The sequence below is a fragment of the Microbacterium sp. CIAB417 genome (assembly GCF_022788845.1).
On sequence record NZ_JAHZUT010000001.1, the window covers coordinates 223858 to 279485 of the forward strand.

63 protein-coding genes and 1 pseudogene (2 of these 64 only partly in view) are annotated in these 55628 nt (G+C 69.2%); 33 read left to right on the forward strand and 31 right to left on the reverse strand.

Annotation, left to right across the window (positions count from 1 at the left end; genetic code table 11):
* A protein-coding gene (locus KYX17_RS01130; protein WP_243224708.1) for an AI-2E family transporter crosses the window boundary here: on the forward strand, window positions 1-557 show its 3' end. The gene continues 637 nt to the left of window position 1, outside the view; only the last 557 of its 1194 coding nucleotides appear in the window; the start codon falls outside the window, past its left edge; it ends in the stop codon at window positions 555-557.
* The gene (gene ilvA, locus KYX17_RS01135; protein WP_243224709.1) at window positions 554-1783 is read left to right on the forward strand and encodes a threonine ammonia-lyase; all 1230 of its coding nucleotides are present in this window, start codon (window positions 554-556) and stop codon (window positions 1781-1783) included. The genes KYX17_RS01130 and ilvA overlap by 4 nt, the downstream gene beginning before the upstream one ends.
* Before the next feature lie 85 nt (window positions 1784-1868).
* Here the strand turns inward: ilvA and greA are convergent, their stop codons facing one another.
* Window positions 1869-2357 (reverse strand): transcription elongation factor GreA, encoded by a 489-nt coding sequence (greA, locus tag KYX17_RS01140; protein WP_243224710.1) that lies wholly within the window; start codon window positions 2355-2357, stop codon window positions 1869-1871.
* A gap of 90 nt (window positions 2358-2447) precedes the next feature.
* Complete coding sequence (locus KYX17_RS01145) at window positions 2448-2834, reverse strand: DUF4307 domain-containing protein (RefSeq protein WP_243224711.1); 387 nt, start codon at window positions 2832-2834, stop codon at window positions 2448-2450.
* A 68-nt stretch (window positions 2835-2902) separates the two neighbouring features.
* On the opposite strand from KYX17_RS01145, the gene KYX17_RS01150 reads away from it, so the two are divergent.
* Window positions 2903-3184, forward strand: coding sequence for a hypothetical protein (locus KYX17_RS01150; RefSeq protein WP_243224712.1), 282 nt, complete (start codon window positions 2903-2905; stop codon window positions 3182-3184).
* An 11-nt stretch (window positions 3185-3195) separates the two neighbouring features.
* Here KYX17_RS01150 and KYX17_RS01155 read toward each other — a convergent pair whose 3' ends face one another.
* From KYX17_RS01155 to KYX17_RS01185, 7 genes are all read right to left on the reverse strand, one after another.
* The gene (locus KYX17_RS01155; RefSeq protein WP_243224713.1) at window positions 3196-3963 is read right to left on the reverse strand and encodes an SDR family NAD(P)-dependent oxidoreductase; all 768 of its coding nucleotides are present in this window, start codon (window positions 3961-3963) and stop codon (window positions 3196-3198) included.
* Window positions 3964-4437, reverse strand: a complete 474-nt coding sequence (locus KYX17_RS01160; RefSeq protein WP_243224714.1) for an S-ribosylhomocysteine lyase — start codon at window positions 4435-4437, stop codon at window positions 3964-3966.
* A 9-nt stretch (window positions 4438-4446) separates the two neighbouring features.
* A complete protein-coding gene (locus KYX17_RS01165; protein WP_243224715.1) occupies window positions 4447-5625 on the reverse strand; it encodes a pyridoxal phosphate-dependent aminotransferase in 1179 nt (392 codons plus the stop codon).
* Window positions 5622-6281: a methionine ABC transporter permease gene (locus KYX17_RS01170; protein ID WP_243224716.1), complete on the reverse strand. Its 660-nt coding sequence runs from the start codon at window positions 6279-6281 to the stop codon at window positions 5622-5624. Before KYX17_RS01170 ends, KYX17_RS01165 begins: the two co-directional genes overlap by 4 nt.
* Window positions 6278-7324, reverse strand: a complete 1047-nt coding sequence (locus tag KYX17_RS01175) for a methionine ABC transporter ATP-binding protein (protein WP_243224717.1) — start codon at window positions 7322-7324, stop codon at window positions 6278-6280. The genes KYX17_RS01170 and KYX17_RS01175 overlap by 4 nt, the downstream gene beginning before the upstream one ends.
* Window positions 7324-8172, reverse strand: a complete 849-nt coding sequence (locus KYX17_RS01180; RefSeq protein ID WP_243224718.1) for a MetQ/NlpA family ABC transporter substrate-binding protein — start codon at window positions 8170-8172, stop codon at window positions 7324-7326. Before KYX17_RS01180 ends, KYX17_RS01175 begins: the two co-directional genes overlap by 1 nt.
* Window positions 8173-8273: 101 nt before the next feature.
* On the reverse strand, window positions 8274-9008 hold the full coding sequence (locus KYX17_RS01185; RefSeq protein WP_243224719.1) for a hemolysin III family protein: 735 nt from the start codon (window positions 9006-9008) through the stop codon (window positions 8274-8276).
* A 94-nt stretch (window positions 9009-9102) separates the two neighbouring features.
* Between KYX17_RS01185 and KYX17_RS01190 the strand changes: the two genes are divergently transcribed.
* From KYX17_RS01190 to KYX17_RS01200, 3 genes are all read left to right on the forward strand, one after another.
* Window positions 9103-9885: an isoprenyl transferase gene (locus KYX17_RS01190; RefSeq protein WP_243224720.1), complete on the forward strand. Its 783-nt coding sequence runs from the start codon at window positions 9103-9105 to the stop codon at window positions 9883-9885.
* 36 nt (window positions 9886-9921) lie between these two features.
* A complete protein-coding gene (locus KYX17_RS01195; RefSeq protein WP_243224721.1) occupies window positions 9922-11049 on the forward strand; it encodes an aminotransferase class V-fold PLP-dependent enzyme in 1128 nt (375 codons plus the stop codon).
* Between the two features lie 160 nt (window positions 11050-11209).
* The gene (locus tag KYX17_RS01200; protein WP_243224722.1) at window positions 11210-12559 is read left to right on the forward strand and encodes a PhoH family protein; all 1350 of its coding nucleotides are present in this window, start codon (window positions 11210-11212) and stop codon (window positions 12557-12559) included.
* A 98-nt stretch (window positions 12560-12657) separates the two neighbouring features.
* On the opposite strand, the gene KYX17_RS01205 is transcribed toward KYX17_RS01200, so the two are convergent.
* The 5 genes from KYX17_RS01205 to xseA are packed head-to-tail and all read right to left on the reverse strand — an operon-like array spanning window position 12658 to window position 16914.
* Complete coding sequence (locus KYX17_RS01205) at window positions 12658-14058, reverse strand: class II fumarate hydratase (RefSeq protein WP_308220828.1); 1401 nt, start codon at window positions 14056-14058, stop codon at window positions 12658-12660.
* Window positions 14055-14729, reverse strand: coding sequence for a carbonic anhydrase (locus tag KYX17_RS01210; RefSeq protein ID WP_243224723.1), 675 nt, complete (start codon window positions 14727-14729; stop codon window positions 14055-14057). Before KYX17_RS01210 ends, KYX17_RS01205 begins: the two co-directional genes overlap by 4 nt.
* Window positions 14726-15373: a DUF4245 family protein gene (locus tag KYX17_RS01215; protein WP_243224724.1), complete on the reverse strand. Its 648-nt coding sequence runs from the start codon at window positions 15371-15373 to the stop codon at window positions 14726-14728. Before KYX17_RS01215 ends, KYX17_RS01210 begins: the two co-directional genes overlap by 4 nt.
* Window positions 15370-15600, reverse strand: a complete 231-nt coding sequence (locus tag KYX17_RS01220; RefSeq protein WP_243224725.1) for an exodeoxyribonuclease VII small subunit — start codon at window positions 15598-15600, stop codon at window positions 15370-15372. Before KYX17_RS01220 ends, KYX17_RS01215 begins: the two co-directional genes overlap by 4 nt.
* A gap of 36 nt (window positions 15601-15636) precedes the next feature.
* Window positions 15637-16914, reverse strand: coding sequence for an exodeoxyribonuclease VII large subunit (xseA, locus tag KYX17_RS01225; protein ID WP_243224726.1), 1278 nt, complete (start codon window positions 16912-16914; stop codon window positions 15637-15639).
* A 93-nt stretch (window positions 16915-17007) separates the two neighbouring features.
* Between xseA and KYX17_RS01230 the strand changes: the two genes are divergently transcribed.
* Both KYX17_RS01230 and KYX17_RS01235 read left to right on the forward strand, forming a co-directional pair.
* Window positions 17008-18048, forward strand: coding sequence for a 4-hydroxy-3-methylbut-2-enyl diphosphate reductase (locus tag KYX17_RS01230; protein WP_243226145.1), 1041 nt, complete (start codon window positions 17008-17010; stop codon window positions 18046-18048).
* A gap of 264 nt (window positions 18049-18312) precedes the next feature.
* Window positions 18313-18822 (forward strand): DUF6264 family protein, encoded by a 510-nt coding sequence (locus tag KYX17_RS01235; RefSeq protein WP_243224727.1) that lies wholly within the window; start codon window positions 18313-18315, stop codon window positions 18820-18822.
* A gap of 10 nt (window positions 18823-18832) precedes the next feature.
* On the opposite strand, the gene KYX17_RS01240 is transcribed toward KYX17_RS01235, so the two are convergent.
* A complete protein-coding gene (locus KYX17_RS01240; RefSeq protein ID WP_308220829.1) occupies window positions 18833-19021 on the reverse strand; it encodes a DUF1918 domain-containing protein in 189 nt (62 codons plus the stop codon).
* 93 nt (window positions 19022-19114) lie between these two features.
* On the opposite strand from KYX17_RS01240, the gene KYX17_RS01245 reads away from it, so the two are divergent.
* Window positions 19115-20362 (forward strand): hypothetical protein, encoded by a 1248-nt coding sequence (locus KYX17_RS01245; protein WP_243224728.1) that lies wholly within the window; start codon window positions 19115-19117, stop codon window positions 20360-20362.
* Between the two features lie 66 nt (window positions 20363-20428).
* Here the strand turns inward: KYX17_RS01245 and fbaA are convergent, their stop codons facing one another.
* On the reverse strand, window positions 20429-21457 hold the full coding sequence (fbaA, locus tag KYX17_RS01250) for a class II fructose-bisphosphate aldolase (protein WP_243224729.1): 1029 nt from the start codon (window positions 21455-21457) through the stop codon (window positions 20429-20431).
* 183 nt (window positions 21458-21640) lie between these two features.
* Here fbaA and glpX point away from each other — a divergent pair, with 183 nt between their 5' ends.
* Window positions 21641-22627 (forward strand): class II fructose-bisphosphatase, encoded by a 987-nt coding sequence (glpX, locus tag KYX17_RS01255; RefSeq protein WP_243224730.1) that lies wholly within the window; start codon window positions 21641-21643, stop codon window positions 22625-22627.
* Between the two features lie 115 nt (window positions 22628-22742).
* Window positions 22743-23057, forward strand: a complete 315-nt coding sequence (locus KYX17_RS01260; protein WP_243224731.1) for a hypothetical protein — start codon at window positions 22743-22745, stop codon at window positions 23055-23057.
* 8 nt (window positions 23058-23065) lie between these two features.
* Here KYX17_RS01260 and KYX17_RS01265 read toward each other — a convergent pair whose 3' ends face one another.
* Together KYX17_RS01265 and KYX17_RS01270 are read right to left on the reverse strand one after the other, a co-directional pair.
* Window positions 23066-24343, reverse strand: a complete 1278-nt coding sequence (locus KYX17_RS01265; RefSeq protein ID WP_243224732.1) for a DNA recombination protein RmuC — start codon at window positions 24341-24343, stop codon at window positions 23066-23068.
* Between the two features lie 156 nt (window positions 24344-24499).
* Window positions 24500-25090, reverse strand: coding sequence for a 3'-5' exonuclease (locus tag KYX17_RS01270; RefSeq protein WP_243224733.1), 591 nt, complete (start codon window positions 25088-25090; stop codon window positions 24500-24502).
* 59 nt (window positions 25091-25149) lie between these two features.
* Between KYX17_RS01270 and KYX17_RS01275 the strand changes: the two genes are divergently transcribed.
* From KYX17_RS01275 to KYX17_RS01315, 9 genes and pseudogenes are all read left to right on the forward strand, one after another.
* On the forward strand, window positions 25150-25920 hold the full coding sequence (locus KYX17_RS01275) for a class I SAM-dependent methyltransferase (protein WP_243224734.1): 771 nt from the start codon (window positions 25150-25152) through the stop codon (window positions 25918-25920).
* 11 nt (window positions 25921-25931) lie between these two features.
* Window positions 25932-27005: a redox-regulated ATPase YchF gene (gene ychF, locus KYX17_RS01280; RefSeq protein WP_243224735.1), complete on the forward strand. Its 1074-nt coding sequence runs from the start codon at window positions 25932-25934 to the stop codon at window positions 27003-27005.
* A gap of 233 nt (window positions 27006-27238) precedes the next feature.
* Window positions 27239-27703, forward strand: coding sequence for an ATP-binding protein (locus tag KYX17_RS01285; RefSeq protein ID WP_243224736.1), 465 nt, complete (start codon window positions 27239-27241; stop codon window positions 27701-27703).
* 368 nt (window positions 27704-28071) lie between these two features.
* Window positions 28072-28311 (forward strand): annotated as a pseudogene (locus KYX17_RS31955) (transposase); the annotation flags it as partial.
* Window positions 28212-29135: an IS3 family transposase gene (locus KYX17_RS01295; RefSeq protein ID WP_243226147.1), complete on the forward strand. Its 924-nt coding sequence runs from the start codon at window positions 28212-28214 to the stop codon at window positions 29133-29135. The pseudogene KYX17_RS31955 and the gene KYX17_RS01295, both read left to right, overlap by 100 nt.
* 345 nt (window positions 29136-29480) lie before the next feature.
* Window positions 29481-29648, forward strand: a complete 168-nt coding sequence (locus KYX17_RS01300; protein ID WP_308220850.1) for a hypothetical protein — start codon at window positions 29481-29483, stop codon at window positions 29646-29648.
* Window positions 29632-29898, forward strand: coding sequence for an integrase core domain-containing protein (locus KYX17_RS01305; RefSeq protein ID WP_374208914.1), 267 nt, complete (start codon window positions 29632-29634; stop codon window positions 29896-29898). Before KYX17_RS01300 ends, KYX17_RS01305 begins: the two co-directional genes overlap by 17 nt.
* Window positions 29899-30035: 137 nt before the next feature.
* A complete protein-coding gene (locus KYX17_RS01310) occupies window positions 30036-30578 on the forward strand; it encodes a hypothetical protein (RefSeq protein WP_243224737.1) in 543 nt (180 codons plus the stop codon).
* Complete coding sequence (locus KYX17_RS01315; RefSeq protein WP_243226148.1) at window positions 30578-31408, forward strand: nucleotidyl transferase AbiEii/AbiGii toxin family protein; 831 nt, start codon at window positions 30578-30580, stop codon at window positions 31406-31408. Before KYX17_RS01310 ends, KYX17_RS01315 begins: the two co-directional genes overlap by 1 nt.
* Before the next feature lie 65 nt (window positions 31409-31473).
* On the opposite strand, the gene KYX17_RS01320 is transcribed toward KYX17_RS01315, so the two are convergent.
* Entirely contained in the window at window positions 31474-32073 is a 600-nt protein-coding gene (locus tag KYX17_RS01320) for a DNA alkylation repair protein (RefSeq protein ID WP_243224738.1), read from the reverse strand.
* Window positions 32074-32234: 161 nt separating this feature from the next.
* Here KYX17_RS01320 and KYX17_RS01325 point away from each other — a divergent pair, with 161 nt between their 5' ends.
* From KYX17_RS01325 to KYX17_RS01350, 6 genes are all read left to right on the forward strand, one after another.
* Window positions 32235-32837, forward strand: coding sequence for a putative immunity protein (locus KYX17_RS01325; protein WP_243224739.1), 603 nt, complete (start codon window positions 32235-32237; stop codon window positions 32835-32837).
* A 76-nt stretch (window positions 32838-32913) separates the two neighbouring features.
* The gene (locus tag KYX17_RS01330) at window positions 32914-33738 is read left to right on the forward strand and encodes a DNA-formamidopyrimidine glycosylase family protein (RefSeq protein ID WP_243224740.1); all 825 of its coding nucleotides are present in this window, start codon (window positions 32914-32916) and stop codon (window positions 33736-33738) included.
* A 101-nt stretch (window positions 33739-33839) separates the two neighbouring features.
* Complete coding sequence (locus KYX17_RS01335) at window positions 33840-34034, forward strand: hypothetical protein (RefSeq protein WP_243224741.1); 195 nt, start codon at window positions 33840-33842, stop codon at window positions 34032-34034.
* A 100-nt stretch (window positions 34035-34134) separates the two neighbouring features.
* Entirely contained in the window at window positions 34135-34704 is a 570-nt protein-coding gene (locus tag KYX17_RS01340) for an alpha/beta fold hydrolase (protein WP_243224742.1), read from the forward strand.
* A gap of 108 nt (window positions 34705-34812) precedes the next feature.
* Window positions 34813-35691, forward strand: coding sequence for an AraC family transcriptional regulator (locus KYX17_RS01345; RefSeq protein WP_243224743.1), 879 nt, complete (start codon window positions 34813-34815; stop codon window positions 35689-35691).
* A gap of 135 nt (window positions 35692-35826) precedes the next feature.
* Window positions 35827-36213, forward strand: a complete 387-nt coding sequence (locus KYX17_RS01350) for an SHOCT domain-containing protein (protein ID WP_243224744.1) — start codon at window positions 35827-35829, stop codon at window positions 36211-36213.
* A 75-nt stretch (window positions 36214-36288) separates the two neighbouring features.
* Here KYX17_RS01350 and KYX17_RS01355 read toward each other — a convergent pair whose 3' ends face one another.
* The 3 genes from KYX17_RS01355 to KYX17_RS01365 form a co-directional block, all read right to left on the reverse strand.
* The gene (locus tag KYX17_RS01355) at window positions 36289-36588 is read right to left on the reverse strand and encodes a Fe-S cluster assembly protein HesB (RefSeq protein WP_243224745.1); all 300 of its coding nucleotides are present in this window, start codon (window positions 36586-36588) and stop codon (window positions 36289-36291) included.
* Between the two features lie 123 nt (window positions 36589-36711).
* A complete protein-coding gene (locus tag KYX17_RS01360) occupies window positions 36712-37287 on the reverse strand; it encodes a 1-acyl-sn-glycerol-3-phosphate acyltransferase (RefSeq protein ID WP_243224746.1) in 576 nt (191 codons plus the stop codon).
* 30 nt (window positions 37288-37317) lie between these two features.
* Window positions 37318-37818 (reverse strand): DUF6328 family protein, encoded by a 501-nt coding sequence (locus tag KYX17_RS01365; RefSeq protein WP_243224747.1) that lies wholly within the window; start codon window positions 37816-37818, stop codon window positions 37318-37320.
* Between the two features lie 100 nt (window positions 37819-37918).
* On the opposite strand from KYX17_RS01365, the gene KYX17_RS31960 reads away from it, so the two are divergent.
* Window positions 37919-38050 (forward strand): hypothetical protein, encoded by a 132-nt coding sequence (locus KYX17_RS31960; RefSeq protein ID WP_283818066.1) that lies wholly within the window; start codon window positions 37919-37921, stop codon window positions 38048-38050.
* A 45-nt stretch (window positions 38051-38095) separates the two neighbouring features.
* Here KYX17_RS31960 and KYX17_RS01370 read toward each other — a convergent pair whose 3' ends face one another.
* Window positions 38096-39568 carry a DHA2 family efflux MFS transporter permease subunit gene (locus tag KYX17_RS01370; RefSeq protein WP_374208915.1) on the reverse strand — a complete coding sequence of 491 codons (1473 nt, stop codon included), beginning with the start codon at window positions 39566-39568 and terminating at the stop codon, window positions 38096-38098.
* 168 nt (window positions 39569-39736) lie between these two features.
* Here KYX17_RS01370 and KYX17_RS01375 point away from each other — a divergent pair, with 168 nt between their 5' ends.
* Window positions 39737-41794, forward strand: a complete 2058-nt coding sequence (locus KYX17_RS01375; RefSeq protein ID WP_243226150.1) for an ABC transporter ATP-binding protein — start codon at window positions 39737-39739, stop codon at window positions 41792-41794.
* A 1-nt stretch (window position 41795) separates the two neighbouring features.
* Here the strand turns inward: KYX17_RS01375 and KYX17_RS01380 are convergent, their stop codons facing one another.
* On the reverse strand, window positions 41796-42809 hold the full coding sequence (locus tag KYX17_RS01380; RefSeq protein ID WP_243224748.1) for a LacI family DNA-binding transcriptional regulator: 1014 nt from the start codon (window positions 42807-42809) through the stop codon (window positions 41796-41798).
* A gap of 218 nt (window positions 42810-43027) precedes the next feature.
* Between KYX17_RS01380 and KYX17_RS01385 the strand changes: the two genes are divergently transcribed.
* From KYX17_RS01385 to KYX17_RS01400, 4 genes are read left to right on the forward strand one after another with little or no spacing between them, the layout of a single operon-like run.
* A complete protein-coding gene (locus KYX17_RS01385) occupies window positions 43028-44284 on the forward strand; it encodes a sugar ABC transporter substrate-binding protein (protein ID WP_243224749.1) in 1257 nt (418 codons plus the stop codon).
* Window positions 44281-45207, forward strand: a complete 927-nt coding sequence (locus tag KYX17_RS01390) for a carbohydrate ABC transporter permease (protein ID WP_243224750.1) — start codon at window positions 44281-44283, stop codon at window positions 45205-45207. Before KYX17_RS01385 ends, KYX17_RS01390 begins: the two co-directional genes overlap by 4 nt.
* On the forward strand, window positions 45200-46123 hold the full coding sequence (locus tag KYX17_RS01395) for a carbohydrate ABC transporter permease (protein ID WP_243224751.1): 924 nt from the start codon (window positions 45200-45202) through the stop codon (window positions 46121-46123). The genes KYX17_RS01390 and KYX17_RS01395 overlap by 8 nt, the downstream gene beginning before the upstream one ends.
* 14 nt (window positions 46124-46137) lie before the next feature.
* Window positions 46138-47448 (forward strand): alpha-L-fucosidase, encoded by a 1311-nt coding sequence (locus KYX17_RS01400; protein ID WP_243224752.1) that lies wholly within the window; start codon window positions 46138-46140, stop codon window positions 47446-47448.
* 46 nt (window positions 47449-47494) lie between these two features.
* On the opposite strand, the gene KYX17_RS01405 is transcribed toward KYX17_RS01400, so the two are convergent.
* The 7 genes from KYX17_RS01405 to KYX17_RS01435 form a co-directional block, all read right to left on the reverse strand.
* Window positions 47495-48268 (reverse strand): SDR family NAD(P)-dependent oxidoreductase, encoded by a 774-nt coding sequence (locus KYX17_RS01405; RefSeq protein ID WP_243224753.1) that lies wholly within the window; start codon window positions 48266-48268, stop codon window positions 47495-47497.
* Window positions 48269-48300: 32 nt separating this feature from the next.
* Window positions 48301-49242, reverse strand: a complete 942-nt coding sequence (locus KYX17_RS01410) for a glycosyltransferase family 2 protein (protein ID WP_243224754.1) — start codon at window positions 49240-49242, stop codon at window positions 48301-48303.
* 88 nt (window positions 49243-49330) lie between these two features.
* The gene (locus KYX17_RS01415) at window positions 49331-50461 is read right to left on the reverse strand and encodes a cysteine desulfurase family protein (protein ID WP_243224755.1); all 1131 of its coding nucleotides are present in this window, start codon (window positions 50459-50461) and stop codon (window positions 49331-49333) included.
* A 3-nt stretch (window positions 50462-50464) separates the two neighbouring features.
* Window positions 50465-51316, reverse strand: coding sequence for a carboxylating nicotinate-nucleotide diphosphorylase (nadC, locus tag KYX17_RS01420; RefSeq protein ID WP_243224756.1), 852 nt, complete (start codon window positions 51314-51316; stop codon window positions 50465-50467).
* Complete coding sequence (gene nadB / locus KYX17_RS01425) at window positions 51313-52899, reverse strand: L-aspartate oxidase (protein ID WP_243224757.1); 1587 nt, start codon at window positions 52897-52899, stop codon at window positions 51313-51315. Before nadB ends, nadC begins: the two co-directional genes overlap by 4 nt.
* Window positions 52896-54257, reverse strand: a complete 1362-nt coding sequence (nadA, locus tag KYX17_RS01430; RefSeq protein ID WP_243224758.1) for a quinolinate synthase NadA — start codon at window positions 54255-54257, stop codon at window positions 52896-52898. The genes nadB and nadA overlap by 4 nt, the downstream gene beginning before the upstream one ends.
* 40 nt (window positions 54258-54297) lie before the next feature.
* The gene (locus KYX17_RS01435; RefSeq protein WP_374208916.1) at window positions 54298-55053 is read right to left on the reverse strand and encodes an NUDIX domain-containing protein; all 756 of its coding nucleotides are present in this window, start codon (window positions 55051-55053) and stop codon (window positions 54298-54300) included.
* A gap of 263 nt (window positions 55054-55316) precedes the next feature.
* Between KYX17_RS01435 and KYX17_RS01440 the strand changes: the two genes are divergently transcribed.
* Window positions 55317-55628, forward strand: partial view of an ABC transporter substrate-binding protein gene (locus KYX17_RS01440; protein ID WP_243224759.1) — the beginning only. It continues 1386 nt past the right edge of the window; only the first 312 of its 1698 coding nucleotides appear in the window; the start codon lies at window positions 55317-55319; the stop codon falls past the right edge of the window.

Consider the following 55628-nt stretch of genomic DNA (forward strand, 5'->3'; position numbering starts at 1 on the left):
TGTTCCCCCGCAACGCCAGGGCGGCCACGGGAGCCGCCGCGAGCAACGGCTGGAACACCGTCGTCAACTACGCCAGGACGCAGCTGCTCGTGGCGACGATCGACGCCGTCGGCATCGGACTGGGCGCGTTCCTGCTCGGCGTTCCGCTCGCGATCCCGGTGGCGGTCCTCGTCTTCCTCGGGGCGTTCGTCCCGATCGTCGGAGCGGTCGTCACCGGCGCGGTCGCCGTGTTCCTCGCGCTGGTGTACAACGGCCCGTGGATCGCGTTCTGGATGCTCGTGGTCGTGCTGGGCGTCCAGCAGGTCGAGGGGCACATCCTGCAGCCCATCCTGATGGGCTCGGCGGTGAAGGTGCATCCGCTGGCGGTCGTCCTCGTCGTCGCGGGCGGCACGATGATCGCCGGCATCCCCGGCGCCCTGTTCGCCGTGCCGCTGGCCGCGTTCGTCAACGTCGTCGCGGTGACCTTGAGCAGCGGATCCTGGCGCACCGGCGACCATCCGCACGGAGACCTGATCTGGAGTACAGTGCCGCGCGAGCGGCGACGGAGGATTCAATGAGCACAGCCCCCAGCCTGGCCGAGTTCGAAGAGGCCGCGCGGGGCCTGGCGGGTGTGATCTCCCACACCCCGACCATGCCCTCGCGTGCCCTGTCCGATGCGTTCGGGGCCCCCGTGCTGCTGAAGATGGAGAACCTGCAGCGCACCGGATCCTTCAAGATCCGCGGCGCCGCGCACCGGCTCTCGCGTCTGACGCCGGAGGAACGGGCGCGCGGCGTGGTCGCGGCGTCCGCGGGCAACCACGCCCAGGGCGTCGCCCTCGCGGCGCAGGCGCTGGGGATCCCCGCGACGATCTTCATGCCGCTCGGCGTGCCGGTGCCGAAGCTCCTCGCGACACGGGGATACGGCGCCGAGGTCGTGCTGGAGGGCGAGACCGTCGCCACGTCGCTGCGCCTGGCGGCCGAGTTCGCCGAGCGCACCGGGGCCGTGATGATCCACCCGTTCGACCATCGCGACGTCGTGATCGGGCAGGGCACGCTCGGGCTCGAGCTGCTCGAGGACGCTCCGGACGTCGACACCGTTCTCGTGGGCATCGGCGGGGGAGGGCTGATCGCCGGGATCGCCTCGGCGATCGCGGCGAAGACCGCCGAGAGCGGACGCCGGGTGCGCATCATCGGCGTGCAGGCCGAGAACGCCGCCGCCACCGTCGCGTCGCTCGACGCCGGCCACCGCGTCGCGATCGAGACGCGTCCCACGATCGCCGACGGGATCCTCGTCGCCGAGCCGGGTGCCGTGCCGTTCGAGATCATCCAGAATCTCGTCGACGAGGTCGTCACGGTCAGCGACGACGACATCGCCCGCGCGCTGCTGGTGCTGCTGGAGCACTCCAAGGTCGTCGTGGAGCCCGCGGGAGCGGTCGGAGTCGCGGCGATCCTGGCCGGCAAGATCGCCCCGACCGGCACCACGATGGCGGTGCTGTCCGGCGGGAACATCGATCCGCTGCTGCTGCAGCGCGTCGTGGCGCACGGGCTCGCGGCATCCGGACGGTACCTGACGATCCGCATCCCGCTGCCGGATCGACCGGGTCAGCTGGCACGCGTGTCGGAGCTCGTCTCGCAGGCCGGCGCCAACGTCATGGAGGTGCTGCACACGCGCCACGGTCAGGGGCTGCAGATCAGCGACGTGATCCTGCAGCTGAGCATCGAGACCCGCGGAGCGGAGCACACCGAGCTCACGCTCGACACGCTCCGCCGCGCGGGCTACGATCCGATCGTCGTCCCGGACTAGATCCGCGCCCGCTCGAGACAGCGCTTCGCGCCGCCCCGCGCCTCCCGGGAGCGGGCCCCGGCCGAATCGACCGGAGCCGGGACGATCAGCCCGCGTACGTCTCCACGGCCGTGATCTCCACGGTGATCGCGCGGCCGTTGGGCGCCTCGTAACTGGTCTTCTCTCCGACCTTGAGGCCGAGGATCGCCTGACCGAGGGGGCTCGCCTCGCTGTACACGTCGAGGTCGCTGCCGGCCGCGATCTCGCGGCTGCCGAGGAGGAAGACCTCTTCGCCGCCGGCCACGACGGCCGTGACGACGGTGCCCGGCTCGACGATCCCGCGGCTGGCGGGCGCCTCGCCGACCTTAGCGGTCTTCAGCAGCTGCTCGAGCGTGCGGATGCGCGCCTCCTGCTTGCCCTGCTCGTCCTTGGCCGCGTGATAGCCGCCGTTCTCCTTGAGGTCGCCCTCTTCGCGCGCGGCCTCGATGCGCTTCGCGATCTCGTCGCGACCCGTCGTGGACAGGTGCTCGAGTTCGGCGACGAGCCGGTCGTAGGCCTCCTGAGTGAGGAACGGGACCTGAGCGTCTGTGGACACAGCGTGCTCCTTTGTTCGACGCCCTTCAGGGCGGGGATATGCCAAGACGCCCCGGCGATCGGGCCGGGGCGTCAGTTGTCTGAGGCGATTCTATGCGACCCAGCAGGAGTTGACCAAACCGGTGGTCGCCTCGGCCACCGTGGGCACCCGTTCCGTGAACGCCCGGGAGTGCTCGTCGGAGGCCGGGATCTCGACGATGCTCCAGCCGACGACGCCGAACTCCTCGTCAAGCGCCTCGACGGCGCACGCGATGTCCTTCCCGGCCACCCCGCTCACCTGGAAGCGCACCTCGACGGAGTACTGGTCGGTCACCTCGAAGCCCAGATCGTCGGCGTCCACCGAGTTCATCGACTGCGTGATCGTCGACCACGAGAACCACCCGACCACGGCGACCGCCAGCACGATCCCGACGATCCAGGGGAGCCGGCGCCGACGCGTGCGTCCGTAACGGTCATCGAGTTCCTGGGCGGTCGTCACGGGGAGGGTCTTTCGGTCGTTAGGCTGGTCCTTACAGGTTATGCGACCTGCGCAGGAAAGGCGGCCACATGCTGGTTCTGTTCGGCTCCGAGACGCCGATGCCGACTCCGACGATGACGGTGGATCCGGATGCCGTGACGCCCGGGTTCATCGGGTTCGCCGCGGTCGTGCTCCTCGTCATCGCCGTCGTGCTGCTGATCTGGGACATGAACCGCCGCGTGCGCCGGGTCCGCTACCGCGACGAGGTGCGCGCCGAGCTGGATGCCGAGGAGGCCGCCGCTCGCGCGGACGAGGCGCCGGACGATGAGAACCGGCACGACGACCGGCGGGCGGACGACGACCGCAGCTGAGCGCGCCCGGCTCAGTGCATCGTCATCCCGCCGGTGACGTTGATGCCCTGACCCGTCATGTAGCCGGCCAGATCGCTGGCGAGGAACAGAGCGACCCCCGCGACGTCCTGCGGCGTCCCCGTGCGCCCCAGCGGCACCTGGGAGCGGTCCTCGGCGGCGACCTCCTCCGCGGTCATCCCGCGGATCGCACCGCCCTCGATGCGCTCGCGGTGCTTCATCGGCGTCTCGATGATGCCGGGGCAGATCGCGTTGACGGTGATGCCTCGTGGTGCGAGCTCGGTGGCCATGGTCTTCGTCACCCCGAGCACGGCGTGCTTCGAGGCGACGTAGGCCGTCATGCCGCGGTAGCCGTTCTTGCCCGCCTGGCTGGAGATGAACACGATCCGGCCCGTGCGGCCGGCCTCGACGAGTCGCTTCGCGACGTGCTTGGCGACCAGGAACGAGCCCTTGGCGTTGACGTCGAGGTTCAGGTCCCACTGCGCCGAGGTCGTCTCCGTCGCGAAGCCGAGCGTCGAGGTCCCGGCGGCGGTGACAACCGTGTCGACGAGGCCGATCGTCTCGGCGATCTGCGAGACGGCGGCGTCGACGGCATCCTCATCGCTGACGTCCAGCCGGATCGTCCATGACCTCTCCCCGGCGGCGCGAAGACCGTCCGGGAAGGAGAGGTCGGCGCTGACGACCGTGGACCCCTCGCCGAGGAAGGCCTCCACGATCCCCGCCCCGATCCCGCTGGCCCCGCCCGTGACGAGGACGACGCGATCGCGCAGCTCGTCGAACACTCAGACCCCCACGCGCTCGAACGCGTCCAGGCTGATGCCCTCGTCGAGGATGCGCCGGGACCACTCGCGGGCCGAGTGCAGGCTGTGGTCGCGGTAGTTGCCGCATTCCACCGCGGAGACACCGGGAACATCCGGCCACTCGGCCTGCTCCGCGATGAACGTCAGGCCGGTCTTCACGGCGGCGACGACGTCCGCCACGGAAGGCTCGCCCCACGTGATGAGGTGGAAGCCGGTGCGGCAGCCGAACGGGGAGATGTCGATGACGCCGTCGAGGTGGTCGCGCAGCACGCTCGCGAGCAGGTGCTCGATCGTGTGCAGGCCTGCGGTGGGGATCTCGCCCTCGTTGGGCTGCACGAAGCGCACGTCGAAATTCGAGATCGCGTCTCCCTTCGGGCCGCGCTCGGTGGCGATGAGGCGCACGTAGGGCGCGTGGACGGCGGTGTGATCGAGCGTGAAGCTCTCGACTTCGGCCATGGGTTCTCCTCAGACGGGTTTCGGTGTTGCGGTGAGTGTACGTCGCGCGGCGGCGAGACGTGCGACGAGGTCGGCGAGGCGGGGGAGAGGGTGCACGAGGGCGAGACGGATGCGTCCGCGACCGCGCTCGCCGAATCCGCTCCCCGGGGCCACGGCGACGCCGTGGTGCGCGAGCAGATGCGCGGCGACCTCGACGTCATCGCCTCCGACGCGGACCCAGACGAAGAACGTCCCGTCCGACGGCGCGACGTCCCATCCCTGCTGCCGGAGCCCGTCGACGACGAGGTCCCGCCGCGCGCGATACGTGTCCACGAGGGCCTCGGCGGCGCTCTGGTCCCCGGCGAGGGCGGCGGCTGCGGCATCCTGTGTCGCTCCGAAGATCGTGCTGAACGCATGTGCCTGGTAGGCCCTCATCGCCGCGATGAGATCGGGCGCTCCCGCGGCGTATCCGATTCGCCAGCCGGCCATGTTGTAGGTCTTGGACAGGGTCGAGACCTCGACCGTGCGCTCGGCATCCACCGTCAGCGCCGAAAGCGGGCGCGCGGAGAACCCCAGCGACGAGTAGGCGAAGTCGTTGACGAACGCGGCGCCCAGCCTGGTGCTCTCCGCGACCGCGCGCTCGAAGGTCGTGCGCGTCGCGACGGCTCCGGTGGGGTTGTGCGGATAGTTCAGGAGGAGGACGGCGGCGCGATCGAGCGTCGCGAGGGATGCGAAGTCCGGCTGATGCCCGAGTGCCGAGGGCAGCGGAACCGGATGCGGGCGAGCGCCGGCGAAGCCCGCTGCTCCGCGGTAGGCGGGATAGCCGGGGTCCGGGACGACCACGACGTCCCCGGGATCCGCCAGGGAGAGCACGGCGGCCATCAGGCCTTCGTGCGAGCCATGAAACGCGGCCACCTGCACGTCGGGGTCGAGATCGACGCCGTGATCCTCGCGGTACCGCTTCGCGATCGCCTCGGCGAGGGCCGGCCGCACGGCGTAGGCGGGATAACCGTGATTGCCCGCGTCGGACACCGCGGCGCGCATCGATGCCACGATGGCGTCGGGCGTCGGAAGGTCCGGGTCGCCCTTGGACACGTCGATCACGTCCACACCGCGCGCCCTCGCGTCGGCGACCGCGCGATCCAGCGAGCCGAAGAAGTTCTCGGGCAGCGCGCGGACGCGGGCCGCCGGACGGATGCCGGTGCTCATCGACGGCGCAGCCTGCGCGCAGTCCGCGTGCCGATGAGCTGGATGAGCTGGACGATCACCACGAGCGTGATGACGGTGATCAGCATCGTGAAGCCGTCGAAGCGCTGATAGCCGTAGCTGATCGCGAGGTCGCCGATGCCGCCCGCACCCACCGTGCCCGCCATCGCGGTGGCGTCGAGGAGGCCGATGGTCGCCGTCGTCAGCGCCAGGACGAGAGAGCCGCGCGCCTCGGGCAGCAGGAACCGGGTGAAGATCTGGACCGGTGTCGCCCCCATCGCCTTCGCGGCCTCGACGATGCCCTCAGGGACGTCGAGCAGCGAGTTCTCCACGAGTCGCGCGATGTACGGCGCCACCATGATCGTCAGCGGGACGAGCGCGCCGTTCACGCCGATCGACGTGCCGGCGACGAGCCTCGTGAACGGCAGGATCGCCACCAGCAGGATGATGAACGGCAGCGATCGGACGATGTTGATGAACAGGTTCAGCACGAAGGACACGACGCGGTTGGGGAGGACTCCTCCCGGGCGTACGACCACCACAGCGATGCCGAGCAGGATGCCGAGGATCGAGCCGAGGAACAGCGCGACGCCGAGCATGTAGAGGGTCTCGCCGAGCGCCTCGAGGAACAGCTCGGGCGTCATGAGCGTGTCGATCACAGCACGACCTCCTCGAGTCCGACCACGCGCTCTGCGAGGTGCGCGAACGCCTCCTCCTGCTGCCTTGGTGAGCCCTCGACCTGGATGATCATGTGGCCCACCGTGCGGTCCTGGATGTCGGTCATGTCGGCGTGCAGGATGTTCACCTGCAGGCCGAACTCGCTGATCAGGGTCCCCACGATCGGCGTCGTCACCTCGTCGTCGAGGAAGCGCAGCCGCCAGAGCGGATGCCCTCCGACCGCGCGACGGACGCGTTCCGGCAGCTCCTGCGGGATCACCGTGCTCACGAAGGCCTGCGCGATGGGCGTGCGCGGCTGGAGGAAGACGTCCATCACCGAGCCCTGCTCGACCACGCGTCCTTCCGACATGACGGCGACCGAGTGACACAGATCCTTGATGACGTCCATCTCGTGCGTGACGACGAAGATCGTCGTGCCGTACTCGTGGTTGACGCGACGCAGCAGGTCGATGGTCTGCTGCGTCGTGGAGGGGTCCAGCGCGCTGGTCGCCTCATCGCACAGGAGGACGGCGGGGTTGCGGACGATCGCCCGCGCGATGCCGACCCGCTGCTTCTGGCCGCCGGAGAGCTGGCCGGGATACGCGGTCGTGCGCTCTCCGAGTCCGACGAACTCGAGGGCCTCGACGGCCCGAGCATGCGCCTCTCGGCGTCCGACGCCGTCCAGGCGCAGCGGAAGGGCGACGTTCTCGAGCACCGTGATCGTCTCCAGCAGCTGGAACTGCTGGAAGATCATGGCCGTGCGCTTGCGCGCCGAGCGCAGCTGCGCGGCCGGCAGGGACGCCAGGTCCACGCCGTCCACGTGCACGACGCCCTCGGTGGGGACCTCGAGCGCGTTGATCATCCGGATCAGCGTGCTCTTTCCCGCGCCGCTGTGCCCGATCACACCGAAGATGTCACCGCGGGCGATCGTCAGGTCGACCCGGTCGAGGGCGATCTGGTCCGCACCGCTTCCGGGGAAGCGCCGCGTCACGGCCTCGAAGCGGACCGCGACGTCGGACGCGTGCGCTGAGCCGCCGTCCGGCATCAGTCGCCCTGGGCAGCCGGCAGGTTGTACCCGTCGTACTGCTCGTCCGCCGCGATGAACTCGGCGAACTCGTCCGATTCGTAGGCGGCCTTGATCGCCTGCGCCCACTCCGCGTCGACGTTCTGCTCGTCGACCGTGACGATGACCGAGAACTCGTCGGTCAGGTCCTCGAGGGCAAGCGCATCGGTGAGCACGAGGCCGCCGGAGACGATGAAGTTCCCCTGGATCACGCTGTAGTCGACGTCCTGGAGTGCGGCGACCTGCTGCGCGTTCTCCATCTCGACGAACTGGATGTCGTGCGGGTTGTCGACCACGTCCTGCAGCGACGCGGTCGCCGGGTCGATCGTGTCGGAGAGGGTGATGAGGTCGAGCCCCTCCAGGACCTTGAGCGCGCGGTACTGATTGGACGGCTGGTTCGGAACGGCGATCGAGGACCCCGTGCCCAGGTCGTCCAGCGAGTCCTTCTTGCCGCCGAACAGGCCCATGGGAGGAGTCGGCACCTGCACGAGAGCCGCGTTCGACAGGCCCTCCTGGGCGTTGATGGCGTCCATGTAGACGGTGTGCTGCATGATGTTGGCATCGATCTCGCCGTCGCTGAGCGCGACGTTGACGATCACGCCGTCGGTGAAGTCCGCCGTCTCGATGGTGTAGCCCTCGGCCTCGAGGATGGGCTGGATTCCGCCCTGGAACATCTCGAGGTAGGGCCCGGGGTTGAAGCCGATCGTGATGGTCGTGTCGTCGCCCGAGTCGCTGCCGGCGCTCTCCGCGGGCGTCGATGCACAGCCGGCGAGGAGGGCGGCAGCCGCCACGGAGGTTGCGAGGGCGAGGAGACGAGTGGGACGGCGCATCACGGAGACCTCCGGGAGAGGGGCGGGAAGGGTGTTCCTCGACGTTATCCGCGCCCCTGTCCGGACAGCGCATCGTGTTACGTCGCGTGTCCGTCCGCGGCTCAGCCCGGGAGCCCGAGCGAGGGGGAGTAGGGCTGCAGCGCGATGAGCAGGCAGGCCGTCCAGTGGCACAGGAACGCCAGCACGGTGCAGACGTGGAAGATCTCGTGGAATCCGAAATGTCCTGGCCAGGGGTTCGGCTTCTTCAGCGCATAGACGACCGCGCCGCCGGTGTAGAGCAGGCCTCCGACGATCACGAGGATCATCATGGCGAGGTTCGCCTGCAGCAGGTCGCCGATGTACATCACGGCGGCCCAGCCGAGCAGCAGGTACAGAGCGACGTAGAGCCACCGGGGCGCGTTGATCCAGAACACCCGGAACAGGATGCCGAGCAGGGCTCCGCTCCAGACCAGGACGAGGAGGAGGACGCCCTTCTGCGGCTCGAGGGCCAGGGTCGCGATCGGAGTGTACGTTCCGGCGATCAGCAGGAGGATGTTGGCGTGGTCGATGCGCTTGAGCACGATCTTCGTCCGCGGACCCCAGTTGAACCGGTGGTAGACCGCGGAGTTGCCGAACAGCAGCAGCGAGGTCGCCATGAAGACCGCGGCGGACCACTTCGCCGGAGCGCCCTGGGCCAGCACGATGAGCACGACACCCGCGGCGATCGCGACCGGGAACGTGCCCGCGTGGATCCAGCCCCGCCAGGAGGGCTTGATCTCGACGTTCGCGTCGACGGCCGCCGCATCGAGCAGCGGCAGCTGGGGGACGTCAGGGGTCTTGGCTGCGCGTCGGCTCACGTGCTCACTCTAGGACGCGGCGCATTCCGTCGGCAGTACATATCCTGGGTGATCGCACAGCACGCGCTGAGTGGCCGCACGGTAGCGTAGGCACGTGAACGCACGCGCGAGCGAAGGCCGGGGGCCGCTGTACCGGCTCTACGGCCGGCGGCTGCGCCGACAGCTGGAGTCCGCTCCGGTTCCCCATCACGTCGCCATGATGATCGACGGCAACCGTCGCTGGGCGCGGCAGCTCGGACTCGGGTCCGCGGCCGAGGGGCATCGTGCCGGCGCCGCGAAGATGCGGGAGTTCCTGGGCTGGTGCGATGATCTCGGAATCCCCGTCGTCTCGCTGTACCTCCTCTCCAGCGACAACCTGCTCAAGCGCGACTCCCGCGAGATCGCCGATCTCATCGAGATCATCGCCGAGCTCGCCGATGCGCTGTCGCGCGAACCGAACTGGCGGGTCAAGCACGTCGGCCGCGCCGACATCCTCCCGGCGGAGCTCGCGCGCGTCCTCGCGGATGCCGAGGAGCGCACCAGCGGCCACACCGGCCTTCATGTGAACCTCGCGGTCGGGTACGGCGGGCGCAATGAGATCGTCGACGCCGTGCGCAGCATCATCGCCCACCACAACGCGTCCGGGGGGACGCTGGAGGACCTCGCGAACCAGCTGACGCCGGAGATGATCGGCGAGCACCTCTACACCACGGGGCAGCCGGACCCGGACCTCGTGATCCGCACCAGCGGAGAGCAGCGCCTCAGCGACTTCCTGCTGTGGCAGAGCGCGCACAGCGAGTTCTACTTCGTGGAGGCACTCGGGCCGGACCTGCGCGAGGTCGACTTCCTGCGGGCCATCCGCGACTATGCGGGCCGCGACCGCCGTTTCGGACGCTGATCCCCGCGCACGCAGCGCCCGTGACAGGATGAGCCGGTGAGCGCTTTCGATGATTTCCTCGCCACCTTCGACGCCGAGCCCGGATACCTGAACTGGGCCGCGAACGGTCCGCTGTCGCCCTCCGTGCGAGCCGAGGTGTTCGCCGACGCGGACCTGCTCGGCAGCGGACGTCCGTCGTCCCTCGCCCTGGTCGTCGACCGCGTCGCGCAGGCGAAGCAGACCGCCGCGGAGCTGCTCGGCGCCGACGAGGCGGAGCTGACGGTGCAGCCCTCGGCGACCTACGGCCTGATGCACGCCTTCTACGGATCGACCGGAGCGGTGATCGCCTCCCGCGCCGAGTTCCCGAGCATCGCCCTGACGCTCGAGCGGGCAGCGCAGGCGTCGCAGGACCGGCTGTCCGCCCGCTGGATCTCGCCGGAGGACGGACACGTCACTCCGGATGCCGTCGCCGAAGCCCTCGACGACGACGTCACGGCGCTCGCCGTCAGCCACGTCGACTTCCGCACGGGCTACCGTGCCGACCTCGCCGCCCTCCGAGAGGTCATCGGACAGGACCGGCTGCTCATCGTCGACGCCGTGCAGTCGTTCGGCATCGTCGAGGACGACTACGCGGTCGCGGACGTCCTCGTCGGACACGGCTACAAGTGGCTGCGGTCCGGGCGCGGAACCGGCTTCGCCCGGTTCTCACCGGCGGCGCGCGAGCGGATCGCGCCCGTGCTGTCCGGATTCGGCGGCGTGGGCGGGCCCCTGCCGGTCGACGAGCTTCCGCCGCCGGCATCCGATGCGTCGGCGTACACGGTAGGCGCCCCCGATCATCTCGCAGCCGCGCGGCTGGCCGTCGGGCTCGGCGACGTGCGCGACGCGGGCGTCGGCAACATCGAGGAGGCCGTTGCCGGGCACGTGGACGCCATCCTCGAGATCGCCGATCGCCACGGCATCCCGGTGCGCAGTCCGCGCGAACGGGCACGCCGCGCCGGCATCGTGACGCTCGCTCCGGAGCATCCGGCACCGCTGTCGGCGGCGCTCACCAACGCCGGCGTGGTCGCGACCACGCGCGGGGACGCCGTGCGCGTCTCGCCGCATGCGGGCACGACGGCCGACACGCTGCGGATGCTGGACGAGGCGATCGCGGGCATCGGTGAGGAGAAGTTCATCAGCGGTTAACGCCGCCGTCGCGTGTCGAGTCCGCTCCGCGCCCGCCGGCGGTCGTACCTTCTAGGCATCGGGCACGGTGCCCGGTCGAGTCGGCCTTCAGGTACGCGACTCGTGGCCCAGGTCGACTCGAGGCAATAGCCGGGAGACAGTCCCGGGTCGGGAGTGGGTCGTGACCACACGTACAGCGCAGCAGCAGTCCCGCAAGAGCACCGCATCGCAGCCGGAAACGGATCTGCGGACCTATGTGCTCGACACCTCGGTCCTGCTCAGCGATCCGCAGGCGTTCTTCCGCTTCGCCGAGCACTCGATCGTGCTCCCGGTGGTGGTGATCACCGAACTCGAAGGCAAGCGGCACGACCCCGAGATCGGCTACTTCGCCCGTCAGGCGCTCCGCCACCTCGACGAGCTGCGCATCGAGCACGGTCGGCTGGACTTCCCCGTGCCGATCGGTGAGGGCGGCACCCTGCGAGTGGAGCTGAACAACACCAATGGAGAAGTACTGCCCAGCGGCATCCGTCTCGGCGACAACGACAGCCGTATCCTCGCCGTCGCGATGCACCTCGCGCAGGACGGCCAGGACGTCACCATCGTCTCCAAGGACCTGCCCATGCGTGTGAAGGCCGCTTCCCTGGGACTCCAGGCGGAGGAGTACCTCGCCGAGCAGGCCGTCGACTCGGGCTGGACGGGGATCTCCACGTTGAACCTCTCGGGGGACGACATGGCCGACCTCTACGAGAGCGAGGTCGGAGCAAGCGACGAGGCCGTCGGGCTTCCCGTGAACACCGGCCTCATCATCCACTCCGAGCGCGGCTCTGCGCTCGGGCGCGTCACCAGCGACGGCGAGTACAAGCTGGTCCGCGGGGACCGCGAGATCTTCGGGATGCACGGCCGCTCCGCCGAGCAGCGCATCGCGATCGACCTGCTGCTCGACCCCGACGTGGGCATCGTCTCGCTCGGCGGACGCGCCGGAACGGGCAAGTCGGCGCTGGCGCTGTGCGCGGGACTCGAAGCCGTGCTCGAGCGGCAGCAGCAGAAGAAGATCATCGTCTTCCGACCGCTGTTCGCCGTAGGCGGGCAGGAGCTCGGCTACCTTCCCGGCGACCAGGGCGAGAAGATGAACCCGTGGGGTCAGGCCGTGTTCGACACCCTCGGTTCGGTGGTCTCGGGCAACGTGCTGGAGGAGGTCGTGGACCGCGGCATCCTCGAGGTCCTGCCGCTCACCCACATCCGGGGGCGCTCGCTGCACGACGCCTTCGTGATCGTGGATGAGGCGCAGTCGCTGGAACGCAACGTGCTGCTGACCGTACTCAGCCGGATGGGGCAGAACTCCCGCGTCGTGCTCACACACGACGTCGGCCAGCGCGACAATCTGCGGGTCGGACGTCACGACGGGATCGCGAGCGTGATCGAGACGCTGAAGGGGCACGACCTGTTCGGGCACGTGACGCTGACGCGCTCGGAGCGCTCTGCGATCGCCGCGCTCGTGACGGAGCTGCTGGAGGGCGGCGAGCTCAGCTGACCCGCGGCCACATCGGGGGCCGACACGCCACTTGTCGGATGTCTGCGACGCTTCTGTCCGGCATCTGGCGTGTCGGCCCCGAAGTGGTGGCCGGCGGGTCAGCCCGGGTGCGTCATGCTCAGCAGGTCGAGCTTCTCGTCCAGCTGCTGTTCGGTCAGCTCACCGCGCTCGACGTAACCCAGGTCGATCACGGCGTCCCGGACGGTGATGCCCTTCGCGACCGCGTGCTTGGCGATCTTCGCCGCGGCCTCGTACCCGATGAGCTTGTTCAGCGGCGTCACGATCGACGGGCTCATGCCCGCGAAGGCAGCGGCGCGTTCGGTGTTGGCCTGCAGTCCGTCGATCGTCTTGTCCGCGAGGACGCGCGAGGCGTTCGCGAGCAGACGGATCGACTCCAGCAGCGCGGTACCCATGACGGGGATCGCGACGTTGAGCTCGAACGAGCCCGATGCGCCGGCCCACGCCACGGTCGCGTCGTTGCCGATCACGCGTGCGCACACCATGAGCACGGCCTCGGGGACGACCGGGTTGACCTTGCCGGGCATGATCGAGGACCCGGGCTGGAGGTCCGGGATGTGCAGCTCTCCGAGTCCGGTGTTGGGACCCGAGCCCATCCAGCGCAGGTCGTTGTTGATCTTCGTCAGCGACACGGCGATGGTGCGCAGGGCTCCGGACGTCTCGACGAGGCCGTCACGGTTCGCCTGCGCCTCGAAGTGGTCCTTGGCCTCGGTGATCGGCAGCTCGGTCTCGGCGGCGAGCAGCGCGATGACCTTCTGCGGGAAGCCGAGCGGCGTGTTGATGCCGGTTCCGACGGCGGTGCCGCCCAGCGGCACCTCGGCGACGCGGGGGAGCGCCGACTGCACGCGCTCGATGCCCAGCCGGATCTGGCGGGCGTAGCCGCCGAACTCCTGGCCGAGGGTGACCGGCGTGGCATCCATGAGGTGCGTGCGCCCGGACTTGACGGCGTCCTTCCACAGCTCGGCCTTGGCCTCGAGCGCGACGGCCAGGTGGTCGAGCGAGGGGATGAGCGTGTCGATGAGCGCCTGCGTGACCGCGATGTGCACCGAGGTCGGGAAGACGTCGTTCGACGACTGCGAGGCGTTGACGTGGTCGTTCGGGTGCACCGCGGAGCCGAGGATGCCGGTGGCCAGCATCGCGAGGACCTCGTTCATGTTCATGTTCGAGGACGTGCCGGAGCCGGTCTGGTAGGTGTCGACCGGGAACTCGCCGTCGTGCGCGCCCGAGGCGACCTGGTCGGCCGCGGCCGCGATCGCATCCGCGATGGCGGGGTCCAAGGTGCCGAGCTCCTTGTTCGCCAGGGCCGCCGCCTTCTTGATCCGGGCGAGCGCCGCGATCTGAGCGGACTCGAGGCCCGTGCCGGAGATCGGGAAGTTCTCCACCGCGCGCTGCGTCTGCGCGCCGTAGAGCGCGTTCACCGGCACGCGGACCTCGCCCATCGTGTCGTGCTCGATGCGGTACTCGGTCTGAGTCTCGGTCACTTCGGTCCCTCCTGGGTTGCGGGAGCGCCTGTGCTCCCGGTGTCGATCCCCACCGTGATGACGGGCACGGCCGTGCCCTCGGCGAGGCGGTAGTTCGCGCCGACGATGCCGAGTCGTCCCTCGGCCACGGCGTCGCTGATCAGCTCCGAGGACTGCAGCAGGTTGGCGACCGTGTTGCGCAGGTGCTCGCGGCCGACCAGCTCGGCGTCGATGTCGTCGGGGGAGGAGCCGCCGTTCTCGGCGAGCACCTTGCGCGCGGCCGGGATGATCGGGGCGATGAGCTTCCAGATGTGCGGCGGGAGCGGTGCGGCGTCGATGGCCGTGCCGTCGATCGCGGCGCGCACGGCACCGCACGAGTCGTGCGCGAGCACGACGATCAGGGGGACGCGCAGGACCTCGACCGCGTACTCGAGGCTGCCGACGATCGACTCGCCGATGACCTGGCCGGCGTTGCGGACCACGAACAGGTCGCCGAGGCCCTTGTCGAAGATGATCTCGGCCGCGAGACGGGAGTCCGAGCATCCGAACAGGGTGGCCATCGGGCTCTGTCCCTCGGCGAGCTCGTGGCGCTTCTCGACGTTCTGGTTCGGATGCCGGGGCTCGTCGGCGACGAACCGCCGGTTGCCGTCCAGCATCTCCTGCCAGGCCTGGGTCGGGGTCAGCGTGGTCATTCGGCCTCCTCGAGGGTCGTGATCTGGGGACTCAGGGATTCCGCGAGCCCGGCGGTGGACTCGGGGGAGCGGGAGCCGAACAGCAGCACGTAATCGGAACCCGCCTGCGTGCCCAGGGCGTAGCTGACGTTGGCGGAGCCGCGATCGCCGATGTCGTAGACGTCCCACTCGCGACCGTCGATGGTCACGGTCGAGGTGGAGGCGAAGCCGTCCAGCATCTGCGGCGCCCAGGAGGCGTCGGCGTCGAAGGCCTGCGCGATGCGGATGAACCCGCGCTCCTCCTCGTCCGCCGGGGCCACCGTGATGTTCCAGACGACGGTCGCGCCGCCGGTGAGCTCCGCGGCGTTCACGCGCCAGAAGTCGTCCAGCTCGGGGACGAGGGCAGGGCCGTCCATGGCGGTCTCGACGTCGGCGGCGATGGCGGCGACGTCGATGTCGTCCCGTGCGGCGGGCTCGCCGCGCGGCACGGCGAAGACGATGACGGCGACGACGCCGAGCGTCAGGATCAGCGCCGCGATCAGGTGCCGGAAGGTCTGACTGGAGCGATAGGCCTGGCTGGACGCGGCCTTGCGGGTCGCCGTCTCCTCCGGCGTCTCCGGACGCCCGAGTTCTGCGACGACCGGTGCGGCGGACTTGCGGCTCACGACTCGTCCTCGTCGGATGCCGCCGCCCGCGCGGCATCCAGCCGGCGCTTCGCGCCGAGCAGCCACTCCTCGCAGCGCGCAGCGAGGGCCTCACCGCGCTCCCACAGGGCGAGTGACTGCTCCAGCGTCGGGGCGCCCTGCTCGAGCTCTGCGACGACGCGGACGAGCTCGTCCCGAGCGGCCTCGAACGACAGTGATTCCACAGGGGTGTCGATGGGGGCGGTCACGCCTCCATCCTACGTCGCCCGCGGATGCCGGCCGATTCAGGCGTCCTCGGGGACCTCGCCCTCGGAGCGCGCGGCCACCGACCCGCGGTCGAGCGTGAGCGTCAGCTCCGTCCCGGCGGGAGCCTCGGCTGCATCGCGCAGGATGACACCGCCCTCCCGGTGAGCGATGGCGTATCCCCGGGCGAGCGTCGCGGCGGGCGACAGGGCGCGCAGCGAGGCGCGCAGCTCCCCGGTCCGTCGCCCGGCGTCATCCAGCTGCCGCGTGACGGCGTCCCGTCCGCGGGCGGCGAGAAGCAACAGTTCCTGGGCACGACCGTCGACGATATGAGCGGGGGAGCGCAGCACGGGGCGCGAGCGCAGCTGCTCGAGCTGGGCGATGTCGTGCGAGACGCGCTGCATCACCCGGCTCGTCGCCCGTGCGCTCAGCTGGGCGATCAGCGAGCGCTGCTCGCCGACATCCGGGACCACGCGCTTGGCGGCATCCGTCGGCGTCGAGGCGCGCAGGTCCGCGACGTCGTCGAGCAGCGGGTGATCGTTCTCGTGCCCGATCGCCGACACGACCGGCGTGGATGCCGCGGCCACCGCGCGGACGAGGCGCTCGTCGCTGAACCCCAGGAGGGTCTGCGGGTCGCCGCCCCCGCGGGCGATGATGATGACGTCGACCTCGGGGTCGGCATCCAGTCTTCTCAGTGCCGCGAGCGTATCGGGAACGCAGCGGTCGCCCTGGACGGCGGCGCACTCGGTGCGGAATCGCACGGCCGGCCAGCGCAGTTCGGCGTTGCGGTGCACGTCCTTCTCGGCATCCGAGCGCTCGCCCGTAATGAGGCCGATGACATGCGGCAGGAACGGGAGCGGCTTCTTGCGGGCGGGGTCGAACAGTCCCTCCTGGCGCAACTGGAAGCGCAGCTTCTCCAGGCGCTCGAGCTGATCGCCCAGACCGACGTGCTTCATGGCGGACACCGTGAAGCTGAAATCGCCCGCTTTGACGAAGTAGTCCGCCTTGACCGCTGCGACGACGTGGTCGCCGATCCCGAGGTCGGAGGGGATGCGCGCGCGCACACTCGACCAGATGCGCAGCGAGATCTGGGCATCCGAACGGGTGTCCTTGAGTCGGGCGAACACATTGCCGGCCCGCAGGTTCCAGGACGTGATCTCACCCTCGACCCAGACCGTGTTCCAGCGCGCCACGAAATCGCGGATGGTCGTGTTCAGGCGGGCGACCGAGGTGGGGGCGTCCGCTGTGGAGTCCTTCGGCGCCACGGCGTCCGCGGGGGGCACCTCGCCGGGAACGGACGCTGCCTCGAAGACGGTCATCGGGCTCCTTCTCTCCGCTGCTCGCGCACCCAGCCTCGTCCCATCTGCGCGCCGTAGACTCGAGGGGTGAGCCAGACAGCCGTTCCCCTCGCCATGCCGCGCGTTCCGCGGCGGGTCGCGCTTCAGGATAACCCGGTCCCCGGACGCAAGCGCGTGCTGCTGGCGGCTCCCCGAGGATACTGCGCCGGCGTCGACCGGGCGGTCGTGGCCGTGGAGAAGGCGCTCGAGCGCTATGGCGCTCCGGTGTACGTGCGCAAGCAGATCGTGCACAACATCCATGTCGTCACCGAGCTCGAGGCGAAGGGCGCGATCTTCGTCGACGAGGTCGACGAAGTCCCGGAAGGGGCTCATGTCGTCTTCAGCGCGCACGGCGTGTCCCCGGCCGTCGTGAACGCGGCATCCGATCGCGGCCTCCACGCGATCGACGCGACCTGCCCCCTGGTCACCAAGGTGCACCGCGAGGCGGTGCGGTTCGCCAAGAACGACTTCGAGATCCTGCTCATCGGCCACGACGGGCACGAAGAGGTCGAGGGGACCGCCGGTGAGGCGCCCGAGCACGTCACGATCGTGAACTCGCCCGAGGAGGCGGACACGGTCGAGGTGCGCGACCCGTCCAAGGTGGTCTGGCTGTCGCAGACGACGCTGTCCGTGGACGAGACGATGGAGACGGTCAACCGCCTGCGCACGCGATTCCCCGAACTGCAGAACCCGCCGTCGGACGACATCTGCTACGCGACGCAGAACCGCCAGGTCGCGATCAAGAAGGTGGCCGCCGAGGCCGACCTCGTGATCGTCGTGGGATCGGCGAACTCGTCCAACAGCGTGCGACTCGTCGAGGTCGCCCTCGAGTACGGAGCCAAGGCGGCGTACCGGGTGGACTACGCCGACGAGGTCAAGCAGGAGTGGCTCGACGGCGTCGAGACGGTCGGCGTCACCAGCGGCGCGTCCGTCCCCGAGGTGCTCGTCCAGGAGGTCCTGGAAGCACTGAACGGCGCCGGCTACGCCGACGTGCAGGAGGTGCGCACGGCCGAGGAGGATCTGATGTTCTCCCTGCCCAAGGAGCTGCGCCAGGATGCCGCCGGACAGCGGGATGCGCGCGCCCTCGGCGGCCGCGCCCCGGCCGCCGGCGCATGACCCGAGGTCGATGAGCCGCGCGGGCTGGACCCGAGCGGGCACTGTTCCTACGATGGAACCGTAGCCGCCGCGCATTGGGCGCTACAGGTGCCGACGCGTCCCCAGCGCTCGGTGCTTCCGGCGGGAGCGTCCCCAGCGCTCGCGTCTGCGGCCCCGGGGTGTCCCCGCTCCCCGGGGCCGTCGCCGTCTCCCGGGGCGCTTCTTCGGCCTTCGTCCCGGGTCTTCCTGGGAACCGCACCGAACTCCGATGGCTAGCATGACGGGATGAGCGACCAGCAGCCCCGATACGGCGAGTACGCGACCCCGGAGGAGCAGCGCCTGCGCGCCGGGCTCCCGCCGGTGGAAGCGGCGCCCGCGGCACCTGCTCCCTCACCCGCACCCGCCCCGACGCCCACTGCCCGCCCCGGCGCCGCCGATCGGATCGTCACGATCGCGTTGCTCGCCTACGGCCTCGTCAACGTCGTCATGACCGCGATCGCCTATCTCGATCTGCCCACCGTGCTGGAGCAGAGCATGAGCATCCTCGGCATCGAGGGCGAGTTCACGAACTTCGCGCAGGGGCGGCTGTGGGGCGGGATCGCCGCCTTGGTGCTCGTTCTCGGTTACGCGCTGACGGTGCTCGTGGCGTTCCGGCGCCTGCGCGCACGTAAGCGCTCGTGGTGGGTGCCGATCGTCGGCGCGGTCGCGACGATGATCGTGGTCACCGTCTGCATCATGGTCCCGATGCTGTCCGATCCCGCCTTCGTGCAGTACCTGCGGCCCGGCGGGGTCTGACCCCGGCCGCTCAGGCGTGCGAGCGGATGTGCGCGTCCGAGCCGGGGAAGAGCACGCCTTCGTGGCCGTCGTCCCAGCGCACGAGGTACGGCGGCGCACCGTCGTCTCCGTGCACCTCGAGGATCGTGCCCTCGCGTCGGGGCGTGCTGTCGGTGCGTCCTTCGACGATCAGATGATCGCCGGGCTGTGCGTGCATCATCCCACCTCCGTTCCTGTCTCGGCGGTCGCCGTTGATTCCACGATCCTCCGCGCAGCCGGGCATGGCAAGCGGGTGGCGGGTACTGTCGAAGGCGTGCTTCACAACAGTTTCGGTGTTCAGCTCTCGTACGCCTCCGTCGACCGCGGCGACGGCTCCGATCCGCGAGGCGCCGCGCGCGAGGTGCTGTCCCGGCTGCGCGTGCTGGCCGCCGTCCGCGACGCCACGGCGACCTGGGACCTCCAGGATGCCGGCGACCTCGCCATCGCGCTGACCGATGACGGGCGGGTCCTCACCCTGTCCGCGCAGGACGCGATCGAGACGAGCATGACGGCGGCGGCGTTGCGCGAGGCGTTCGCGGATGCCGGGCTGAATCTCTGGATAGATGCCGACGATGCGCCCCTCGACGACGGCTTCGAGGAGTTCGAGGCCGAGTTCGACGGCACGACGGCGGTGGAGGCGGACGAGGAAGACGACGAGGACGAGGTCGACATCGACCTGTCGTCGTTCGATCCCGTGCCGGTGCGCGTGGCCGCCTTCTCGCACCGCGGCCCGGCGGTGGCGCGACTGCTCGCCGAGGCGAACCGGACCCCGGTGGATCATCTCGAGTCGGGAGTGTGGTCGCTGCAGCGCTTCCGCACGGCCGAGCCGACCGCGGGGTGGGTGTCGTCGAAGGCCGAACTGCCGGTCATCGAGGTCAATCGCACCGATGACGGCGGCGGATGGATCGAGGTCACGGCCGGATCGGGTGCGGTGCCGTTCTGGCCGGATGCCGAACGGGACACGCAGCCCGTCCTCGACCTCGACGCGATCACGGTTGCGGAGACGGCTGAGGTGTACCGGCGTCTGCTGACGGAGGGGGACGGCACGCGCGATGAGCTGGTCGGCATCGCCGCGCACACCCGGGTGGACGTGGATGCTGCGCACCGTGCGCTCATCGCCGAGTCCCTGGGCGGCGTGATCGGCGAGGAGCAGCGCCGGGACGCGTTCCTCGCCGCGTTCGGCATCCCGCAGGACTTGATCGAGAGCGCCTTCGACGAGACGGACCCCGGCGCGCGGCGCTTCGAGCCGGCAGGCTGGTGGCGGGCCGTGGGGGAGACGCTCGTCGCGGGCGTCGGCGAGATGGCGCCGCTGACGCGGCGGAACACGCCGTGGCAGCGCCTGGCGGGGGCCGTGCGGCGCCGGCCGGTGCTCGGCCTGGTCATCGGCGTCGGCGAGTTCGTGCTGGGGCTGTGGGCGGCCCGGCGGTTCCGCGGAGTCGCGCGGGGTCTCGGCATCCTGGCGATGCTCGACGCCCTCGGGGACGCGGCCGTGGTGATCACGCGTCTGCGGCGCAGACGCTGAGTCACCGGACGACGGACGCCCCCGCTCGGAAGCGGGGGCGTCGTCGTGCGGGCGTCCGACGGAGCGTCAGCTCTGGGACTGGCCGTGGCTGCCCAGCTGGCGGGTGGACTCGACGACGCGGGCGGCCATCGCGGACTCCGCGATCTTGCCCCAGGCGCGCGGGTCGTACTGCTTCTTGTTGCCCACCTCGCCGTCGACCTTCAGGACGCCGTCGTAGTTCTTGAACATGTAGTCGGCGATCGCGCGGGTGTAGGCGTACTGCGTGTCGGTGTCGATGTTCATCTTGATGACGCCGTTGGCGACCGCGAGCGCGATCTCCTCGTCGGTCGAACCCGAGCCGCCGTGGAAGACCAGGTCCAGGGGCTTCGGCCCCGTGCCGTACTTCGCTGCGACCTCGGCCTGGATCTCACCGAGCAGCTCGGGACGCAGCTTCACGCCGCCCGGCTTGTAGACGCCGTGCACGTTGCCGAAGGTGAGGGCGGCGATGTAGCGGCCCTGCTCGCCGAGCCCCAGCGCCTGGACGGCCGCGTCGACGTCGGCGAACGTCGTGTACAGGGCGTCGTTGGATCCCTCGTGCGCGACGCCGTCCTCCTCGCCGCCGACGACGCCGATCTCGACCTCGAGGATCGCGTTGATGTTCTTCATGCGCGGGAGCAGGTCCTTCGCGATCTCGATGTTCTCTGCGAGGGGGACGGCCGAGCCGTCCCACATGTGGGACTGGAAGATCGGGTTGCGACCGGCCTTGACCTCTTCCTCGGATGCGGCGATGAGCGGCTCGACGAAGCCGGCGAGCGCGTCCTTGGGGCAGTGGTCGGTGTGCAGCGCGACGGTGATCGGGTAGTTCTTCGCGACCTCGGTCGCGTAGCGGGCGAACGCGAGGGCACCGGTGGCGCGGGCCTTGACGGTGTGGCCGGCGAAGTAGTCCGCGCCGCCAGTGGTGACCTGGATGATGCCGTCCGAACCGGCCTCGGTCAGCCCCTGGAGGACGGCGTTGATGGTCTGGGAGCTGGAGACGTTGAACGCCGGATACGCGAAGCCACCGGCCTTCGCGCGGTCGAGCATTTCTGCGTACTGTTCCGGAGTGGCGACGGGCATGGGAACTCCTGCGATAGATGAAGCCGGGACAGCAGTCACTCTATCGCCGGACGCCGTGGATGCCGTGGCCGGTGTCGTAGGCGGACCTCCCGCTCTTCACCGCTGTTAAGAATTGCGATTCCTTCGCAGCCTCCGAGCGGAAACTCGGGCTGTTTCGGCCTATCTGCTGGCTAGGCTGACCGCATGGTGAGTCTGACGGCCGATCTGAGCCCCCTGCGTCCCGACCGCAACCTCGCGCTGGAGCTCGTGCGCGCGACCGAGGCCGCGGCGATCCGTGCCGTGCCGTTCATCGGTCGCGGGGCGAAGGAGGCTGCCGACGGAGCGGCCGTGGATGCCATGCGCGCTTTCCTCGGGACGGTGGACTTCCAGGGTCAGGTCGTCATCGGCGAGGGCGAGAAGGACAACGCGCCCATGCTCTTCAACGGCGAGGTCGTCGGCACGGGGCGCGGACCCGCATGCGACATCGCCGTCGATCCGATCGATGGCACGTCGCTCACAGCCGCCGGGCGCCAGAACGCGCTGTCGGTGATCGCGGTGTCCGATCGCGGCACGATGCTCGACGCCTCCAGCGTCTTCTACATGGACAAGCTCGTGACAGGGCCGGCGGGTGTCGGCGTGGTCGACATCCGGCTCCCGATCGGAGAGAACATCCGGCGGCTCTCGGCGGCACTGGGCAAGCCCGTCGACGAGATCGTCGTCTCCGTGCTCAACCGGCCGCGTCACGAGCAGCTCATCCAGGAGATCCGGGATGCCGGAGCGGGCACGCGACTGATGAGCGACGGGGATGTGGCCGGCGGCATCAACGCGGCGCGGCACGGTGCCCGCACCGACATGTGCGTCGGGGTCGGCGGCAGCCCGGAGGGCATCGTGACGGCGTGCGCGATCAAGGCGCTGGGCGGTCACATCCAGGGGCGGCTCTGGCCTCGAGACGACGAGGAGCGTCAGCGGGGCATCGACGCAGGGCTGGAGATGGACAAGGTCTACGAGGCGGATGACCTCGTACAGGGGAACAACACGATCTTCGTCGCGACCGGCGTGACGGACGGCCAGCTCGTCGCGGGCGTCCGCCGCGAGGGCGGGTACGTGTACACCGAGTCCGTGGTCCTGCGCGGTGCGTCCGGCACCCTGCGTCGCATCGCCAGCGAGCATCTCGTCTCGAAGTGGCTGTGACGGCGGAAACCGGACGGTAGAGCCGCCGGTCCCGACATTCTCAGCAGAGCCTGGCAGAATAGGGCAGGATCTGCTGTCGCTCCTCGACCGAGGCGCGGCCGGAGGAGGACGAGCGATGAGCACGCAGCACACTGGCAGTGAGAAGGCCGCCCCGAAGGTGGTCACGACGGCCACCGGCCGCATCCTCCGGGTGAACCCGGACGGCACCCTCGGATCGACCTCTCGCCCCGACGGCGCCGCGGCGTCCGCCCAGACGGCGGCCGCAGCGCGCACCGGAATCGCGCAGGACCCGTCCCGTCGCGCCGATGTGCTCTTCCGTGTTCGCCGCGACGAGGGCCATGAACTCAGCCCCTGGTGGATGATCGGCGCCTTCGTCGTGACCTCGGGCCTCGTGATCGCGCTGCTCAGCTGGGTGCCCGGCGGCGCCTGAGCGTCCGCTCACCGCAAGGGACCTTCTCCGCCCAGTCGCGCCCGGACCTCGCCGACGTCCGCGCGCAATGCCGCGGGTGACCCGAGTTCGGCGGAACCGTCGACCGCCGCGTCCGAGACCAGCTCCGGAGCCGTGAGGCGACGCGGCGAACCGGTGACCGTCCCGGGGGAGCCGTCGAGCGTGCTCGCGTCGATGCCGGGGAACTGCCGGGCGGTGACCAGGACGCGGCTCTCGAGCGAGCCGGCGAACCGGTTGTAGCTGTCCACCGTGCGCTCCAGGGCGCGGCGGAGGTCGTCGGCATGCCCGGCCAGCGTGCCGAGGCGTTCGTACAGCTGAGTCCCGAGCGCGAGCAGCGTCTTCGCCTCGGCGGAGACCTCCTGCTGCGTCCACGTGTAGGCGACCGTCTTCAGCACCGCCCAGAGATTGACGGGGGAGGCGAGGGCGACGCGCCTACCGAAGGCATGGTCGAGAAGCGTCGGATCCTCATCGATCGCGGCCGCGAGGAGCGACTCGTTGGGCAGGAAGCAGATGACGAACTCCGGGCTGGATTCCAAGCCGGACCAGTAGGCCTTCTTGGACAGCGCGTCGACGTGGGCGCGCACCGCCTTCACGTGCTTCTGCATGAGCGAACGGCGCGCGGCCTCGTCCTTCTCGCTGATGCCGAGGGCGCTGGCCTCGAGATAGGCGTCGAGCGGGACCTTCGCGTCCACCGCGATCGACGCACCGCCCGCGAGGCGGATCACCATGTCGGGACGGCCCTGTCCTCGATCGGAGAAGATCGTCGTCTGCAGGTCGAAGTCGACGTGCCGCGTGAGGCCTGCGGCCTCGACGACCCGGCGCAGCTGGGTCTCACCCCACACGCCCCGCGTCGCACTGGAACGCAGGGCGCCGGCGAGGGATTCGGTGGTCGCGCGCAGCGCCTCGTCGGACTCCTGCGCGTGCCGCAGCTGCTCGGCGAGCGACCCGAACTGCGCATGGCGCTCCTGTTCGAGGGAAGCGACCTTGTGCTGCATCTGCTGCAGGGACTCGCGCACCGGCGCGAGCGCCGTGAGCACGGCGTTCTGCTGCTGGATGCGCGCGGCCTCGGCCGTCTGCTGCGCCCTGGCGTGCTCCACGGCATCCCGATACAGGTCGTACTGACGATCGCGGTCGTCGCGTGCGGCCGCCAGCTCGGCCTCGGCGCGTGCGAGCGCGGCCGAACCGCGCGCGGCGCGCGCGAACCAGCCGACCCCGACGCCTGCGGCGAGGGCGACGATGACGAGGAGAACGATGAGCGCGGCATCCATGTCCTCAGTGTGCTCCGGACCACCGACACGGACCGACCCCGCGCGCCGACTGCACGGCATCCCGTCGAACGGACCTCCAGGCGATGCGGACGAGCCGTTCCTGCGGCGGCAAGCCGTGCACCCGCCGGGTGCTCGACCGAGGTGACTGCTGCTGCGTCACGCCACGGCGCGCTCGGGCGTGGTGACGGGCTCGGTCACGCGCACGCCGAGGGCGGACGCGAGGGTCTCCACGTCCGCCGCGCCGACGCGACGCGCGGCGTCGATCACGATCTGCGCGCACGCGCGGGCGTCGGCGAGAGCGTCGTGGTGGGAGAACTCGGCGAAGCCGGCGGCCGCGGCGGCCTTGGGCAGGCGGTAGGAGTCCAGTTGATAGGTCTTGCGGGCGACCTGCAGGCTGCACAGCGACCGGTACGGCGGGCAGTCCAGCCCCGTCGCCGCGGAGGCCCGCCGCAGGACGTTCAGGTCGAAGCCCGCGTTGTGCGCGACGAGGACGTCGGCGCCGGCGAAGGCGCAGAGCCGGTCGAACTGCTCCGGCCAGGTGGCCGCGCCGGAGACGTCCTCGGGGCGGATCCCGTGGATGCGGACATTCCACTCCTGGAAGTCGTCGTGCCCTGCGGGTGGGCGGATCAGCCAGCCGGCGACGGCGACGACCTCGCCGCCGCGCACGCGCACGAGCCCGACCGAGCAGGCGGATGCGGGGCTGGAGTTCGCTGTCTCGAAGTCGATCGCAGTGAAATCCAGGGGCACGAGTTCACTGTCTCCCGACACCTCGGAACGTTGTCGCAGGCTCGCCGTAGGCTGGCGACATGAGCGATTCGCGGGCGACATCCTTCGGCGCAGAAGCCGTGAGCTACGAGGCCGGCCGTCCGGATTACCCGTTCGATGCTGTGGCGTGGATGCTCGAGCCGCTGTCGCCGGGATCGCGTCGCGTCGCCGACGTCGGAGCCGGCACCGGCAAACTGACCCGTCTGCTCGTGAAGGCGCCGGACGCCGAAGTCGTCGCGATCGATCCGGATGCCGAGATGCTCGCGCAACTGCGGCAGAACGTCCCAGGAGTGCCGACCTTCACCGGCACCGCCGAGAGCCTCCCCCTCCCGGACGGAGGCGTCGACGCGGTCGTGCTGGGGCAGGCGTGGCATTGGGTCGATGTCGCTCGGGCCTCGCGGGAGATCGGGCGGGTGCTGCGCCCGGGCGGCGTTCTCGGGCTCATCTGGAACGTCCGCGATGAGCGGACGACCTGGGTCCGGCGGCTGACGGAGATCATGCACGGCAGCGCCGCCGAGGAGATGCTGTCCGGATCCGGGCCCGAGGTCGCGGATCCGTTCCGAGGCCTCGAGACGTGGGAGGGGGAGTGGTCGCGGGCCATGACGCGCGACCGGCTGCACAGCATGGCGCAGTCCCGCAGCTACGTCATCACGGCATCGGAGGAGGAGAGAGCTCGCATCCGGCGGGAGATGGACGCGCTGTTCGACGAGCTCGACCTTCACGGCGATGCCGAGATCGAGCTTCCGTACGTCACACGCGCCTTCCGGACGGTGCGCGATGGCGCGCGGAGTTCCGGGGCCCTGCGCGGGTAGACTCGTACCCCGTGGCTCTCACTATCGGAATCGTCGGTCTGCCCAATGTCGGCAAGTCCACCCTCTTCAACGCGCTGACCAAGAACGACGTGCTCGCGGCGAACTACCCGTTCGCGACGATCGAGCCGAACGTCGGCGTCGTGAGTCTGCCGGACGCTCGGCTGGGCACGCTGGCCGAGATCTTCCACAGCGAGCGCATCCTGCCCGCGACCGTGTCGTTCGTCGACATCGCCGGCATCGTGCGCGGTGCGAGTGAGGGGGAGGGCCTGGGCAACCAGTTCCTGGCGAACATCCGCGAGGCGGACGCGATCGCGCAGGTCGTGCGCGGTTTCGCCGACGACGATGTCGTGCACGTCGACGGCGCGGTGAACCCGGCATCCGACATGGAGACGATCAACGCCGAGCTCATGCTCGCCGACCTCCAGACGCTCGAGAAGGCGATCACCCGGTACGAGAAGGAGGTCCGCGGGCGCAAGCTCGACCGCTCGGTGCTGGAGACGGCGAACGCCGCGAAGGATGCTCTCGAGCGCGGCATCCTGCTCTCGACCAGCGGGATCGACCTCGCACCGATCCGCGAGCTGGGACTTCTGACCGCGAAGCCCGTCATCTTCGTCTTCAACGTCGACGAATCGGTGCTGACGAACGATTCCCGCAAGGCGGAACTGGCCGCGCTCGTCGCTCCGGCGAAGGCGGTGTTCCTCGACGCCAAGATCGAGTCCGAGCTCATCGACCTGGATCCCGAGGACGCGGCGGAGCTGCTGGCGTCCACAGGGCAGGACGAGTCGGGGCTGGACCAGCTCGCCCGCATCGGCTTCGACACGCTGGGGCTGCAGACATACCTGACCGCCGGCCCGAAGGAAGCGCGCGCCTGGACGATCGGCAAGGGCTGGAAGGCCCCGCAGGCCGCCGGCGTCATCCACACCGACTTCGAGAAGGGCTTCATCAAGGCGGAGGTCATCTCGTTCGACGACCTCGTCGAGACGGGATCCGTCGTCGAGGCCCGCGCGAAGGGCAAGGCGCGCCTGGAGGGCAAGGACTACGTGATGCAGGACGGCGACGTGGTGGAGTTCCGCTTCAACGTGTAGCGGAACTCCCATCCGCACGGGGAACACGGCTGCGCGTGCTTCGTGGATATCGACGTCGGGGAGATGGATTACTGCCTCCATGCGTCCGAGTTGAGCATGCCGCTCGCGCCTGGACGGGTTCGGGCAGGCTCGTACTGACGCGGATTGGTCTTCGGGCGCAAGCCGCTTCCCGTGGACACGCCATCGGTGCGGTCGAACAAGTCGGCCAGGGGTATGTCCGTAGACTGATACCCATGGTTCGGGTCGTCTTCATGTGCGGACCGGCGGGGTCAGGCAAGTCGACCGTCGCTCGTCGGATGGAGGCAGACGGATTCGTTCGGCTCTCGTTCGATCAAGAGGCCTGGGGCAGGGGCATCCGACGCATGCCGCTGACAGATGATGCGCATCGCGAGATCGAGATCGAGCTCCGACGTCGTCTCGTGGATCTCGTCGAAGATGGACGTGAGGTCGTGCTCGACTTCTCCTTCTGGTCGCGTGCCATGAGGGAGGAATGGAGGCATGTGCTGGAACCGTTCGGGGTGGTTCCTGAGACGATCTACCTTTCGACTGACCGTGAGACGTGTTTACGGCGTGTGGCCTCGCGCAGACGCTCACACAGCGACGATTTCGCTCTGGATACGGCGACCGCCGCAAGGTACTTCGATCACTTCGAGCCTCCGACTCCTGATGAGGGACCCGTGACCGTGCTTGTGGTGTGATCTGTCAACCAGGAAGAGCCCGGTGCCACGAGATCCCCGCCTGTCGGGTGCATCAGTCGCCGAATTCCAGAGGTTGGTCCGTGCGAGGCTCGGCCGAGTTCAGGTTTAACGTCTAGCGCTACTAACGGCCCGCGGTATACCCCGGTCGCGTGATCAGATCGTTCGGTAGCAAGGAGACCGAACGGCTGTGGCGTCGTGAGCGCGTGCGCTCGATCGATCCGAGGATCCATCGAGTCGCGTTGCGCAAGCTACGCCAGGTGGGATCTGCGGCGGTGCTCGATGACCTTCGCGTCCCACCCGGTAATCGGCTCGAGGCGCTGTGAATCGGCCTGACTTTCGTTCCGTTCTTCAAGCAAGGATGGAACACGATGAACAGGAAGTACTCGCCGGAGATGCGTGAGCGGGCGTTGCGGATGCTCGCGGAGACGCGACCGTCGCACCCGAACATGATGAGCGCGGTCCGTCACGTCGCTGGGCTGCTCGGGATGAGCCCGGAGACGCTGCGACTCTGGCAGCGGCGCCTCGAGGTCGACGCCGGCGCCAAGCCTGGTGTCACGACCGAGGCCGCGCAGCGGATCAAGCAGCTCGAGAAGGAGAACGCCGAGCTGCGCAAAGCGAACGAGATCCTCAAGGCTGCGAGCGTGTTTTTCGCGAAGGAGCTCGACCGCCCCTGACCGAGATGATCCGGTTCATCAACGAGCACCGGAATCGTTTCGGGGTCGAGCTCATCTGCCGGGTCCTCCGCCCGGCAGTGCAGGGCTTTCTCACCGCGCGCGGGTATCGCGCCGCGGTCGGCCGCGCCCCGTCGGCCCGGCAGCTGAAGGACGAACTCCTCGTCCCGGAGGTCGCCCGGTTGTATGCGGAGAACTACGGCGTCTACGGGCGCCGGAAGATGCACGCCCTGATGCGCCGACAAGGGTGGGAGATCGGTCGGGACCAGACCGAGCGCCTCATGCGCCTCGCCGGGGTTCGCGGGGTTCGCAAGTCGAAGCGGGCGTTCACGACCCGCTCGGACAAGACGACCGCGCTGCCGAGCGATCTGGTGAACCGCCGGTTCACCGCACCAGCGCCGCGACGTCTCTGGGTCTGCGACGTGACCTATGTCGCGACATGGTCCGGGTCCGCCTACGTCGCGTTCGTCACCGATGTCTACTCGCGCCGCATCGTGGGCTGGAACGTTGCGTCGACGCTCCGGTCGGAGATCCTCCCACTGCAAGCGCTGGATATGGCCGCGTGGGGCGCCGGTGGTGACCTCACAGGGCTGACGCATCACTCGGATCACGGGTCGAACTACATGGCGATGGTCTACACCGACCGCATCGTCGAACTCGGCGCCGTCCCTTCCACCGGAACAGTCGGCGACAGCTACGACTGTCAGTCTGTTTCTGCCCGATCTCGCGAGGATGGGGTAGTCCTGGCCGGAGCGTTCTGACCCTTGCTTACGATTGGCCCGCAGGGTGCCTTGGCGTTGATCTGTCGAGCCTCCGGCCAGGCATGCAATCAAGCACTGCCGCCGGTCGGGCGTGACCTAATAGGAGCCTGGAGCATACTTTCGACAGCGTCCCCGTGACAGTCCTGTCCACCCGCCGGCGACAGTGTGAATCCACGATAACCGGCAAGGAGACACCACCGTGGACGAAGTTGAACAAGTCAGGTCAGGGCACGTCGTGATCGGCGTCGACACCCATAAGCACATCCACGTCGCCGCCGTGATGGACTCGATCGGAGGGATCCTCACGGCGGGCACCGCCAGCTCAACGCGGCGATCTATCGGACCGTGATCGTCAGAATGAGATTCCATGAGCCCACGATCGCCTACGTCGCCCGACGAACTGCCGAAGGCAAGAGCAAACGCGACATCATCCGCTGCCTGAAACGCTATGTCATCCGCGAGGTCTATCACCTCATCAAGACCGACCCGCGAACCGGTGAAATCGCGAGTTGACAATTATAGGAGCGTCAACGCCCTCGCCGAGGCGATCAACAACCTCTACAAGACCGAACTGATCCGCCAACGCGGGCCCTGGCGCACCGTCGAGCAGGTCGAACTCGCGACCCTCGAATGGGTGTGGTGGTGGAACAACCAGCGCCTCGACGGGGAGCTCGACATGCGCACTCCCCTCGAGGTCGAGCAGGCGTATTACGCTGACCTCGAATCAGCCAACCCGGCACCTGCCGGACAAGGCTCCCGATAGGAGCGCTGTAGAAGGCCACGGCACGGTCGATGTCGCGTGTGAACAGGACGACCTGAGCGTTCGGAAGAGGTCCATGCGCCAATCCCCACATCCCATTTCACTTGTCGCAAGACTACCGTTTTCGGTAGAGTTGTGACATGGCGATGACCGCGAAGTACCGGGATGTCGTGCGCGAGATCGCGCTCGACCACTACGGATTCGTCACCACCAAGGCCGCCGCCGAAGCGGGAGTGCCTGCCGTCGAGCTCCCGAAGCTCGCAGCCCGGGGGGGTCTGAAGAACATCGCCTACGGACTGTACCGAGTGCCGGACATCCCTCCGACCCCATACGACCAGTTCGCTGAAGCGCTCCTGCGCGCTGGTGAGGGCGCGTACCTGCACGGCGAGTCCGTGCTGGCGCTGTTCGGCCTCGCTGATGTGAATCCCCGACGAATCAATGTCGCCGTCCCCAGGCGCGCAAGGCCGAAGCTACCAGCATTCGTCGAGCTGACGCAGGTGCGAGATGCCGTGCAAACGACCCTGTACGAGGGGCTCGAGTCTCAGACTGTTGGTGAAGCGCTCCTCGAGTGTCGTGGTCGAATCGAGGACGAGCGTCTCCTGGCGGCCGCGAAGCAGGCGCGAGCGGAAGGACTCCTCACCACTGCCGAATGGCGGCGGGTGACGAAAGGTGTTCATCAGTGATGTACAGCGGTGCGCCGACGAGTGTGCGCTCTCTGGAACAGCGCATCCGCAACCTCGAAGGCGACGATGGGTTGGCGCTGCGCCGCCGGGTCAGCATGGCATTGGTCGTTGTTGGCCAGATGCTCCCTGACGGAGCGATCAAGGGCGGGAGCGCGATGGCGCTCCGGTACGGGCGCGGCACGCGATTCACTCAGGATCTCGACGCCGCACGTGTGCAGTCGCTCGCGCGATTCCGCGGCGAGTTCGAGGAAGCGCTCGCGCGAGGCTGGGCCGGTTTCACTGGCAGATTGGTCGAGAGATCGGCACCGCGGCCCCCAGCTGTTCCGACCGCGTACGTCATGCGGCCCTTCGATGTGAAGCTCGACTATCGGGGCAGATCGTGGTGCACGGTGAGGTTTGAGCTCGGTCACAACGAGATCGGCGACGCCGATGAGCCTGAGTTCCATCTCGCGGCAGACTTGGCTGAGCTCTTCACCGAGGTCGGTCTCGAGTCGCCGAAACCGGTGCCGGTGATGCGCGCTGAGCACCAGGTTGCGCAGAAGCTCCACGCTGTTTCTGGCGAAGGCAGTGAACGCGCTCGCGACTTCGTTGACCTTCAACTTCTCGACCGGGGTGAGAGCCTCGACCTCGAACTGGTTGCGGTGACGTGCGTCAGGCTCTTCGAGTATCGACGGCAACAGGCCTGGCCACCGCCCATTGTCGCGCGACAGGACTGGGACGATCTCTACGTTCAGGCGGCGGACGGATTGGATGTTCTGCCGTCGCTTGGCGAGGCTGTGGCCTGGGCCGACGACTTCGTTCGGCGCATCGCAGCGGCCGGCTCAGAGTGATCCTCCTGACGTTCACCAACCGCGGCGACGTGGTGGAGTTCCGCTTCAACGTCTAGTCGCCGGATTCATTGACCGCGCCGGGCCGCGTGCTTGCGGTAGATCTTTACCGCGGACGCGACGCGCGGGTGTGAGTCCTCAGCAAGCAGGTCTGCAATGAGAAGTCCACGCGCGACGTCGGCATCTGTCCCCTTCTTGATGAACCATAGCGGCGCGGTGATGGCAGACCGTCGTCGAAGTGGGTCGTCGGATCGCGCGAGGCCTTCGAGGATCGAGAACTCGATCGCCTCGCTCAGGATCGGCCATCCGAGTACTCGGGGTGCTGCTCGATCAACCATGTCCCATGTCGTGATGGCGTCGTGGTGGTCGAGGTACATAGTGGCGAGATCCTTACGCGCCTTGTCGGAAAGGCGCCGACGGGCACGAAAATCGAGGATGCAGAATGCAGCGAGGCGCGGCTCGTACGCAGGATGCGCGAGAAGTCTTTCGAGCTCTGCCGAGGGGATGTCGGCGGCGAGCATTGACGTCTCGAACAACGTGCCCATCCGGACGCCGATGACTGGTTCGTCGGTTGCGACTCGGGCTCGGATCCGCTCGGTCTCACGCGCATCCGACGCGTTCTGCAGTGCAGCGACCAGTTCGTCTGCAGTTCTCAGGAGACTCCCCATGGCCGGACCTTAGCAAAGTGCCGGGGTCGCGGTGGTAGCCCAGCGCGAGCGGCCGGCATCGTGCCGGAAAGTGGTGGAGTTCCGCTTCGACGTCTGACCGCGTTCCCGCTCGACGGGCGGAACCGTGCCCTGTGTCAGGAGGCCGTCGTTAGGCTCGGTGCGTGGTGTCGATACAGACCTTGAGCGATTCGGACCGACGAGCCCTGGCGCGCTGGGCACTGGCATGCGCCGAGCGCGTGCTCCCGCTGTTCGATGCCGATGCGGCGGCGCGGGACGAGATCCGGGACGCGATCGCCCGCACGCGCGCCTACAGCGCGGGGGAGAGCACGGCAGGCGAGGAGATCAGGAAGCGCCTCGTAGCGGTGAAGGCCGCGAAGGCGGCGACGTCTCCTGCCGGTGGTGCGGCCGCCAGGGCGGTCGGGCAGGCGGCAGCGGTCGCTCATATGGGTGCGCACGCCTTGGGGGCGGCCGCGTACGCGGTGAAGGCCGTGTCCCTCGCGCACCCGGGTCGGCCGGAGGCAGCGCGAGAAGAGATCCAGTGGCAGGTGGCGGACCTGACCGAGCGGGAACGAGAGGCGCTGCGACTGCTTCCACCACTCGGGACCGATCCGTCAGGTCCGCTCGGGGCCGGCCTCCTGTCGCGCGGGGTACTGGGATCGACCATCCGCCAGATCCAGACGCAGATCGCTGAGTCGGCGCAGCGGATCGACGGTCGCGCCCATGCGGAATCAGCGCGCGAGACCACCACCCCGGAGCAGCGCTGACGTTGCCGTCGCGCCGTGCCGGGCATACCTTCACCTGGCTCTGTGCGATGTCGGATCCCGGTGCGAGGATGGGCGCATGCCCGAGTCACCGGAGGTACAGGCGCTCGTCGAGTTCCTCGACGAGCGCATCGTCGGCCGCGCGATCGCCGCGCTGGACATCGCCGAGTTCCGTATCGTCAAGACACGCGACCGGCCGCTGGACACACTCGTCGGCGCAACGATCACCGGGATGCGCCGCTTCGGCAAGCATGTCGGCATCGAGACGTCGGCCGGCTGGCTGATGATCGGCTTCGGGCGCAACGGCTGGATCCGCTGGCAGTCCCCCGGGGAGCACGCCGCCCAGCAGCCGGTGCCCGAGGTCGCCCGGATCGCGCTCGATGACCGCGCGCTGATGCAGATCGTCGACACCGGTGACTTCCTCGCCGTCACGACCTCCGTCGTCGACGCGCCGACCGAGGTACCGGGCATCGCCGCCCTCGGGCCCGACCCGCTCTCCGCCGGTTTCTCCCGTGAGGATCTCGAGCGTGCGCTGGGCACACGCCGCAAGCAGATCAAAGCGCTGCTGCAGGAGCAGACATCCCTTGCAGGCATCGGCAACGCCTACTCCGACGAGATCCTGCATCGGGCGCGACTGCCGCTCGCGGTGCACGCCGCCACGCTCGACACGGATGCGAGGGAGCGCCTCTTCGGCGCCATCGTCGACGTGATGCGGGGCGCATCCGACGACCGTCGCGGTCTCGCGCCCGACCGTCTCAGGCCGGCGAAGGTCGAGGCGATGGCTGTGCACGGCCGCGGAGGGGAACCCTGCCCGGTGTGCAGTACGACGATCGTCGATCAGACCTTCTCGGGCGCATCCGCCCAGTCCTGCCCGCGCTGTCAAGCCGAGGATGATGTGGGCTGACCCGACCGCGACTCGACCAGCGCTGCGCGTCGATGACATGACGGCAGGCAGGTGCCGGTCGGGCGTAGTCTTCAGGTGTCTCACCGCAAGGAGGCGTCGACATGGCCGATCAGCAGCGCGACCCGGGGCACGAGCACATCCCCGGCCCGGGGGAATCCTCGATTCCCGAAATCGAAGCGGACGAGACGATCGCCCCACGCCCGGAGGAGGAGATCGCCGACATTCTTCGCGCGACCCCGGACGTCGCCGACCACAGTCGGCAGCGCACGGATCATCCGGATGCTTCCGGGCACTGAGGTCGCGGGGGTGCTCCGGCGGCTCCGGTAACATGAACAGTCCGTGCCGCGACCGCATGGCCGACGAAGATCATGACGGCCATACGAGAGGACTGAAGTAGTGACCGAGAGCAGCGTCTTCGACCCGGCGGACCGCGCCGTTCCCTACGTCGACGAAGGCGAAGGCCCCGTCGCGCTCGTGCTGATCCCGGAGGCCGGCACCGACCACGACGTGCTCGGCGTGGTGTCGCACTACCTCGCCGAAGAGGCGGGATTCCGCGTGCTGCGCATCGGTCACCGCCCGGGCGGTGCCGACCTCGCTCTCGCGGACCGTGCCGACGACGTCATCGCCGTCATGGATCACGTCGGTCTCTCCGACGCGTGGATCGGCGGCCACGGGTTCGGCGGCACCGTCGCGGGAGCGGTCGTCGCGCAGCACCACGAGCGGGCGAACGGCCTGCTGCTCCTCGGCGTCGAGGACGCTGAGATCGAGCTGGCGCCCGTACTGCCCGTGCTGATCGTCCAGGCGACCGCCGACGAGGTCACCCCGGCGGCGAACGCGGAGCGCCTGCAGGCGAAGGCACCCGAGCGGTCCAGCATCAAGATCGTGGACGGCGCGGATCATCTGTTCCCGGTCACGCATCCGGTCGAGACCGCCGTGATCATCGAGGAGTATCTCGACTGGGACTGACCTGACGTCGCTTCCCGAGGAGCCAGGGCGGCTCCGATCGGATCGGGCACGGAAGATCGGGCGGCGCGACGCGCATGCGACGAGCATGGATGTCGTAAGGAGGACCGCATGATCGGCACACTTAACGACCTGATCGATCGCATCGAGCAGACCCTCGACGGCGACCGTCCCGGTCAGGACGTCGACATCGCGGCGTTCGCCAGGGCGCACGGCACCACCGAGTATCACCTGCGGCGGATGTTCGCATCGCTGGCCGGGATGCCGGTGTCGGAGTACATCCGGCGTCGCCGGATGACCCGCGCCGCGGCTGAGCTCGTGGCCGGCGCCCCTCACCTGCTGACGGTCGCGGTGCGCTACGGCTACGGATCCGTCGAGGCGTTCGGGCGGGCGTTCCGTTCGGTGCATGACACAGCGCCGGCTCAGGTGCGCCGAGAAGGCGGTCCTCTCCGTACGCAGACCGCGCTCAGATTCCGTCTGAGCGTCGAAGGGAGGACCCCCATGGACGTCACGATCACCGACCGTCCCGCTTTCGCTCTCGTCGGCCACGCCGTCGAGGTGCCCCTCGTTCACGAGGGCGTCAATCCGCACATCCAGGCTCACATCGCAGCACTGCCCCCGGAAGCCCATGTCCGGCTCAAGGCGATAGGGAACACGGAGCCTGCGGGCATCCTGGCCGTCTCGGACGGCCTCGAACCGGATGCCGCGGAGGGCACGCCTCTGACCTATCTTCACGGCGTCGCGGTCTCGGAGGGCACTGATGTGCCCTCCGATCTGGACGAGATCCCCGTGCCGGCCGGCACCTGGGCCGTCTTCGCGTCCCGAGGAGCGTTCCCCGAAACGCTGCAGCGGCTGTGGGCCGCGACCGCGACCGAGTGGTTCCCGTCGAACCCGTGGCGGCTGCGCCCCGGGCCGTCGATCGTCCGCTACCTCGAGCTCACCGAGACCCACGCCGCCTGCGAATTGTGGCTGCCTGTCGAGCCGGGATGACCGGGAAGACGGTGCGGCGTGGACCTCACCCGTCCGGGGTGAATGCACGGCGCCGATCGGCCCGCGCGTCCTGCCCAGGCAGTACCGTTCGATTGGCCTGACGAATCGACGGCCTCCAACGAAAGGCGCATTCCCATGAACTTCTGGGCATCATTCTGGGACATCATCTGGTGGTTCATCCTCGTCTTCGCGTTCGTGTCGTACCTGTACGCACTGTTCGCGGTGATCGGGGACCTGTTCCGTGACCACAAGCTCAACGGCTGGTTCAAGGCCCTGTGGATCATCTTCCTGATCTTCGTGCCGTTCCTGACCGTGCTCGTCTACCTGATCGCCCGCGGCGGCAGCATGGCCGAGCGCTACGCCGCGCAGGCGGAAGCCGCCAAGGCCTCCACCGACGCGTACATCCAGCAGGTCGCGGGCCAGAGCCCGGCCGACGAGATCGCGAAGGCGAAGGAGCTCCTGGCCTCCGGCGCCGTCACCACCGAGGAGTTCGAGAGGATCAAGGCCAAGGCCCTGAGCTGATCCTCTCTCGCGTCACGACGTCGCCCCCGCACCGATGCATCGGTGCGGGGGCGACGTCGTTCGCTCCGCTGCGCGTCAGACCGGCTGCGGAAGGATCGTGAAGCTGACGGCTCCCTCACCGTCGACGGCGGCGTCCAGCACCTTGTCGGCGAGGGCGTCTGCTGCGGCGGTCTCGAGGAACACTCGCGTACCTGCGGCCTCGATGACCTGATCCGCAGGTTCGGGGGAGGGCACCACGTGAACGGCGAAGCGGGCCTCGCCGTTGGGACCGGGGGCCGGTGCGGACTCGATCCGCAGCCCGGCGTCCTGTCCGTTCTCCTGGCCGGCCACGATCGTGGTCACGACGGCGTTTGCATTGTCGGTGAGGGTGAGCACGCGGCTCTCCTTCCGTTCGCGGACACACACCCCGGACGGGGCATGTCCGGGCCACGATTCCGGACGGGGTTGATCGCATCAACCCCCTTGCGCCGACTCGGAGGGTTCTCCCACCTTCCGGCTTCAGGCCTGACCGAGTTCCTCGCGCAGCCGCGGCTCGGTGCGCCGCTCAGGGCGGACTCCCGACTTGTCGGCGTAGAACGTGCGGATCCGGTCCATGTCCGAGCGGACGTCTCCGGACAGAGCGAAGGTCGGCCCGAGTCCGGTCGTCATGGTCGTCCGGTCGACGAAGCCCAGCGTCACCGGCATCCCGGTCCGCATCGCGATGCGATAGAAGCCGCTCTTCCAGTACTCGTTGCCGCCACGGGTCCCGTCGGGTGTGATGACGAGAGCGAACACGTCCCCGGCATCCACGTCCGCGATGACGTCGGCGACGACGCGACCGGGGTCGTCGCGGTCGACGGGGATCCCGCCGAGCCGGCGCATGATCGGACGGCGCCAGCCGCGGAACAGGCTCTTCTTGCCCAGCCAGTGCACGTCGATCCCCAGCCGCCACGCGATGGCGAGCATGAGCACGAAGTCCCAGTTCGAGGTGTGCGGCGCACCGACGAGGATCGTGGGGCGGCTCGGCGCCTCTCCGCCCGTGAGCGTCCAGCGGCTGAACGTCCAGAAGACGCGGGCGAGAAGTCGGGTGAGCATCAGACCACCGTAGGCGACGGCGCATGCGTCTCAGGGCATGGAACGGCTCCGTCCTCGACCGCGATGCGCCAGCCGGGGCAGCGCCACCCACAGCACGAGTACGATCAGGCTGGCGGTGATCAGCACGATCAGCGCGGCCGTGTGCCCGAGGACGAAGTCGAAGATCAGCGTGGTCACTCCGGCGCTGAGCAGGCCGATCACGCACAGGTCGGCCTTCACGATCCGCGACGTGAAGCGCACCAGATCGGGTTTGCGGTGCATCCCGAACCAGGCGCGATGCAGTCCGACCGGAGTCAGGGAGAGGATCGTGGCGAGGGCCGCGAGACCGACGAGCACGAGGTAGAGCGCGCGCTGCAACTCATCCAGCTCCGTGAAGCGGGGCTGGAAAGCCACGGCGAGCAGGAAACCGGACAGCACCTGCGTGCCCGTCTGCATGACGCGAAGCTCCTGCATGAGCTCGTCCCAGTTGCGGTCGGCGCGTTCGTCGGCCGACTCGTCGCGGCCGTCGGTCTGGGCATCCTCGTCGCTCATACCGGCAGTCTCGATCCGGGACCGCCGGCTTGTCCAGGGGCTTGCGGCCGCCGATCGTCCGGGCCGCGCCTCCGTCCGTGCACGGGCGTAGCATGGAGGCATGAGCGATCCTCAGACCTCAGACGCGACGCCGGCGGCGAAGCCCCTCGTCGCGCCGGGCGGACTCGACCTCCTGGGCGATGCGGACGCCGGCTCCTGCAGTGGCGGTTTCTGCGCGCTGCCGACCGAGTGACGACGCGCCGCGGCATCCGTTCCGGACACCGCGGCGCTCAGGCGGTCAGTGACCGCCGTGGAAGCCCTCTCCCGCGTCGTCGGCCGGCTTGCGGACGAAGCCGGCGAGCACGACCGCCGCGAGGGAGATGATCGCGGCCAGCAGGAATGCCGTGCGGGCACCGGGTGCACCGGCCACCGCCTTCGACAGCCCTTCGCTCTCGCCCGCGTGCAGGATCGACGAGTACACGACCGTCATGACCGCGACTCCCGCCGCACCGGCGACCTGCTGGAGCGTGTTCAGCACCGCTGAGCCGTGCGAGTAGAACCGGCGCTCCAGCGAACCGAGGGACGCCGAGAACAGCGGGGTGAACGACATCGCGAGACCCACCGACATGACCGTCTGCACGAGCACGAGCATCCACCACGGCGTGTGCTCGCCGACGGTCGCGTAGAAGAACAGCGCACCCGAGACCATGATCGTTCCGGGGATCAGGAGCGTGCGCGTCCCGCGGGCGTCGTAGATGCGCCCCATGACCGGACCGAGCAGACCCATGAGAACCGAACCGGGCAGCAGGATGAGACCGGACTGCAGCGCATCGAGTCCGGCCACGTTCTGCAGGTACTGCGGCAGCAGCGTGAGCGTTCCGAACATGGACAGCGCGACGATCGACATGATGATGACGGCGATCGTGAAGTTGCGCGAGCGGAACACGCGCAGGTCGAGCAGGGCGTCGTCGATGCGCTGCAGCACGAGCTGACGCCACACGAACAGCGCCAACGCGATCGCACCGACGACCAGCGCGACGACACCGGTCGTCGCGGCGCCCGCGCCGTGGCCGCCGAACTGGCTGAGGCCGTACACGACGCCGCCGAAGCCGAACGCGGCGAGCGGGATCGACAGCACGTCGAGCGGGACCTTCTTCGTCTCGCCCAGGTTGGTCATCCACTTGGCGCCCATGGCCAGGGCCACGATGGCGATCGGCAGCACGATGCCGAACAGCCAGCGCCAGTTCAGAGCCTCGAGGACGGCGCCGGCGAGCGTCGGTCCGATCGCGGGGGCCAGCGAGATGACGAGACCGACGCGGCCCATCATGCGGCCGCGCGACTGCGGCGGCACGACGTTCATCATCGTGGTCATCAGCAGCGGCATCATGACACCGGTGCCGGCCGCCTGGATCACGCGACCCGCGAGCAGCACGGTGAAGCCGGGCGCGATGAGGCACACGAGCGTGCCCAGCGTGAACGCGCTCATCGCCGCGATGAACACCTGCCGGGTGGTGAACCGCTGCAGGATGAAACCGGTCGTCGGGATCACGACGGCCATCGTGAGCATGAACGCGCTCGTCAGCCACTGGCCGAGCTCGGGCGGCAGGCCCAGGTCCTCGTTGAGGTGCGGGATCGCGATGCCCATCGTCGTCTCGTTGAGGATCGCGACGAAGGCGGCCACCAGCAGCAGCCAGATGACCCGCATGTCCGAGCGGGCGATCATCGGCTCGGCCTTGGCGGTCGTGGGGATGGAACCGGTCGTGGTGGCCATGACGTCTCCTCAGGTCGGGGCGGGCGAACGGCCACCGGCGGAACCGACAGATACGGCATCCGCTCGAAGGCAAGCCTCAAGGATAACGGCAGCCTGTGACATCGCATTCCCGATCCGGGTGAATTCGTTCGGACGATTTCCCCTGCGGGCTAGGCTGATCGCATGAGCATGGGCGGCGGGCACGGCGGAGGAGGCCGCGGAGGCGGTCCGGGCTTCCGAGGCGTGGACGAGGCGGCGCAGAAGAGGCTGAACGCGGAAGCGCCCAGGATCGCCGGGCTCGGATCGCGGGTGATCGCGCTCTTCCGACCGTACGTCGGACGCATCGTCGTGACGGGGCTCCTCGTCATCGCCGGGGCGGCCATCGCCGTCATCCCGCCGCTGATCGTGCAGCGCATCTTCGACGACGCCCTGTTCCCCGTCGACGGCTCCCCTCCGGATCTGGGGCTGCTGGTCCGGCTCGTGGCGCTCATGGTGGGGCTGTTCCTGCTGTCCGCGGCGCTCGGCGTCGCCCAGACCTGGTTCACCTCGACCGTCGGCAACCGGGTCACCGGGGACCTGCGCGTGAAGCTGTTCGAGCACCTGCAGGAGATGGAGCTCGGGTTCTTCACACGCACCAAGACCGGGGTCATCCAGTCCCGACTGCAGAACGACGTCGGCGGCGTGTCCGGGGTGCTCACGAACACCGTCACGAGCATCCTCGGCAACGTGGTCACGGTGATCGCGTCGCTGGTCGCGATGATCCTCATCGACTGGCGCCTCACGCTCATCGCCGTGGTGATCATGCCGTTCCTCATCATCGTGCAGCGCCGGGTCGGGCAGGTGCGCGCCCGGATCGCCGGAGAGACGCAGGAGTCGCTGAGCGAGCTGACGAGCATCACGCAGGAGACCCTGAGCGTGTCGGGGATGCTGCTGTCGAAGGCCTTCAACCGGCAGCGCACCGAGTCCGAGCGGTACCAGGCCGAGAACCGCAACCAGGTGACGCTGCAGGTGCGCAGGGCGATGAGCGGTCAGGGATTCTTCGCTGTCGTCCAGGTCCTGATGTCCTCGGTGCCGGCGATCATCTACCTCGTCTCCGGGTACTTCATCGCCGGGGGCGTCGACGCGATCACCGCCGGCACGATCGTCGCGTTCACGACCGTGCAGGCGCGACTGCTCATGCCTCTCATGGGCCTCATGCGGGTGGCGCTGGACCTGCAGACCTCGGCGGCGCTGTTCGCGCGCATCTTCGAGTACCTGGACCTGGTCCCCGAGATCCGGGATGCTCCGGACGCCGTCGACGTCGCTCGAGCCCCGGGACCGCGGGGGCGCGTCGAGTTCCGCGACGTCGTGTTCCGGTATCCGGATGCCTCCGCCGACGTGCGTCCGACATTGCAGGGAGTGTCCTTCGTCGCCGAGCCCGGCCAGCACGTCGCGTTCGTCGGACCGTCGGGTGCCGGCAAGACGACCGTGCTGTATCTCGTTCCTCGCCTGTACGAGGCGGCATCGGGAGAGGTGCTGTTCGCCGGAGCGGATGTCCGTTCTCTCACGCAGGAGTCGATCATCGACGAGGTCGGGATCGTGTCCCAGGAGACCTATCTCTTCCATGCCACGATCCGCGAGAACCTGCGCTACGCCAAGCCCGATGCGACCCAGGAGGAGATCGAGGCCGCCTGCGCGGCGGCGAACATCCACCACATCATCAGCGGCTTCGAGCAGGGATACGACACGGTCGTCGGGGAGCGGGGGTACCGCCTGTCCGGCGGGGAGAAGCAGCGCATCGCGATCGCGCGCGTGCTGCTGAAGGATCCTCCCGTGCTGCTGCTGGACGAGGCGACCTCCGCGCTGGACACGGTGTCGGAGCGCGTCGTCCAGGAGGCGCTCGACGAGGCGGCGAAGGGACGGACCGTGCTGTCCATCGCCCATCGGCTGTCGACCGTGATCGGCGCGGACGTCATCCACGTCCTCGAGGCCGGCCGCATCGTCGAATCCGGGACGCACGCGCAACTGCTCGCGGCGGGTGGCCTCTACGCCGAGCTCGCGGCCCAGCAGGTCGCGGCGTCGCGCATCACCGGGATCGAGGAGGAGGCGCGATACTCCGGGGCCGTCGCCGCGGGCCTCGCGGCACGCCGGGCGGACCAGGCGCCCGAAGACTCGGCGGGGGAGGATGCCGTCGCCGCCCTCACCTCGCCGGTGCCGCTGCTCGAAGAGTCCGCGCCGGAAGAGCGGGTGACGCCGCCGGAGGCCTGACTCAGTCCGGCGGCCGCAGATCGGCGACCGAGCCGCCGGGGATGTACCGGGCGCTCAGCATCCTCACCACCGGCTCGGACCCCGCATCGCCCTGTGCTCCGAGCCTGGCCAGCATGAGGTCCGCGGCGGCCTCGGCGAGCGCATCGACGTCCTGCTCCATCGTGTCGAGGGCCGGGCGGGTCATCCGTGCGATCTGCGGCATGTCGAATCCGACGAACGACATGTCGCCGGGAACGCGAGCACCGGATTCGTTCAGCGCGGTCAGCGCCCCGACGCCCAGCAGGTTCATCGCGACGAACACTGCCGTGGGCCGCTCCTCGAGCAGGAGGAGACGCTGCATCGCCGAGCGTCCCGCCTCCACGCTCAGCGGAGAGCTGATGACGTACTCGTCGCGGGCAGGGATCCGACGCGCCTGCAACTGCATGCGGACGCCGGCCAGCCGCGCGACCAGGGTCGGGGTGTCGTCCCCGGCCAGATAGGCGATGCGCTCGTGTCCGTGGTCGATGAGATGCTGGATCGCGGTCGCCGCCGCCGTCTCATTGTCGATGACGACCGCATCCACGTCGAGTCCCGGTGCGCGCCAGTCCAGGGTCACGATCGGCGTCCCGCCTTCGGAGAGCTCCATCAGTCCCGGGACAGCGCGACGGGTGGGGATCGTGATGATGCCGTCGACCATCCGTCCGGAGAGGAAGCTCACCGCGTCTCCGCTTCCCGCGATGTCGGCGTGGTCGGCGCAGATCAGCACGCTCACGCCGTTGTGGCGCAGCCGACGTTCGAGTCCGGACAGGATTGAGAGGTAGAAGTCGCTCGTGAGGTCGGGCAGCAGGACGCCGACGGTCCGCGAACGGCCGGAGCGGAGATTCCGTGCCAGTTCGTTCGGGCGGTACCGCAGCCGTTTCGCCGCCTCTTCGATGGCGCGGGCGTTCTCCGGTCGGACGGTCCCGCCGTTGTAGTACTTCGAGATCGTCGCGAGCGACAGTCCCGTCGCGTGCTGAAGGTCCTTGTACGTCGCCATCGTGTCCTCTTCTCGGCAAACGAAACGTTACGCCACGGTTCGCGCTCGCCGTCCTTCCGACACGGCATTCCCACAGGGACGCCCGAAGAAAGGGACATCGGATGTTTTGGCTCAGGGGTTGACGTCTGGCGCGTGATTGCGCAAGATTGGCGGCGTATACATCCGATCTGACTCCGAGCCAGGTCGTCTCCCGTCCATTCTTCGATGAGGAAGGCCAGATGATGAAACGATACGCGAAGGGCACTCTCGCAGCCGTGGGAGTATCCGCATTGCTCGTGGGGTGCTCCGGCGGTGCATCCGGAAGCGGTCAGCAGGACGGCGTCACGACGCTGACCTTCTCGATGTGGGCCGGATCAGATGCCGAGAACGAGGCGCTGAAGACCCTCGTCGCTCTCGTCGAGGAGGAGAACCCGGACATCCGGCTCGAGCTCGAGACCGCACCCTTCAACGACTATTGGACGAAGCTCGCCGCGCAGGCGAGCGGTGGATCCGAAGCCTGCATCCTCGGGGTCCAGTCCCCGCGGACGACCAGCATCCAGGGACTGCTCCGGCCGCTGGACGACGCCTCTCTCGAGGCGGCCGGGATCGATCTCGCAGAGTTCGATCCCTCGATCGTCGAGGCGACGAGCGTGGGCGGCGAGCAGATGGCGGTTCCGTACGATCTGGGGCCGTTGATCGTCTTCTACAACGCCGACGCGTTCACGGCCGCCGGACTCGATGCTCCCGCGGCGGACTGGACGGTCGAGGATTTCACCGCGGCGGCCGCCGCGCTGTCCGGTGACGGCTCGTACGGCTACGCCATCAACCCCTCGCTGGACACCACGACCGCCTGGTCGTTGACGCTCGCGGGTGATCAGGGCGTCGCGGAGGACGGCACGCTCCAGATGGACAGTCCGGCGATGGTCGAGGCGGTCGAGTTCCTGCAGGGCCTGGTCGCGGAAGGGAGCTCTCCGCAGCTCCCCGCGACGAGCGACAGCTACAACGCGTTGAACTCGTTCGTCGCCGGCGATTCCGCCATGGCCGTCGACGGTCCCTGGCAACTGGCCTACGTCGCCGAGCAGGTCGGCTTCGAGTTCGGGGTGGCGACCATCCCTGCCGGGCCGGACGGGACGAGCACCCCGGTCGCCGGTTCGGGGTACGGCGTCAGCGCCTCCTGCGCGTATCCGGAGGAGGCGCTGCGTGCCATCGCGACACTGACCGGACCCGAGGCGCAGACCGCCCTCGCCGAGATGGGGCGCGCGTACCCCGCACGCGTCGCCGAGCAGCCCTCCTACTTCCACGGCGAGTTCGAGGTCGCCGAGGAGACGCTCTCGAGCGCGGGCGAGAGCGGACAGCCGTTGCGTTCGACGGCGAACTTCACACAGGTGAACACGCTGTTCAACCAGTACGCGGTGAGCGCACTGAACGGCGACCTCAGCGCGTCGGACTTCCTCGCCACGGTCCAGACGCAGACCGAGGCCGGCGCGAAGCAGTGACGACGGCTCGCACACGGAGGGAGCCGTCGACGACGGCGGCTCCCTCGCGCGCTTCGGCTCGTCGGGAGGCGCGAGCCGCGTGGGGCTTCCTCGCGCCCAGCGGCCTGGGCTTCCTGGCGTTCACGCTGGGACCCATCGTCGCCTCGATCGTGATCGCGTTCTTCGCCTGGCCCGTCGTCGGCGAGCGCTCGTTCACGGGGCTGGGGAACTTCATCACGATCCTCACCGCCGATCCGATGTTCTGGCGGACGGTCGGCAACACCCTGCTCTTCGTCGTCCTCTACGTCCCGCTGAACTTCGTGCTCGCGCTGGGACTGGCGATCTGGATCTCGCCGCGGATCCGCGGTCGTGGCCTCTACCGGATGCTCTTCTTCCTGCCGGCCGTGACTCCGATCGTCGCGAACGCGCTGGTGTGGCGCCTGCTCGTCCAGCCGAACGGCGTGTTCGCGGACATCGCCGGCTGGTTCGGAATCGAGGGGTTCAACCCGCTCGGGACCGAGACCGGAGCGATGACGGTGATCGTCGTGATGTCCCTGTGGCAGGGATTCGGATACAACATGCTCGTCTTCTCCGCGGGGCTCGACTCGATCCCCGAACAGCTGTACGAGGCCGCTTCGCTGGACGGGGCCGGCGCGTTCCGCCGATTCTGGAACATCACCCTCCCGATGCTGTCGCCGTCGATCTTCTTCGCGACGGTGATGACCCTCATCACCGCCTTCCAGGTCTTCGCCCAGCCCTATGTCCTCACGGGAGGCGGTCCCGGGATCTCCACCACCACGATGGTGATGTACCTGTATCAGCGCGGGTTCCAGCTCTTCGACCTGGGCGCGGCTTCGGCCGTCGCGACGATCCTGTTCGCGATCATCGCCGTCATCACGGCCGTCCAGTTCATCGGTCAACGCAAGTGGGTGCACTATGAGTGAGTCGACCATCGAGATCACCTCCACCAGAGCGGTGATCCAGCCGCCCCGCCGTCGCGAACGCTTCGTGTCGCGGCCGGCGTCGCCCCGGCAGCGCTCCGCCCGCGTGCGCGGCATCGTGTCGCAGACCCTGCTGACCGTGGTCCTCGTGGTGTTCCTGCTGCCCTTCGTCTGGATGATCGCGACCGCGCTCAAGCCCGGCAACGAGGTGTTCTCGTCCCCGCCGACGTTCTTCGGCTCCGAGATCCGATGGCAGAACTTCGCCGAGGCGTGGACCTACGTGCCCTTCGGACGGTTCATGATCAACGGCATCATCGTCTCGGTTCTCGGCACCATCCTGGTGTGCGTCACCAGCGTCCTGGCGGCGTACGCGTTCGCCCGTCTGCGGTTCCGCGGCCGATCGGGCATGTTCGCGCTCTACCTGGTCACGCTCCTGGTGCCTCAGGAGGTCGTGGTCATCCCCATGTTCATCCTGATGCAGGAGCTCGGGTGGCAGAACAGCTACCAGGCGCTGATCCTGCCCTGGGCGTTCACGGCCTTCGGGACGTTCCTGCTGCGGCAGTTCTTCCTGACCGTGCCGAGGGAGCTCGAGGAGGCGGCGATCATCGACGGCGCGAGCCGCTGGCGCACGCTGCTGTCGATCATCGTGCCGATCGCGCGTCCGGCCATCGCCGTGCTGGCGGTGTTCACCTTCATCAACTACTGGAACAGCTTCCTGTGGCCGCTGATCATCGTCTCCACCCAGGACATGGCCACGGTGCCGATCGGACTCAACAGCTTCCTGGGGCAGCAGGGAAACCAGTGGCAGCTGCTGATGGCGGCATCCACCATCTCCATGCTGCCGACGGCGCTCATCGTCATCCTTCTTCAGCGGCACCTCGTCCGAGGAATCGCGCTCTCCGGCCTCGGCGGCCGCTAACACGAAAGGACCACATGACCGACAAGACCTGGACCGACCTGGACCGTGACCTGCCCGACTGGTACGCGCGGGCGAAGTTCGGCATCTTCATCCACTGGGGCGCCTATTCGGTTCCTGCCTGGGCGGAGCCGATCGGAGCTCTGGGAGAGATCGAGGACAAGACCTGGTTCGCGCACAACCCCTACGCGGAGTGGTACCTGAACACGATCCGCATCGACGGCAGTCCTGCGCAGCAGCATCACCGGGACGTGCACGGCGATGCGCCGTACGACGACTTCCTCGACCGGTGGGGCGCGGAGCGCTTCGACCCGCAGGCCTGGGCCGACCTGTTCGCCGCCGCCGGTGCCGAGTACGTGGTCCCGACCACCAAGCACCACGACGGCATCACGCTCTGGGATGCACCGGGAACCGGCACCCGCAACACCGTGCACCGCGGTCCGCGGCGTGACCTCGTCGGGGACATCGCCGAAGCGGTGCGTGAGAAGGGGATCCGTTTCGGCGTCTACTACTCGGGCGGGCTGGACTGGTCGGTCACCGACTTCCCTCCGCACCGCTCCCATGACGAGGTCCATTCGCTGCGGCCCGTAGACGCGGCCTATCACGCCTACGCGGCCGCGCACGTGCGCGACTTGATCGATCGCTATCATCCCGACGTCCTCTGGAACGACATCGAATGGCCGGATGCCGGCAAGCATCGCGACGCCGGGGGGCTCCACGAGCTGTTCCGCGACTACTTCGCGGCGCATCCGGACGGCGTGGTCAACGACCGCTGGGGAGACACGTACTACGACGTGGCCACGACGGAATACTCCGCCATGAAGGAGAACGAGTCGAAGGAGGTCTGGGAGAACAACCGTGGACTGGGCTGGTCGTTCGGCTACAACCGCCTGGAGTCGCCGAAGGAGATCCTGGACGCCTCGCGCCTCGCCCGGCTCTGGGTCGACATCGTCTCGAAGGGCGGACGTCTGCTGCTGAACGTCGGTCCGACCGCCGAGGGCGACATCCCCGAGGAGCAGCGCCGCAGCCTGGAGGGGTTCGGAGCGTGGAAGCGTCCGCTGGCCGACCTCGCCGCCGGCACCGTCCGCGCGGACCTCGGGGACGTCGCGACGGATGACCCGTGGCGGCGCGACTGGATCACCGCGGACGAGCGGATCGTGTTCCTCGGAGAGGCGGGGGAGCACCGCGTCCGCGTCGACGGGTTCCGGCCCGAAGGCGCGCGAGTGCTGACGGGGAGCGCCGACGTCGAGCCCGGGGACGGCGATGTCGTCGTGCGGGTGCACGAGGTCGGCGAGGGACCGGTGGCCGTCGCGTTCGCTCGCGCCTGACGATGGTGCGGGTGCACTTGCGGAGGGAGTGCACTCGCACCACACCTCAGTGCGCCGACAGGCCGCCGTCCACGAACAGCGAGTGCCCGGTGACGTACGCAGATCCGGCGCCCGCCAGGAAGACGGCGGCCCCGGCGAAGTCGTCCGGCACGCCGTTGCGGCCGATCATCGTCCGGGCCGCGAGGGCGGCGATCTTGTCCGGGTCCTCCTGCAGTCGCGCGTTCAGCGGCGTCAGCACGAAGCCGGGGACGAGGGTGTTGCTCGTCACGCCGGTGCCGCCCCACGCCTCCGCCTCGGAGCGCATGAGGGATTCGATCGCGCCCTTCGAGGCGCCGTAGATCCCGCTTCCCACGAACGCGCGATGGGCCTGTTGCGAACTGATGTGAATCAGGCGTCCGTAGCCGCGCGATGCCATGCCCTGTGCATAGCGCTGGCCGAGCAGGAACGGCGCGAGCGCGTTCACGGTCATCGTCGCGTCCCAGTCGTCTTCCGTGATCTCTGGATACGGCGGACGGATGTTGACGCCGGCGGAGTTCACCAGGATGTCGGGTTCGCCGAAGGGTTCGGCCGCAGCGTCCGCGACGGCATGGATGCCGGCGCGGGTGCTGAGGTCGCCGATGACGCCGGCGGCGCGGCATCCGGCATCGGTCAGTGTGCGCACCGTCTGCTCCACGCGTTCCTGACCGCGCGCGACGATCACAGTCGCGGCGCCCGCGCGGGCGAGGGCGGTGGCGATGCCGCGGCCGATGCCGGAGCTGCCGCCGGTCACGACGGCGGTCCGGCCGTCGAGCGAGAAGAGGGAGCCGAGGAAGTCGTTCATGTGTCTCCTGACACGCGGGCGCGCTCGGGGCGTCACCAGCTGAGCGCGGCCGCGAGGGTGGGGTCTGGGTGGGCGTCGGCGAACTCGGGGAGTGCGTGCAGCTCGTCGACGAAGGCGGTGACCGCCGCGGCGTATGCGGGATCGGGATGGCTGCCGGCGATCTCCTGGAGCGGCGGCACGTCCATGGCGAGGATGAGGTCGAGTCTAGCCGTCACGGCCGCGTGCGCCCCGGCATCCTGCAGCACCCGGATTCCGCCGCGCAGGGCCGCCAGGTAGTCGCGGAGCACGGGCAGCTGGGCCTTCCCCTGCGTGATCGACGAACCGTCGGCACGCAGCCGCCAGCGCACGACGACGTCGGGGATGACGTCGAAGGCGTGCGCCGTGGTGTACATCCGCTGGGCGACGATCTGGTCCTCGTACGCGACATCGGTGGGGAAGCGCAGGTCTCCCCAGAGATCCGATCGGCTGATCTTCGACCACGCGACGATGTTGGCCGAGGCTTTCGGATGTTCGAAGATCGTGGTGCCCCGGCGTTCGGGGGCCGTGGCTGCGGCCACCCAGGGCTGCACACGCCCGGGTACGTACGTGCCCTCCCGATGGCGGGAGCGCACATAGGCGGCCGCGACGAAGTCGCTGCCGGTCTCCGCCAGTGTTCCGGTGAGTCGCGCGAGCGCAGACGGCGTGAGTTCGTCGTCTCCGTCCAGGAAGCCGACGAACTCGGTGTCGACGCGGTCGAGTCCGGCGTTGCGGGCGGCGCCGAGTCCGATCGAGCGGTCGTGACGAATGACGTCGAAGCGCGGATCGGATGCCGCCGCTTCCGCGAAGACCTCGCCGGTGCCGTCCCGCGACCCGTCATCGATGAGCAGCGCACGCCATCGGGGCTCGCTCTGCGCACGCAGGGAGTCGAGGGCGGCCGGGACGTAGGCGGCGATGTCGCGACCGGGGACGATGAGCGTGACGATCGGGGCAGGCACGTGCCGAGTCTATGGCGCGTCGCGGCCGGCAGGCCCCGCGGCTGTGTCTGTGGAGGTGATCCGAATGGTGGCGCGGCGTTGCGAGCAGTCAAGGACCGGCGACCGCGCGCACCGACTCGGCGACGAGCGCTGCGAGCCGCGCGGGGGCGTCGGCAGGCAGTGGTGTGCGACCGAACGTGAAACGCACGGAGGTCTGCGCGACCCCGGGCGGGATGCCGCACGCGATCAGGACGTGCGATGGCTCGTCGCTGCCCGCAGCGCAGGCGGATCCGCTGGATGAGACGACACCGCGGCGCTCCAACTCGAGCAGCACGGACTCGCCGCTGACGCCTTCGAACGTGAAGCTCGCCGTGCCGGGAAGTCGATTCTCGGCGTCGCCCGTGAGCGTGGCCTGCGGGACGTTCACGAGCACATCGGCGATGAACGCGCGCGTGCGCTCGCCGACCGCCGTGGCCACGGCCTCCCGTTCCTCATCGGCGAGTTCCAGGGCCGTGGCGAGAGCCACGGCCCCGGCGACGTTCTCGGTGCCGGAGCGGCGCCCCCGCTCCTGTCCGCCGCCGTGGATCAGCGGCTCCACCGGGATCCGTCCGCGAACGATCAGAGCCCCGATGCCCTTCGGGGCGCCGAGCTTGTGGCCGGCGATCGAGATCGCGTCCGCCGCGAGAGCCTTCAGCGGCAACCATCCCGCTGACTGCACGGCGTCGACGTGCAGCACGGCACCGGCGGACTGGACGACGTCCGCGAGCGTCGCGACGTCCTGGATCGTCCCGATCTCGTTGTTCGCGTGCCCGAGGGTGACCAGGGCGGTGTCCTCGCGGATCGCCGCGGCCAGTGCCTCTGCACCGAGGCGACCGGCGGCGTCCACGGCGGCCGTCGAGACCGCCACGTCATGGAAGCGCTTCAGGTACGCGGCCGACTCGAGGATCGATTCGTGTTCGATCGGCGAGACGACGAGGTGCCGGCGGTCCGACCCGAGGACGACGCCCTTGACGGCCAGATTGTTCGCCTCCGTGCCGCCGGACGTGAAGATCACATCGCCGGAGCGCATCCCGACGATGCGGGCGATGCGCGCGCGGGCGTCCTCGAGTGCGCTCGCCGCCGCCTCGCCGACCGTGTGGTGGCTGGACGGATTGCCGAAGACGCCGGTGAGGTACGGGCGCATCGCTTCGAGGACTTCGGGGCGCACGGGCGACGTGGCGGCGTGGTCGAGGTAGAGCACGGGTCAGCCGATCCGCAGGTCGAGCCCCAGGTCGAGAGCGCGCGCCGAGTGCGTCAGCGCGCCGACGGAGATCACGTCGACTCCCGTCTCCGCGATCGCGCGCACCGTGTCGAGGCTCACTCCGCCGGATGCCTCGGCGGTCGCCCGCCCCGCCAGGAGCTCGACGCCCGCCCGCAGATCGTCGAGCGAGAAGTTGTCGAGCAGCACGGTGTCGGCGCCGCCGGCGAGGACATCCGGGATCTGGTCGAGACGGTCCACCTCGACGACCACGTGCGTCGTGTGCGGCAGCCGCGTCAGGGCCTCGCGCAGGGCGGTGGCGAGGTCGGCGCCCGAGCGCGTCAGGACCGCGAGATGGTTGTCCTTGGCCATCACGGCATCCGACAGGGAGAAGCGGTGATTGCTGCCGCCGCCCGAGACGACGGCATGCCGCTCGAACGCGCGCAGACCGGGTGTGGTCTTGCGCGTGTCCGCGATGCGGACACCCGTGCCCGCCACCGCGTCGACGTAGGCCGCCGTCAGCGTCGCGATCCCGCTCATGCGCTGGACGAAGTTGAGGGCGACGCGTTCGGCCGTGAGCAGGCTCCGTGCCGGTCCGGATGCCGAGGCCAGCACATCACCGGGCCCGAACGCGTCGCCGTCGCCGACATGCAGATCGACGGTGACCGCGGGGTCCGTCAGGGTGAAGGCGGCCGCGAACACGTCTCCACCGCTGAACACGCCCCTCTCCCGGGCCACGAGGTCGGCGGTCGCGGTCGCGCCGGCGGGGAGCAGCGCCGTGCTCGTCAAATCGCCCCAGGGAGCGTCCTCCTCGAGAGCGGCGCCCACGACGCGGGTCAGGGTGGATGCGGTGATCATCGGACTCCGATCAGGGAACGTTCGCGGAAATGAGCGCCGATCGACTCGGTGCGCTCGGCGGCGGCGGATGCCGTGGCGGCGGCGAGCAGGAGCAGGTTCGCGTCCTCGTGCTCGGCCACGGATGCCGGGACGACCGCCTCGGTCTGCCAGGCCCGGATCGTGGCGACCGCATCGGCGAGCCCCTCGTCCGTGCGAAGGAGGCCGACGTTCTCCCACATGAGCCGCTGAAGCGCTGCGCGGGAGAGCCCCGGTGTGCCGTCCTCGTGACCTCCGTCGTTCGTTGAGCGAGCGGAGCGAGTCGAAACGCGTTCGTGCGGGGAGGGCGTTTCGACTCGGTCGGCTGCGCCGTCCTCGCTCGACGAGCGGATGAGAGCTGCGCCGTCGTCGCTCGACGAGCGATGGAAAGCGGCGCCGTCTTCTTTCGACGGGCCGGCAGCGGCGACTGCCGCACGGGCTCCGAACACCGCGCCCTCGAGGAGCGAGTTCGACGCCAGACGATTCGCGCCGTGCACGCCGGTGCGTGCGACCTCGCCGGCCGCGAACAGCCCGGGCACGCTCGTGCGTCCGTCGAGATCCGTGACGATTCCGCCCATGAGGTAGTGCGCGGCCGGAGTGACCGGAATCGCCTGACTCGCCCAGTCGAATCCGCGCTCCCGCGTCACACGGTCGATGGTCGGGAAGCGCTCGGCCAGTCGCTCCGCGCCGAGAGCGGTGGCGTCCAGGCGCACCGGGGCGCCCTGACGCGCAGCCTGCCGGGCGATCGCGCGGGCCACCACGTCGCGGGGCGCGAGTTCGCCGTCCGGATGCTCGTCGAAGCAGAACCGCCGGCCGTCCTCGTCGATCAGCGTCGCCCCCTCGCCGCGGACCGCCTCCGAGATGAGGAACGGGGTGCCTGCGGCGAGGATCGTCGGGTGGAACTGCACGAACTCCAGATCCGCGATCGCGGCGCCGGCGCGTATCGCGGCGGCGATGCCGTCTCCGGTCGCGCCCTTCGGATTCGTCGTGTGCGCGAAGAGCTGCCCGGCCCCGCCGGTCGCGAGGATCACGGCGTCCGCGTGCCGGTCGACGAGCGCGCCGTTGAGGAGGACCCGCACCCCGCGCACGGACGACCCGTCCGTCAGCAGGTCGACGAGGAACGCGCCCTCGACGACCTCGACGGCCGCCGCTCGGACCGCGGTCGTGAGAGCCCTGGTGATCTCGGCCCCGGTCGCATCGCCGCCGGCATGGACGATCCGCGCCGCGCTGTGGGCCGCCTCGCGACCGAGCAGCAGCTCGCCGGACGGCGAACGGTCGAAGGCCACGCCGCGGGCGATCAGCTCGGCGATGCGGGCCGCGCCCGCGGAGACGAGGACGTCGACGGCCGCCGGGTCGCTGAGACCGGCTCCCGCGTTCAGGGTGTCCTCCGCATGCGCGGCGGGGGAGTCGCCCGCCCGGTACACCCCCGCGACGCCGCCCTGGGCGTGCGGTGTCGAGCCGTCGCCGAATGCGCCCTTGGTGAAGACGGTCACCTCGGCACCGGCGTCCCGGGCATGCAGCGCGGCGGTGAGCCCGGCGATGCCGGAGCCGATGACGGCGATCCTCATCGCCGGCTCGATCCGACGCCGTCGCGCTCGGCGTAGGGCGAAGGAGCGGGCTTCGCCGCCAGCATCCGCTCAAGCGCGACGCGGGCGGGATCCGCGACGTCGTCCGTCACCTGGATGCGGTTGACGACGCGTCCCGCGACGAGTTCCTCGAGCACCCAGGCGAGGTAGCCGGGGTGGATCCGGTACATGGTCGAGCACGGACAGACGACCGGGTCGAGGCAGAAGATCTCGTGCTGCGGATACTGCGCCGCCAGACGCCGCACCAGGTTGATCTCCGTGCCGATCGCGAACGTCGTCGGCTCCGACGCGGCGTCGATCGCCCGGCGGATGTAGTCGGTGGACCCGGCCTCGTCCGCGGCATCCACCACCTCCATCGGGCACTCCGGGTGCACGATGACGCGCACGCCCGGGTGCTCGGCGCGCGCCTGATCGATCTGGGCGACCGTGAACCGGCGGTGCACCGAGCAGAACCCGTGCCACAGGATGACCTGCGCGTCCACGAGTTCGGCGGCGGAGGAACCGCCCAGCGGCCGACGCGGATTCCACATCGGCATCCGGTCGAGCGGTACGCCCATGGACTTGGCGGTGTTGCGGCCGAGATGCTGGTCGGGGAAGAACAGCACCCGGCGGCCGCGCTGGAACGCCCACTCCAGTACGGTGGCGGCGTTCGACGACGTGCAGACGATCCCGCCATGACGGCCGACGAAGCCCTTGATGGCGGCGGAGGAGTTCATGTACGTGACAGGGACGACCGGCACGCGACCCTCTTCGTCCGCCGCGTCCAGGTCGCCGAGCACCTCGGCGAGCTGCCCCCAGCACTCCTCGACCTGGTCGATGTCCGCCATGTCGGCCATGGAGCAGCCTGCGGCGAGGTTCGGCAGGATCACGCTCTGGTCCGCTCCGGAGAGCAGATCGGCGGTCTCGGCCATGAAGTGCACGCCGCAGAACACGATGGCCTCGGCATCCGGACGCTGCTTGGCGGCGGTCGCGAGCTGGAACGAGTCGCCCACGTGGTCGGCGTGCTTCACGACCTCCTCGCGCTGATAGAAGTGCCCCAGGACCACGACGCGGTCACCGAGCTCGTGCTTGGCGGCGACGATGCGCGCGTCCAGCTCGTCCTCGCTCGCCTCGCGGTACTCGGCGGGCAGCTCGCCCTGGCGCGGCGCACCGGTGGGGATGACGTCGCCCATGGACGATCCGGGACCGTATCCCGGACGCGCGTCGAAGTCCCACGGGCCGGCGGCCAGGTCCGTGCTGCACGTGGCCTCGGTGCTCGATCCGTCGACGATCGCCTGGATGGCGTGGTCGACCGAGGCGTCGGTGCGGACGGCGGGGGCGGAGACGAAGGTGGTGCTCATCGGGTGCTCGTTTCGTCGAGGGAGGTGCGGGTCGGGTGGGTCAACGGGCGGGAGGGAGGGGATCGGATGCCGGGGCCGGCGATGCCCGCCCGGCGCCGAGCGGGCCGCGGTCGGCGAGCTCGACGTCGGTGTTGTAGCGGTACAGCCGGGCCGGTCGATGGCTGCCGGTGCGGAAGGCGTCCGTGGGGACGAGGGTGCCCGTGGCCTCGACCTGGCGTCGGAAGTTCGCCGGGTCCAGACGCCGTCCGAGGATCGCCTCGTACGCCTCGCGGAGGTCCGAGAGCGTGAACGTCGGCGGCAGGAACCCATGCGCGACGCGGCTGTAGCCGACCTTGTTGCGCAGTCGCCACAGCGCGTACTCGACGATCTGATTGTGGTCGAAGGCCAGCTCCGGAAGAGCGTCGGCATCGAACCAGCGCACGTTCTCCGGCGCGTTGCCGGCCGCGACATGGGCGGCGCTCTGCGCGTCGACCTCGTCCTGACGAAGCAGCGCCCAGTAGACGATCGACACGACCCGGCTGGGGGAGCGGTCGACATCTCCGAACGCGTACAGCTGCTCGAGGTAGCTCGGCGCGAGTCCGGTGGTCTCCGCGAGTGTGCGGGCCGCGGCCTGCTCCAGACCCTCGCGCTCGTCGAGCCATCCGCCGGGCAGCGCCCACTGGCCCTGGTGGGGGTCCCTCGTGCGCAGCACGAGCGGCAGCGACAGGACGGGGGAGCCCTCGTCGCCGCGGCGCAACGTCAGGATCACTGTCGACACCGCGACGCGGATCTCCGACTCCTGACTTCTGGTCATCATGACTCTAACCTCCGCCCTCGATCTTAGTGTCAAGGTGACCAGAAGCTCAAGCGGGTGACGACTTGTGACGCTGTCGACGCCGGCCCGCGGCCGGGATGCGACGTGGAATCGCCGCGTGAGGAAAACGTTACGCGGCCGTAACCACGGCTCTTGCCTGGCGTGACAGGGTTTGTTAGGTTACTGTCCTAACAAACCCCTCCTCGGGGTTCTCAAGGATGAGCAGCACCCCTCAAGCAATGCAGCACCGAGAGGAAAGGCAACACATGTTCCGCACTGGAAAGCGCCGTGTCGCGATCACGGCGATGGCGGGGGCATCCGTCCTCGCACTGGGCCTCACCGCCTGCACCGGCGGTGGCGGGGAGACGGGCGACGGCGGCGACGCCGAAGACGTCACCCTCCGCGTCTGGGCCGGCAGCCAGACGCCCATCGAGGCGAACTTCAACCCGTTCGCGCCGACCGTGCTCCACGGTGCGCTCGGCCCGATCCTCGAGCCGCTGTTCTTCTTCAACAAGACGGCGGACGAGCCCGCGACCGGCATGATCGGCGAATCGTACGAGTTCAACGAGGACGGCACG

Coding starts and splice junctions, on each gene's coding strand:
- ilvA (WP_243224709.1), top strand. CDS start 554: ATGAGCACAGCCCCCAGCCTGGCCGAGTTCGAAGAGGCCGCGCGGGGC.
- KYX17_RS01150 (WP_243224712.1), top strand. CDS start 2,903: ATGCTGGTTCTGTTCGGCTCCGAGACGCCGATGCCGACTCCGACGATG.
- KYX17_RS01160 (WP_243224714.1), bottom strand. CDS start 4,437: ATGGCCGAAGTCGAGAGCTTCACGCTCGATCACACCGCCGTCCACGCG.
- KYX17_RS01165 (WP_243224715.1), bottom strand. CDS start 5,625: ATGAGCACCGGCATCCGTCCGGCGGCCCGCGTCCGCGCGCTGCCCGAG.
- KYX17_RS01175 (WP_243224717.1), bottom strand. CDS start 7,324: ATGCCGGACGGCGGCTCAGCGCACGCGTCCGACGTCGCGGTCCGCTTC.
- KYX17_RS01180 (WP_243224718.1), bottom strand. CDS start 8,172: ATGCGCCGTCCCACTCGTCTCCTCGCCCTCGCAACCTCCGTGGCGGCT.
- KYX17_RS01210 (WP_243224723.1), bottom strand. CDS start 14,729: ATGACCACGCTGACCCCGACCCAGGCCTGGCAGGAGATGCTGGACGGC.
- xseA (WP_243224726.1), bottom strand. CDS start 16,914: ATGACCGTCTTCGAGGCAGCGTCCGTTCCCGGCGAGGTGCCCCCCGCG.
- KYX17_RS01230 (WP_243226145.1), top strand. CDS start 17,008: ATGCCGCGCGTTCCGCGGCGGGTCGCGCTTCAGGATAACCCGGTCCCC.
- KYX17_RS01235 (WP_243224727.1), top strand. CDS start 18,313: ATGAGCGACCAGCAGCCCCGATACGGCGAGTACGCGACCCCGGAGGAG.
- KYX17_RS01240 (WP_308220829.1), bottom strand. CDS start 19,021: ATGATGCACGCACAGCCCGGCGATCATCTGATCGTCGAAGGACGCACC.
- fbaA (WP_243224729.1), bottom strand. CDS start 21,457: ATGCCCGTCGCCACTCCGGAACAGTACGCAGAAATGCTCGACCGCGCG.
- glpX (WP_243224730.1), top strand. CDS start 21,641: ATGGTGAGTCTGACGGCCGATCTGAGCCCCCTGCGTCCCGACCGCAAC.
- KYX17_RS01260 (WP_243224731.1), top strand. CDS start 22,743: ATGAGCACGCAGCACACTGGCAGTGAGAAGGCCGCCCCGAAGGTGGTC.
- KYX17_RS01265 (WP_243224732.1), bottom strand. CDS start 24,343: ATGGATGCCGCGCTCATCGTTCTCCTCGTCATCGTCGCCCTCGCCGCA.
- KYX17_RS01275 (WP_243224734.1), top strand. CDS start 25,150: ATGAGCGATTCGCGGGCGACATCCTTCGGCGCAGAAGCCGTGAGCTAC.
- KYX17_RS01285 (WP_243224736.1), top strand. CDS start 27,239: ATGGTTCGGGTCGTCTTCATGTGCGGACCGGCGGGGTCAGGCAAGTCG.
- KYX17_RS01310 (WP_243224737.1), top strand. CDS start 30,036: ATGGCGATGACCGCGAAGTACCGGGATGTCGTGCGCGAGATCGCGCTC.
- KYX17_RS01315 (WP_243226148.1), top strand. CDS start 30,578: ATGTACAGCGGTGCGCCGACGAGTGTGCGCTCTCTGGAACAGCGCATC.
- KYX17_RS01320 (WP_243224738.1), bottom strand. CDS start 32,073: ATGGGGAGTCTCCTGAGAACTGCAGACGAACTGGTCGCTGCACTGCAG.
- KYX17_RS01330 (WP_243224740.1), top strand. CDS start 32,914: ATGCCCGAGTCACCGGAGGTACAGGCGCTCGTCGAGTTCCTCGACGAG.
- KYX17_RS01335 (WP_243224741.1), top strand. CDS start 33,840: ATGGCCGATCAGCAGCGCGACCCGGGGCACGAGCACATCCCCGGCCCG.
- KYX17_RS01345 (WP_243224743.1), top strand. CDS start 34,813: ATGATCGGCACACTTAACGACCTGATCGATCGCATCGAGCAGACCCTC.
- KYX17_RS01350 (WP_243224744.1), top strand. CDS start 35,827: ATGAACTTCTGGGCATCATTCTGGGACATCATCTGGTGGTTCATCCTC.
- KYX17_RS01360 (WP_243224746.1), bottom strand. CDS start 37,287: ATGCTCACCCGACTTCTCGCCCGCGTCTTCTGGACGTTCAGCCGCTGG.
- KYX17_RS01365 (WP_243224747.1), bottom strand. CDS start 37,818: ATGAGCGACGAGGATGCCCAGACCGACGGCCGCGACGAGTCGGCCGAC.
- KYX17_RS31960 (WP_283818066.1), top strand. CDS start 37,919: ATGAGCGATCCTCAGACCTCAGACGCGACGCCGGCGGCGAAGCCCCTC.
- KYX17_RS01370 (WP_374208915.1), bottom strand. CDS start 39,568: ATGGCCACCACGACCGGTTCCATCCCCACGACCGCCAAGGCCGAGCCG.
- KYX17_RS01375 (WP_243226150.1), top strand. CDS start 39,737: ATGGGCGGCGGGCACGGCGGAGGAGGCCGCGGAGGCGGTCCGGGCTTC.
- KYX17_RS01380 (WP_243224748.1), bottom strand. CDS start 42,809: ATGGCGACGTACAAGGACCTTCAGCACGCGACGGGACTGTCGCTCGCG.
- KYX17_RS01385 (WP_243224749.1), top strand. CDS start 43,028: ATGATGAAACGATACGCGAAGGGCACTCTCGCAGCCGTGGGAGTATCC.
- KYX17_RS01395 (WP_243224751.1), top strand. CDS start 45,200: ATGAGTGAGTCGACCATCGAGATCACCTCCACCAGAGCGGTGATCCAG.
- KYX17_RS01400 (WP_243224752.1), top strand. CDS start 46,138: ATGACCGACAAGACCTGGACCGACCTGGACCGTGACCTGCCCGACTGG.
- KYX17_RS01405 (WP_243224753.1), bottom strand. CDS start 48,268: ATGAACGACTTCCTCGGCTCCCTCTTCTCGCTCGACGGCCGGACCGCC.
- nadC (WP_243224756.1), bottom strand. CDS start 51,316: ATGATCACCGCATCCACCCTGACCCGCGTCGTGGGCGCCGCTCTCGAG.
- nadB (WP_243224757.1), bottom strand. CDS start 52,899: ATGAGGATCGCCGTCATCGGCTCCGGCATCGCCGGGCTCACCGCCGCG.
- nadA (WP_243224758.1), bottom strand. CDS start 54,257: ATGAGCACCACCTTCGTCTCCGCCCCCGCCGTCCGCACCGACGCCTCG.
- KYX17_RS01435 (WP_374208916.1), bottom strand. CDS start 55,053: ATGATGACCAGAAGTCAGGAGTCGGAGATCCGCGTCGCGGTGTCGACA.